Source organism: Brevundimonas sp. UBA7506, from assembly GCF_002479495.1.
In the GTDB taxonomy this organism is placed as follows: Bacteria; Pseudomonadota; Alphaproteobacteria; order Caulobacterales; family Caulobacteraceae; genus Brevundimonas.
The window spans coordinates 599,895-655,179 of record NZ_DLNQ01000015.1 but is presented as its reverse complement, the minus strand read 5'-3'; the positions used below and the strand labels follow the sequence as shown (position 1 = coordinate 655,179).

The window sequence follows — 55,285 nt, the reverse complement described above, 5'->3', positions numbered from 1 at the left end:
GAGGTTCAGAATCAACGCCGCCGCCAGGGCCGAGAGCACCGATCCGCCGATAACGCCCAGCTTGACCTCGATCTGAACGGGCGAATCCACCGCGCCGGGGAAGGCCAGGACGCCGATGAACAGGCTCATGGTGAAGCCGATGCCGCACAGCAGGCTGACGCCGTAAAGCTGAAGCCAGCTGGCGCCGGAGGGCTTGTCGCCGATCTTGAGCTTGGCAGCCAGCCAGGCGGCGCCGAAGACGCCGACCTGCTTGCCGACGAACAGGCCAAGCGCGATGGCGACGACCAGGGGCGCGAAGGCCTGCTCCAGCGACAGACCGGCGAAGGACACGCCCGCCTTGGCGAAGGCGAACAGGGGCAGGACCAGGAAGGCGACATAGGGGTGCAGGTCGTGCATCGCCTCCTTGAGCGGGCTTTGAGAGGTCTCGGGACGCGGCGCGACCGGCACGATCATGGCGAAGGCCACCGCCGTCAGCGAGGTCGACAGCCCCGACATCACCGTCAGATACCAGACCGCGCCGAAGCCCAGGACCCAGAAGGGGCCGGCCAGACGGCGACGGCCGATCAGGGCCAGGGCGGCCAGAACCCCGGCCACGCCCAGCAGCGGCAGCCACTGCACGCCCTGACTGAAAAGGACCGCGATCAGGGCGATGGCACCGAGGTCGTCGACGATGGCCAGGGTCAGCAGGAAGACCCGCAGCGATGACGGCAGGCCCTTGCCCACCATGGCGAAGACGGCCAGGGCGAAGGCGATGTCGGTGGCCAGGGGGATAGGCCAGCCCTGCGACGGCCCTCCCAGCGCCCCGGCGACGGCCAGATAGACCAGGCCCGGAACCGCCATGCCGCCCAGGGCCGCGATGATCGGCAGGGCCAGCTTCTTGGGATTGCTCAGCTCGCCCCTGAGTATCTCGTATTTGATCTCCAGCCCCACCACGAGGAAGAAGACCGCCATCAGGCCTTCCTTGATCCAGCCGGAGATCGTCTCTTCCAGCCGCAGCGGGCCGACTTGAAGTACGTGGACGCTCTTCAGCCAGGCGAAGTAGTCGGCGGACAGAGGCGAGTTGGCGACGATCAGGGCGGCGACGGCGGCGAGGCCGAGCACCGCGCCGGAACCGGCTTCGGTCTTGAGAAAGTCGAGCGTGAGCTTCTTGGCCACGGCGGTCTCCGAAATCAAAAGGACTGTCGTGGCGTCAGGTTATCGACGGACGCCTGACCGGATTCGCGCGTCGGACGACGGCGCCAGCCTGGCCCCGACGCACGACAAGCGAAGCGGGGCCTGATCTCTGCTGTTGAAAATAGCCGACCCACCCACAGGTTCAAGACCAACTCGACCGTCGATGTTGCGGTTGCGAACCGAGCGACGAGCGCGCATCTGCCAGTTCATGCCCGTCTCCCCCGCCTATCGTCCCGACCCGCGCTTCTTCGATCTCGGCCCCGACTTCGGCGATCCGGTGTCGGCGGCGGACTTCCCCCAAACGATCCTGCGAGTCCGCAACGACCGTGCGGCGGCGGACGTCGGGCTGGAGACGCTGAGCGACGACGAATGGCTGAGCTCTTTTGGCCGTTTCCATCCCCTGCCCGGCCAGCCCGGCCCCGTCGCCATGCGCTATCACGGCCACCAGTTCCGCACCTACAACCCCGACCTCGGCGACGGACGCGGGTTTCTGGCGGCGCAGCTGCGGGAGGTGGGCGGCGCTCAAGCAGCGAGCGACCGCGTCGCGAGCGATAGCGCCCCTCCAGGTCGACTTCTCGACCTGGGAACCAAGGGCTCGGGCCAGACGCCCTGGTCGCGGCGGGGCGACGGGCGGCTGACGCTGAAGGGCGGGATGCGCGAGGTTCTGGCCGCCGCCATGCTGGAAAGCCTGGGCGTTCCGACCTGCCGCATCCTTTCCCTGGTCGAGACCGGCGAGGCGTTGGAACGGAACGATGAGCCCTCGCCCACCCGCTCGGCGGTCATGGTGCGGCTGTCGCACAGCCACATCCGTTTCGGCACCTTCCAGCGCGCCGCCTATTATGGCCGCAAGGATCAGATCGAGGTCCTGCTGGAGCACGCCCGCAGCCTGTATCATCCGTCCGTCGCGACCGGCGACGCGCCCGGCTTCCTGGCCGCCGTGGTCGAGGCCTCGGCGCGGCTGACGGCCAAGTGGATTTCCGCCGGCTTCGTCCACGGGGTGCTGAACACCGATAATCTGAACGTGACGGGCGAGAGCTTCGACTATGGCCCGTGGCGCTTCCTGCCCCACTATGAGCCCGGCTTCACCGCCGCCTATTTCGACAACTCGGGCCTCTACGCCTTCGCGCGCCAGCCCGAGGCCGTGTTCTGGAACCTGACCCAGTTGGCCGGATGCCTGAAGCTGATCGCCGACAGCGAGCCGCAGGTCGCGGCCCTGACCGAGGCGCTGAACGGCTTTGGCCCGGCCTATATCCGCCATCTGCGCGCCGCCTTCCTGAACCGGTTGGGGGTCAAGAGCCTGGGCGAGGCGGCGGACCAGAGACTGCTGGACGCAAGCCTGGCCCTGCTGCGCGACAAGGGGGAGGCCCTGCGTTGGGAGCCCCTCTTCTTCGACTGGTTCGGCGGCTTCAGCTCCGGCGCGCGGGCGCTGGGCGGCGTGCGCGGCAAGGCCTATCAGGGCGAGGCCTTCGACGCCTTCCGCTTCGCCCTGCTGGAGCACGAGCCCGACCGGCCCGAGCGGCTGGAGCATCCGATGTTCGCCGCCGCCGAGTCCGAGGAAATGCTGATCGACGAGGTCGAGGCTATCTGGTCGGCGATCGATCAGGGCGACGACTGGTCGCCGCTGTACGCCAAGCTGGCCCGCCTGGAGGCGGCTCGGATCGCTTGGGCCCTATAATTCCGCTCATCCCCGCGGAGGCGGGGACCCAGATCTTTGGCCGAGGGCGTGACGCTTAGTTCTCGGTCGCGGGCTGCGCGTGAAGCTCTCACTGGCTCCCCGCCTCCGCGGGGATGAGCGGATTTTGTTACACCGACACCTCATGTCATCAGTTGATGTCATCAAGCGTTGACAGACCGCTTCGCGCGGCCTAATGCCTTTTGACGATCACCGTCGGATTACGGGGAATTGTGGTTTCAGCCACGCCGTCGCCGCAGGTCGCGCCTACCCCGGTTCACAGATTGTTACAGTTCCTTGACGACGGGACCCCGCAATCTGATCTAGCAACTGTTACCAATCAAACCTCCCCGGTTTCGACCATGACCTCGACCACCTTGACGCCCCGATCCCGCGCAAAAGCCGATTACCTGAACCTGACCCTGTGGACCTTCCAGGGCTGGATCGCGATGTTCTTCATAGCCGCCGGCTACGCCAAGCTGACGGAGTCGATGGAGAACCTGACCGTGCTGATGCACTGGCCTGCCATGGCCAGCGTCAACTTCGTGCGCGGCCTGGGCGTGGTCGAGATCGTCCTGGCGGTCATGATGCTGGCCCCGCTGATCTCCTGGCGCTTCGGTCGCCCGCTGTTGCTGACCGCAAGCGTCGGCCTGCTGGCGCTGCAAAGCATCATGCTGATCCTGCACGCCACGGAGTTGGACATCGGCCTGGCCCTGACCAACCTCTTCCTGATCGCCATCACGGCGCCGGTCTTCTGGTTCCGCCGCCACTGATCGCCTGACAATTTTTCCTCCCCGGATCGGCCGCGGCGGGCGCAAGCTCTCCGCGGCCGATTTGCGTTTGGCCTCCCGCCGCGTTCACAACTTGTCGAACGCCTCAGCGAGAAGCTTCCCTTTACGTCCGCGTCAAGTTATGAGTGGCGCATGGCGACCGCAGACGATCACCGCACCTATTCCATCCGGCACCTGTGCCGCGAGTTCGGGGCGACCGCGCGCGCCCTGCGCTTTTATGAGGACAAGGGCCTGCTGACCCCGGCCCGCAAGGGCCAGACGCGCGTCTATGACAGCCGCGACCGCGCCCGGCTGAAGCTGATCCTGCGGGGCCGCCGCATCGGCTTCACCCTGCAGGAGATCCAGGAGATGCTGGATCTGTATGACCGCAAGGACCACAACGTCCATCAGATGGCCGTGGCCCTGCGCCGTCACCGCGCCCAGGTCGAGGCGCTGAAGCAACAACTCGAAGACATCGAGGGCGCCATCCAGACGGCCGAAGAGGCCTGCGCCTGGATGGAGTCCAAGCTGGGCGAACACCGTCCCGACCTGCTGCCGGGGGCGGACGAATACGCCAGCCTGCTGAGCGAACGGCTCAACCCCGACAATCAATTCCAGCCCTTCAAAGCGAGAGCCTGATCATGGCCTACAAGGCGCCTGTCCGCGACCTGTCCTTCGTCCTGCACGACGTGCTGGAGGTCGAACGCTACGCCAACCACTTCGCCGACGCCGATCTGTCGCGCGACCTGATCGACCAGATCATCGAGGAAGGCGGCAAGTTCGCCGAGGAGGTCATCGCCCCGATCAACCGTCCGGGCGATCAGGAAGGCTGCCATATCGAAGGCGACGTGGTCACCACGCCCAAGGGCTGGAAGGAAGCCTATCACCAGATGGTCGAGGCCGGCTGGACCAGCCTGGCCTTCGGCACGGAATACGGCGGTCAGGGCCTGCCCTCGATCGTGTCCATGGCGGTGGGTCAGTTCACGGCGGCGGCCTCGGCGGCCTTCTCCATGTATCCCGGTCTGACGGCGGGCGCCTATCACGGCATCGAGGCCTCGGCCTCGGATGAGCTGAAGCAGACCTATCTGCCGAAGATGGCGACCGGCGAATGGACCGGCACCATGAACCTGACCGAGCCGCAGTGCGGCACCGACCTGGGCATGGTCCGCACCAAGGCCGTGCCGAACGGCGACGGCAGCTACTCCATCACCGGCCAGAAGATCTGGATCTCGGCGGGCGAGCACGACTTCGCCGACAACATCATCCACACCGTGTTGGCCCGCGTCGAAGGCGCGGTTCCGGGCATCAAGGGCCTGTCGCTGTTCGTCGTGCCCAAGTTCCTCGTGAACGAGGACGGCTCCATTGGCGAGCGCAACGGCGTCTCCTGCGCCGGCCTCGAGCACAAGATGGGCATCCACGGCAACGCCACCTGCGTCATGGCCTATGAGAACGCCAAGGGCTGGCTGATCGGCGAAGAAGGCCGGGGCATGAACAACATGTTCGTGGTCATGAACGAGGCCCGCCTCGGCACCGGCCTGCAGGGTCTGGCCATCGGCGACGCCGCCTATCAGGCCGCCGTCGAGTTCGCCAACGACCGCCTGCAGGGCCGCGCCCTGACCGGCGCCAAGAACCCGGACGGCCCCGCCGACCCCATCATGGTCCACCCCGACGTGCGCCGGATGCTGCTGGAGTCGAAAGCCTTCGTCGAAGGCGGTCGCGCCTTCATCCTGTGGACCGCCCTGCAAGCCGACCTGCAGAAGTCCTCGGACGAAGCCACGGCGACCAAGGCCAAGGACTACATGGGCCTGATCACGCCCGTGCTGAAAGCCTATCTGACCGACAAGGGCTTCCACGTCGCCAGCCTGGCCATGCAGGTCCACGGCGGCTCGGGCTATACCGAGCACTTCCCCGCCTCGCAGTATCTGCGCGATGCGCGCATCACCATGATCTATGAGGGCACCAACGGCATCCAAGCGCTGGACCTGGTGGGTCGCAAGCTGCCGTCGAACGGTGGCCGCGCCATCATGAGCTGGTTCGCCGACATCGACGCCTTCGTGGCCGAGAACGGCGCCGACGAGGCCATCAAGCCCTTCGTCGACGGCCTGGCCGACACCAAGAAGAAGCTGCAGGACGGCACCATGTGGCTGATGCAGAACGGCATGGCCAACCCGGACAACGCCGCCGCCGCCTCGACCGACTACCTGCACATCTTCGGCCTGACGGCCCTGGCCTATATGTGGGCGCAGATGGCGAAGTCGGCCCAGGCCAAGATCGCCGCCGGCGACGCCGATCCCTATTACGTGACCAAGCTGCAGACCGGGCAGTACTTCGTCGAGCGCATCCTGCCCGACGCCGCCGCCCACCTGGCCAAGCTGAAGACCGGCGCCGAGGTGCTGATGCAGATGCCCGCCGAGGCCTTCTGACGCCTTCTCCCTTCCCCCTTGATGGGGGAAGGGCCGGGGTTGGGGGTGACAGCGCATCGGGATGAAACTTCGATAGCGCCACACGCTTCAACCGCCTCACCCCCATCCCAACCCTTCCCCCATCAAGGGGGAAGGGCTTGATCGCGGAGCCTGCCATGAACGTGCTCAACACTCCCGACCCCGACTTCATGCAGGACGAGGAGATCACCCTCTTCTCGGACAGCGTCGGCAAATGGATCGACGAGCACGCCCCGCCCGAGAAGTTCCAGCAGTGGATCGCCGCCTCCTCGGTGCCGCGTCAGTTGTGGAACGACGCGGGCGACGCCGGCCTGCTGGGCCTCAGCCTACCGGAAGAAGACGGCGGCTTCGGCGGCGACTATCGCCACGAGGTCGTGCTGATGCGCCAGCTGGGCTGGAAGGGCGCGGACCACTTCGGCATCTCGCTGCACAACGCCATCGTCATGCCCTACGTCTGGCACTACGGCACGGCCGAGCAGAAGGCGCGCTGGCTGCCGCGCCTGGCGTCTGGCGAACTGGTCGGCGCCATCGCCATGACCGAGCCGGGCGCCGGTTCCGACCTGCAAGGCGTCAAGACCACCGCCGTCAAGCTAGGCGACCACTACGTCTTGAACGGCTCCAAGACCTTCATCACCAACGGCCAGCTGGCCAACTTCATCATCGTCGTCGCCAAGACCGACCCCGCCGAAGGCGCCAAGGGCACATCGCTGATCGTGGTCGAGACCGACGGCGCCGAAGGCTTCGAGCGCGGCCGCAACCTGCACAAGATCGGCATGGAGGCCAACGACACCTCCGAGCTCTTCTTCAACGACGTCAAGGTGCCGCTGGAAAACGCCATCGGCGGCGGCGAGGGCCAGGGCTTCGTCCAGCTGATGCAGCAACTGCCGCAGGAGCGCCTGAACATCGCCGTGCAGGGCGTGGCCGCCGCCGAGCGGGGGCTGGAAGCGACGCTGGACTACGTCAAGCAGCGCAAGGCCTTCGGCAAGCGGGTGATCGACTTCCAGAACACCCAGTTCAAGCTGGCCGAGGTCAAGACCAAGCTGACGGTGGCCAAGGTCTTCGTCGACCACTGCATTGGCCTACACCTGAAGGGCCAGCTGGACGCCGCCACCGCCTCCATGGCCAAATACTGGGTGACGGACATCCAGGGCGAGACCATCGACGAGATGCTGCAGCTGTTCGGCGGCTACGGCTACATGAACGAGTATCCGATCGCCCAGCTCTACAAGGACGCCCGCGTCCAGCGCATCTATGGCGGCACCAACGAGATCATGAAGCTGCTGATCGCGCGCACCCTGTAAAGGAGGCTGCCGGGGCGGTATTGGAGGCGCATGATCGTCCGCTCCCGCCCCGGCCCGCTGGAAATCCTGTTCGCCATCAACGGGTCCATCCTGCCGCGCGTGGTCGGGCGGCTGGCCCTGACCGTCGGCATCACCGTGGCGGCGGTTCTGCTGCATCGCGCGCGACCCGACCTGCCGGTGCATCTGGCGGCGGCGCCCTTCGCCCTGATCGGGCTGGCCCTGTCCATCTTCATGAGCTTTCGCAACAACGCCTGCTATGACCGCTGGTGGGAGGCGCGCAAGCTGTGGGGCGAGCTGATCATCGCCGTCCGCTCTTTCATCCGCCAGACGGCCCTGCTGCCCGAGGAGCGCCGCACGCCCATGCTGAACGGGATGGGCGGCTTCGTCTTCGGCCTGGCCGCCCGCCTGCGCGACCGCGACGAGACGGGCGAGATCGCCCGTTGGACGCCGGTCGAGCCCGCGCCCCACGCCACTGACGCCGCCCTGACCGGCGTGGGCCGCCAGTGCGCCGAACTGCTGCGCGACGGCCTGATCGACCCGATCCGCTATTCGGTGCTGGAGTTGCGGCTGACCGAGATGAGCCATGTCCTGGCCGGCTGCGAGCGGATCAAGACCACGCCCCTGCCCTTCGCCTATGCGCTTCTGCTGCACCGGACGGCCCATGCCTTCTGCCTGATGCTGCCCTTCGCCCTGGCGCCCGCTCTGGGGTGGTGGACGATGGCTGTGTCGCTGCTGGTCGCCTACACCTTCTTCGGTCTGGACGCCCTGGGCGACGAACTGGAAGACCCCTTCGGCGACGATCCCAACGACCTGCCGCTGGACGCCATGAGCCGGATGCTGGAACGCGAACTGCGCCACGCCCAGGGCCAGACCGACCTGCCCCCCGTCTGGCCCGCCCAGCGCGACCGGCTGACATAGAAAGTAACTGCGTTACCTTACCCGCTCATCCCCGCGAAAGCGGGGACCCAGTCCTTTTGCGGGGCAGATCGTGGCCTTCTTCACCTATATCGTCGCCAACGGGCGGAACGGCGCCCTCTACACCGGCTCGACCGACGACATCGTCGAACGCACGTCGCAGCACCGCGAAAAGGTGTTCAGAGGCTTTTCGGCCAAGTATGGGTGCGCCGTTCTGGTCTGGTACGAACTTCATCCGACCCGGCACGACGCCTTCATTCGCGAACGCCAGATCAAGAAATGGAATCGCGTCTGGAAACTGGAACTCATCGAGCGAACCAATCCGGGTTGGCGCGATCTGTTCAACGACCTGTTCTGAGGCTCTCACTGGGTCCCCGCTTCCGCGGGGATGAGCGGAAAAAATGATACGCCTTCACGTTACTTCAGACCTCGCCCCCGGCCACGCCGTCGCTCCGACCCTCGATCAGTCGCGCTACCTGACCCAGGTGATGCGGCTGAAGGCGGGCGACGACCTGCTGGTCTTCAACGGCCGCCACGGCGAATGGCGCGCCAGCGTGGCCGAGGTGCTGAAGAAGGGCGTCATCCTGCGCGCCGAGGAGCAGGTGCGCGAACAGACCCACGGCCCCGATCTGGAACTGATCGTCGCCGTGGTGAAGAAGGCGCGGATCGAGACCATCGTCGAAAAGGCGACCGAACTGGGCGCGGCGCGCGTCCGCCTGGTCCTGACCCATCGCACCAACGCCGACCGGCTGCGGCTCGATCGTCTGGACGCCATCGCGGAAGAAGCTGCCGAGCAGACCGGGCGGCTGGACGTCCCTCTGGTCGATGATCCGGTGAAACTGGACGCCCTGCTGGACGGCTGGGACGCCTCGCGTCGCCTGATGTTCTGCGACGAGACCGGCGGCGCGCCCGCCGTCTCGGCCCTGACCGCTGCGGGCGGTGGCAAGTGGGCCATCCTGATCGGCCCCGAGGGCGGCTTCTCGCCGGAGGAAGGCGAGCGGCTGCGTAGCCTCCCCTTCACCACCGCCGTGTCTCTGGGCCCGCGCATCCTGCGCGCCGACACCGCCGCCATCGCCGCCTTGACCCTCTGGCAGGCGGCTGTCGGCGACTGGGAACGATAGAAGTTTATCGCCTTGCCTCTTGAGCGGGGCCGTATCCTCGCCCATCTAGCCGCGACAGCAGGGGTTACAGATGTCCGACACGGCGCCGCTTTCGAAAGAGCAACTGATCCACGCCATGTCGAAGGGCGAGAAGCCCGCCGACCAGTGGCGCATCGGGGCCGAGCACGAGAAGTTCGGCTTCGACAAGTCCACCCTGCGCCGCCCCGCCTATGAGGGCGAGAACGGCATCCTGGCCATGCTGACGGGGCTGCAACGCTTCGGCTGGTCGCCGGTCGAGGAAGCCGGCCACGTCATCGCCCTGGAGCGCAAGAACGCCGAGGGCTTCACCGCCTCGATCAGTCTGGAGCCGGGCGGCCAGTTCGAGCTGTCGGGCGCCCCGCTGCAGACCATCCACGACATCTGTTCGGAAACCGGCCAGCATCTGATGGAGGTCAAGCAGGTCGCCGACCAGCTGAACCTCGGCTTCCTCGGCGCCGGTTTCGATCCCCTGTGGCGGCGCGAGGACGTGCCGGTGATGCCCAAGGGCCGCTACGGCATCATGCGCGCCTATATGCCCAAGAAGGGTTCGCTGGGCCTCGACATGATGCTGCGCACCTGCACCATCCAGGCCAATCTCGACTTTGATTCAGAAGCCGACATGGTGATGAAGTTCCGCACCTCGCTGGCGCTTCAGCCCATCGCCACGGCCCTGTTCGCCTGTTCGCCGTTTACCGAAGGCAAGCCCAACGGCTTCCTGTCGGCGCGGGCCAATGTCTGGACCGACACCGACCCCGACCGCACCGGCATGCTGGACTTCGTCTTCGCCGACGGCTTCGGCTACGAGCGCTACGCCGACTATGCGCTGGACACCCCCATGTATTTCGCCAAGCGCGGCGAGAAGTATGTCGATCTGTCGGGTCAGTCGTTCCGCACGTTCATGACCGAGGGTCTGGACGCCCTGCCGGGCGAGCGCGCCACGGCCAAGGACTGGGCCGACCACCTGACCACCCTCTTCCCCGAAGTGCGCCTGAAACAGTATCTGGAGATGCGCGGCGCCGACGGCGGTCCGTGGAGCCGCATCTGCGCCCTGCCCGCCCTGTGGGCCGGCGTCCTCTACGACGCGCCGTCTCTGGCCGCCGCCTGGGACCTGTGCAAGGACTGGGACATCGCCGACCACGAGCGTCTGCGCCGCGACGTGACCCGTCTGGGCCTCAAGGCCGAGGTGGCGGGCCGCAGCGTGCGCGACATCGCCGTCGACCTGGTCGAGATCGCCAAGCACGGCCTGAAGAACCGCGCACGCTTCAGCGGCGGCATGGTCGACGAGCGCGGCTATCTGTCGGAACTGGAAGACATCGCCGACAGCGGCGTGACCCCCGCCGACCGTCTGCTGGAGCTGTACCATGGCGAGTGGCAGGGCGACGTCAGCCGCATCTATCGCGACTTCGCCTACTGATCCGCCTGCCCACGCCCCCCTGTCACACGATGGAAATGCGGCCTTAACCGGCGACCTTTAGACATGACGGCGAGTACGCAAGGATCGCCCATGACCATCGCCACGGCCGCCCCCTCCTTGACGGGAAAGCCGCAGTCGACCCGCGACGAGGCCGCCGACCTGGCGACCTTCTTCGACGTGTCCCTGGACCTGCTGGTCATACGCGACCTGCAGGGGATCATCGTACGGGTCAGCGCCTCCTGGGCCGCGACTCTCGGTTATGAACCGGAAGATCTGGTCGGACTGGCCATCCTGACCCTGGTTCACCCCGACGACCTGCCAGCCACTCTCGACAGCGTGGCCGAGGTCGAGACCCGCCGCCCCGACGCCCCGGTCAAGGGCCACGTCAACCGCTACCGGCACCGCGACGGCCACTACGTCACCCTGGAATGGCGGGCGCGCAAGTTCGGCGACCGCATCTACGCCGTAGCCCGCGACGTCACCGCCAAGATGGCCGCCGAACAGGCCCTGATCGAGGCCAAGGCCGCCGCCGAAGCCGCCAACCGCGCCAAGTCCGACTTTCTCGCCAATATGAGCCACGAGATCCGCACGCCTCTGAACGGCGTGATCGGCATCGTCGACGCCCTGTCGCGTACCGATCTGGCGCCCGAGCAGGCCGAGATGGTGGGGTTGATCAGCACCTCGGGCGTGACGCTGGAACGGCTGGTCTCGGACATGCTGGACGTCTCGCGCATCGAAGCCGGCAAGCTGGAGCTGGAACTGCGGCCGTTCGATCTGGACGAGGCCCTGGCCGCCCCGCTGGACACCCTGCGGATGCGGGCGGAGGACAAGGGGCTGGGCTTCCACGTCGATCGCGCCGAGAACGCGCGCGGGGCCTTCATCGGCGACAGCGTCCGCATCAACCAGATCCTGGGCAATCTGCTGTCCAACGCCGTCAAGTTCACCAACCAGGGCGCCGTCACCGTCCGCTTCGCCCTGTCCGAGAACGACGGGGCCCCGACCCTGCTGAGCTTCGAGGTCGAGGACACGGGCGTCGGCTTTGACGCCGATCACGCCGCCCAGCTGTTCCAGCGCTTCAGCCAGGCCGACGCCTCCATCACCCGGCGCTTCGGCGGCACGGGTCTGGGCCTGTCGATCTGCCGCTCGCTGACCGAGATGATGGGCGGGCGCATCGAGGGGGCCTCGACGCCCGGCGTCGGCAGCCGGTTCCGCGTCGAACTGCCCCTGCCCCGCGCCCGAAGCCTGAGGGACTATGACGCCCGCGAGGCCGTCGCCCCCCAACCGTCGCGAGGGCTGCGCGTCCTTCTGGCCGAGGACCACCCGGTCAATCAGCGCGTCGTCCAGTTGATCCTGGCGGGCCATGTCGCCGAACTGGTCACGGTCGAGGACGGCGCCCAGGCCGTCGCCGCCTGCGAGAGCGGAAGCTTCGACGTGGTGCTGATGGACATGCAGATGCCGCGCATGGACGGGCTGAGCGCCACCCGCGCCATCCGCGCCATGGAGGCCGAGCGGCCGAACGCCCCGCGCACGCCGATCCTGATGCTGAGCGCCAACGCCATGGCCGAGCATCGCGACGCCGCCCGCGAGGCCGGCGCCGACCTGCACCTGGCCAAGCCGGTCACCGCCCGCGACCTGCTGACCGCCCTGACGATGCTGACGCCGACCTAGCCGAACCAGCCGGTCATCATGACCCGCAACGGGTTGGCCGGGTCGGACAGCAGCCGCGCGGTGATGGCCAGGGAGATGACCACCAGCAGGGGCCGGATCAGGCGCGGGCCGAAGCGCATGGCCGCGTGCGAGCCCATCCGCCCGCCGACGAACTGGCCCACGGCCATGATGCCCGCCAGCGTCCAGACCACGTGTCCGCCAACCGCCAGCACCACGATGCCGACGACATTGCTCATCAGGTTCAGCGCCTTGGTATGGGCCGTGGCGCGCGTCAGCCCCATGCCCAGCAGCATGACCAGACTGAGGGCGAAGAAGGAGCCGGTGCCGGGCCCGAAGAAGCCGTCATAGAAACCGATCCCGCCCGCCACGAAGGCATAGGCCAGCGGCGTCAGCCGCGCATGAGCGTCCTCGTCAGACGCCTTGGGCCCCAGCAGGAAATAGAGGGCGATGCCGATCAGCAGAACCGGCAGGACAATCATCAGCCAGCGCGTGTCCACCAGCGTCACGGCGAAGGCCCCCAGCCCCGCCCCGACGCCGACCAGGGCCAGGGGCCAGCGGATCAGGCGGAAATCGACGCGGCCTTTTCGCCAGAAGTTCCACAGGGCCGAGGCCGTGCCGACGCTGCCCTGAACCTTGTTGGTGGCGATGGCGGCGACCGGGTTCAGACCCACAGACAGCAGGGCCGGCAGGGAGATCAGCCCCCCGCCGCCCGCGATGGCGTCGATAAAGCCGGCGATCACCGACGCCAGACCAAGAAGGGCGATGATCTCAGGCGTCAGTTCCGGCACGCGCACAGTTCTCCCACGACAGCGGCGCTATAGACCCCGACCGCACCGCACGCCACTCCTGCGCGCTTGACGAAAGGCGCCGTCGCGCCGTTGATGCGACCTCTTCGGCTCGGCCGGAATCGCAGGGGGTGCGTGATGAAGAAAACCGTGGTCGTGGGCCTTCCCATGGGGCTGATCATCGGCGTCATCCTCGGCGCCCTGATCGACAACATGGCGATCGGCCTGCTGCTGGGCCTGGCGCTCGGTTTCGGCGTCATCAAGTTCGGGGGCGGCAAGAAGCCGGCCGACGAAAGCGAGGCCTCGCCGCCCCGCGACATGGACGAGAAAGCGCCCAAGCCCTAAGCGGTACAGCGGGGGGCCGACATGAGCGCATTCGAATTCTTCTTCAGCTTCTATGGTCTGGTGCTGGGCCTTTCGGTGTCGGTGATCGCCACCGGGGTCGCGCGGGCCTTCAAGCACCGCAAGACCGTGAAGGTCGGCTGGAAGACGCCGGTGCTGGCGGCCTTCGTCGCCCTGGACATCGCCACCTTCTGGGACGCGGCCTGGACCAATTTCAGCACCGCCCCCTACAGCTATGGTCTTCTGATCGCGGGCCTGGTCGTGGCCACGGTCTATTTCGTCGCCACCAGCCTGATCTTCCCCGAGCCGGATGACGAAGTGCAGGATCTGGACGCCCACTTCTGGGCCAACAAGCGCGCCATCATGCTGTTGCTGGTCCTGGCCAACCTGATGATGATGAGCGGCTCGATCTGGATGAGCCTGCCCAAGACCCACGGCGCGCTGATCGCCGGCAGCTACGCCTTCAACATGGCCATCTATCTGGTCCTGGTCATTCCGGCCGCCCTGACGCGACGGGCCTGGGTGTTCGCGCTGACCGTGGGTCTGCACATCGCCCTCTATCTCTTCCTGGCTGGACTTAGCATTCTGAACCCCGCCCGCATGGCCGCCGCCGCGGCCGGCGCGTCCTGACGCTGCGCGCGGTTGCCCGCCGACCCGCGTCGGGTGCATGAAGAAACCCGCATCCCAGGAGGCTCGGCCATGACAGGTTCCATCCACATCGGCGTCGGCGGCTGGACCTTCGAGCCTTGGCGCGGGGTCTTCTATCCCGAGGGTCTGACGCAGAAGCGCGAACTGGAGTTCGCCAGCCGGGCGCTGACGAGCATCGAGCAGGAGTGCGGAGTTAAGCACCATGGATGAGGTCGCTCTGGCGTCGGCCACAGAGCTGAACGAAGCCATCCACGCCTACCAGAAGGCCGTTGAAGAAAGCCTCGCCGCTTTTGAAACTGATGCGGGCCGCCGCGACATCCTGAGGGCCTGCATCGAAAATACGATCCCTCGACGCGGTTCTCTACCTACCGTTGGCGAGTATCAGATTCACGGCATCGGCTGTTGGGTAGAACGCGACGGTGTCGAAGTCGATTTCGATTTCGGACCTGACTCACGCTCGGATGGGTTTGACCCTTGGCGCATCGGGCTCTTCACCAAGCAGTTCCCGGAACTATATCCGGGACTCCAAGACGCCGATTCCGTGAAATCAGCCTTCTCGGGCCTAGAACGGAAGGGCGCTGTCGAGCGACTCTACGACGACTCGAATCTGTACTTCTTCACGGATAGCCGCGCGGGCATCGACGCTTAGGAGCAAGACAATGAGCGGCAACATCTTCGTCGGCATTGGCGGCTGGACCTACGAGCCGTGGCGCGGCGCGTTCTATCCTAAAAAACTGCCTCAGAAACAGGAACTTAACTACGCATCGACTCACCTGAGCTCGCTGGAGATCAACGGCACCTATTATTCCACCTTCAAGCCCGACAGCTGGATGAAGTGGCGCGACGAGACGCCCGACGGCTTCGTCTTCGCCGTCAAGGCCAGCCGCTATTGCACCAATCGCAAGGTGCTGTCCGAAGGCGGCGAGAGCTTCGAGCGCTTTCTGTCGCAGGGGCTGACTGTGCTGGGCGACAAGCTGGGCCCGATCAACTGGCAGTTCATGGGGACCAAGAAGTTCGACGCCGAGGACTTCGAGGGCTTCCTGAAGCTGCTGCCCAGGGAAAAGGACGGGGTGCGGCTGCGTCACGCCCTGGAGGTGCGCAATCCGACCTTCGCCTGTCAGGAATTCTATGATCTGGCGGCCAAATACGGCGCGGCCATCGTCTACGCCGTCGACGACGAGGAACCGACCTGGCCGCAGATCGACCAGGCCACCGCCGACTTCAGCTACGCCCGGCTGATGTCCAGCCGCGAGGACGAGCCGACGGGCATGACGTCGGCCGAACTGGACGCCGTGGCGGCCCAGACACGCCAGTGGGCCGAGCGCGGCGACGTCTTCGCCTATTTCATTTCGGGGGCCAAGGTGCGGAACCCGGCGGCGGCCCAGGCGCTGATCGCGAAACTAAAATAGCGGCCGGGTCGTCTTGCGGCGACGCGGGGCGCGTCCCATCTGCGGCGCGCCTTCCCGCCAAGCTTGAGGACGCCCCCATGCCGATCGCCACGCGCGCCTTCGCCGCCACCGCCGCCGACCAGCCCCTGACGCCCTATAGCTTCGACCGCCGCGATCCCGGCTCGGACGACGTGGCGATCGAGATCAAGTATTGCGGCGTCTGCCATTCCGACCTGCACGTCGTGCACAACGACCTGGGCGGCACCCGCTATCCCATCGTGCCGGGCCACGAGATCGCGGGCGTCGTGACGGCGGTCGGCGCCAATGTCACGCGCTTCAAGGAAGGCGACCGGGTCGGGGTCGGCTGCATGGTCGACAGCTGCCGCACCTGCCCTTCGTGCCAGGCGGGCGAGGAGCAGTACTGCGTTCCCGGCATGACCCAGACCTACGGCTCGCCCGATCCCAAGGGCGAGGCGGTCGGCCAGACGATCACCCAGGGCGGCTATTCCGACCGGATCACGGTCGATCAGAACTATGTCCTGTCCATTCCCGACAGCCTGCCGCTGGACGCCGCCGCCCCCCTGCTGTGCGCGGGGATCACCACCTACAGCCCGCTGCGTCACTGGAAGGTGGGGCCGGGATCGAAGGTGGCGGTCGTCGGTCTGGGCGGCCTGGGCCATATGGCGGTCAAGCTGGCCGTGGCCATGGGGGCGGAGGTCAGCGTCCTGTCGACCTCGGACCGCAAGAAGGCCGACGCCGAGCGCATGGGCGCCAGACACTTCCTGATCAACTCCGACAAGGCCGCGATGAAGGCGGCGGCCGAGAAGTTCGACCTGATCATCAACACCGTGTCCGCCACCCACGAGATCGCCAGCCACCTGAACCTGCTGGCGCGCGACGGAACCATGGTCATGCTGGGACTGACGACCGAGGGCCTGCCGGTCTTCGCCATGCCCCTGCTGTGGCGTCGTCGCAGCGTCGCGGGCAGCCTGATCGGCGGCATCCGCGAGACCCAGGAGATGCTCGACTTCTGCGCCGCCCACGGCATCGTCTGCGACATCGAGACCATCGCCCCGCATCAGATCAACGAGGCCTATGCGCGTATGGAGAAGTCCGACGTCCGTTATCGCTTCGTCATCGACATGGCGCAGATTGATCAAGCCGCGTAACGACGCCCTCGCGCCGCCGCTTCCCCCTTGCCAATCCAGGGCGGGTTGCCGAGGGTAGGGCGACGTCGATGCGGCGTCGTCACTACAGGGGAGGGATCATGGCGCGTGTGGCTCTGGTGACCGGGGGAACCCGAGGGATCGGCAAGGCGATCGTTCAGCGGTTGAGAGAAGACGGCCTGGCCGTCGCCGCCGGCTATTCCGGCAATGACGAGGCCGCAGAGGCCACCGCCCGCGAACTGGGCGTCATGGTAGTCAAGGGCAACGTCGGCTCGTTCGAGGACTGCGAGCGGGCGGTGAAGGCGGTCGAGGCCGAACTGGGCCCCATCGACGTCCTGGTGAACAACGCCGGCATCACCCGTGACGGCTTCTTCCACAAGATGAGCGCCGATCAGTGGTCGGACGTGATCCGCGTCAACATGGACAGCGTCTTCAACATGACGCGCCAGGTGATCAACGGGATGCGCGACCGGGGCTTCGGCCGGATCGTCAACATCTCCTCGATCAACGGTCAGAAGGGGCAGATCGGCCAGACCAACTATTCCGCCGCCAAGGCAGGAATGATCGGTTTCACCAAGGCCCTGGCCCTGGAAAACGCGCGCAAGGGCGTGACCGTCAACTGCATCGCGCCCGGCTACATCGACACGGAAATGGTCGGGGCGATGGACCAGAAGGTGCTGGACGGCATCATCGCCCAGATTCCCGTCGGCCGCCTGGGCAAGGGCGAGGAGATCGCAGACATGGTGTCCTGGCTGTCGGGCGAACGTGCCGGATATGTCACAGGCTGCACCCTCTCGCTGAACGGCGGCCAGTACCTGGTTGGCTGAACCGGCTTTGCCTAAAATCCGCCGTTCGGGCGTTCCACGACTTCAACCATGATGACTACGGTCGAGGTTGCGGCGGAGAATCCGCCATGCTTCGCCGTCCCGGCGCCCCGCGCCAGGACGGTCGGAGGCGTGCGCCTCGAGCTTGCCGCCCTGATGGCGCTCGGCGCCTGCCTGTCGGCGACCCCGGCGGCGGCGCAACTGCGTTCCAACGTCCAGACCGAGCAGAGCCGGGTCATTCGCGACCAGTCGGTGACCCGCACCCTGCCCCCGCCCGGCCGCTATTCCTCCGAAGCTGGCCAGACCTTCATGCTGGACCGGGCCGGCAACCTGACGCTGCTGCGCTTCGAGCGCTCGACCGAGACCTGGGCCCTGCGTCCGACCTCGGCTCCGCGCGGCGACACCATCTATCGCAACGACGCCGGCGAGCAGGTCCTGCGCGTCACGCCGTCCGGCGGCATCACCGTCTATACGACGCGCAATCCGGGCGGATCGCCGGTTTCCGTGACCGGCCCCGCCGTCAGCCTGGAGCCGACCAGCCTAGGCCCGGTGCAGATGTTCAACCTTATGACCCGGCGCAGCAGCCTGGTCAGCGAGGCTCTGGGCCGGCTGGTCCGCATCAATCTGGACGGCCAAGAATCCGAAGCTCTGTGCATCGAGGCCCTGATCGTCACCACCGACGCCGTGGTCCGTATCGCCCGCTCGCCCAGCGCCCGCCCCTTCCTGGATCGCCTGCGCAGCATCACCGTGATCGAGGGCACACGCGCCTCGGTCAGCTATTCCAACGGCGACCTGCGTGTCGTGGTCGATCCCAAGCGTGGCATAGCCGGCCGCCCCTCCTCGGCCCGCGTCATCCGCGCGGTGATCCCGCAGGACTGAGGCCAAGGCCGGCGCGAGCCAGGCCCTCAGAGCGCGTTCAGCGGCGTCTTCAGGAAACGGCGGCCCGACGGCTCGGCCGGCGGCAGGGCGCCGGCGCGGATGTTGACCTGCAGCGCCGTCAGGATCAGCTGCGGCGGGCTGAGCGTCGCGTCGCGCGCCTCGCGCATGGTGACGAAGTCGTCTTCGGACCGCCCCCCGCCGATATGGACGTTGCGGGCCTTCTGGGCGCCCACCGTCGTCTCCCAGGCGAAGACCTCGCGTCCTTTCGGCAGATAATCATGGCCGACGAAGATGCGGGTCTCATCTGGCAGAGCGAGCAGTCGCTGGATTGAGCGATACAGGGTCCGCGCGTCGCCGCCGGGAAAGTCGCAGCGCGCCGTGCCGTAATCGGGCATGAACAGGGTGTCGCCGACGAACAGGGCGTCGCCGATCCGATAGCTGACGCAGGCTGGCGTATGCCCCGGCGTGTGCATGACCTCGACCTCCAGCTCCCCCAGACGGAAGCGGTCGCCGTCGGCGTAGGTCTCGTCGAAGACCCCGGCGTCCGGGGTCACGTCGCGGGCCTCGAACAGGTCGCCGAAGGTCTTCTGAACCTGCTTGATCCGCTCGCCGATGCCGATGGGGACTCCGGTGCGGACGCGAATAACGTCAGCGCCCGTCAGGTGGTCGGCGTGGGCGTGGGTCTCCAGCACCCGTTCCAGACGCCAGCCGCGCTCGGCCACGATGGCCAGCAGGCGGTCCACCGATACAGTCGAGGTGCGCGCCGCCGCCGGATCGAAGTCCAGCACCGGATCGATGATCGCCGCCGCCCCGGTGACGGGATCGGCCGCCACATAGCTGATCGTGTGGGTCGCCGGATCGAAAACGCCGACGACGTGAGGAACGGAAGGTGCGGCCTGGGTCATGAAACGATCTCCTTGCAGCGCCCTATATATTAGCAATTGCTAATTTAGCAATGACACATATATTGCCCGCCATGATCACACACAAATCCATAGGACTGGAGCAGTTCCAGCAAAGCGCCGGCGAGGCGACGCGACTGCTCCGGTCGCTGTCGAACGAGCACAGACTGATGATCCTGTGCCAACTCGGCAGCGGCGAACTGCAGGTGTCGCAGCTTCAACTGCTGGCCGGTCTGTCCCAGTCCGCCCTTTCGCAACATCTGGCCCGCCTTCGCGAAGACGGACTGGTGGCCACGCGTCGGGACGGCACCGCCGTCTTCTACCGTATCCACGACCCGGCCGCCCTGAAGGTGATCGCCGTGCTCGCCGACATCTACTGCCCCCCGCAAGCCTGAGGACCCCGCCATGACCCTGATCCCCCTGTCCCCTGCAGACGTGGCCGCCCGACTGAAATCCGGCGCGGCGCGTCTGATCGACATCCGTGAGCCGGATGAATACGCCCGCGACCACATCGCCGGGGCCCTGCCGGCGCCGCTGTCAGCCTTCGAGGCCGCCGACCTGACCCTCAAGGCGGGGCAGGACGTGGTCTTCATGTGCCGCTCCGGCAACCGCACCGGCGTCAACTGCCAGCGCCTGGCCGAACGCGTGGCAGGCCCGGCCTATGTCCTGGACGGCGGTCTGGACGCCTGGAAGAAGGCCGGGCTGCCGACCCGGATCGACGCCAAGGCCCCGCTGGAGCTGATGCGTCAGGTGCAGATGGCGGCGGGCGGGCTGATTCTGCTCGGCGGGCTTCTGGGCGTGACGATCCATCCTGCCTTCTGGGGTCTGAGCGCCTTCGTCGGCGCGGGTCTGTTCGTGGCCGGGGCCACCGGGTTCTGCGGCATGGCGCGTCTGCTTCTGCTCGCGCCCTGGAACCGGGCCCTGAAGCGGAGCTGACCGTGGAAACCGTCCAGCTCGCGCTCGCCGCCCTCAGCGGCGGGGTGGTCGCCCTGTTCCTGACCGTCTTCGGCGGCGGGGGATCGGTGCTGGCCGTGCCCCTGCTGCTCTATGTCGTCGGCGTACGTGATCCGCATGTCGCCATCGGCGTCTCGGCGGCCGGGGTATCGCTGAACGCGCTGACCGCCCTGGCCGGTCAGGCGCGCGCCGGCCGCGTGCGCTGGCCCTGCGCCCTCACCTTCGCCCTGTTCGGCGCGACCGGCGCCTGGTTCGGTTCGTCGATCGCCAAGGCGATAGACGGGGAGCGTCTGTTGCTCTTCTTCGCCCTCGCCATGGCGGCGGTGGGTCTGGCCATGCTGCGCCCGGCCCGCAGCGAAGGCTCGGCGGCGGTGCGCCTGTCGCCCCGCCTGGCGCCCCGCGTCGCCTTGTCGGGGGCCGGCGTCGGCGCCGCCGCCGGCTTCTTCGGCATCGGCGGCGGCTTTCTGATCGTGCCGGGCCTGATGGGCGCGACGGGCATGACCCTGGCTTTGGCGCAGGCCTCCTCGCTGGTCAGCGTCGCCGCCTTCGGCGCCACGACGGCGGTCAACTACAGCCTGTCGGGCCTGGTGTCCTGGCCCCTGGTGGGCGCCATGACCGCCGGCGGCGTGATCGGAACCCTGCTCGGCCTGCCCCTGGCCCGACACCTCGGGGCCAACGCCGCCCTTGGCCGCCGCCTGTTCGCCGGGCTGATCATCCTGGTCGCTGTCTATGTGGCGGGGAAAGCTCTGCTCTAGGCTCGCAGCCTCCCGACCGAAGCCTCGCCGTCACGCCCTGGCGCGGAAATACGTGTTTCTACGTACTTAAAGGAACACCGGCGTTCGGCGGCCGTTTGGCCGGACGGAGGAGCGCCGGATATGCATTTGGCGAAGGAGGGGCGCAGCACGGCTGGAGGGCCGTCGCCGCGCAGGAAGGCATGCCGAACATGACGTCGCGAACGCTCAGCGTGCGACGCACCGCGTCCGTGCCCACGGACACGGCGGCCCTGCGCATACTCAACACGGTCGCCCGCCTGTCCGAAGAGGAACGCGCCCTGGTGCGTCGCCTGTGCGTCTTCCAGGAAGTCATAGCGGCAGGTGAAGCCTTCAGCGCCGAGGGCCGGGCGGTGACCCCGCGCCTGATCCTCAGCGGCTGGGCCTGCCGCCAGCGCACCCTGGCGGACGGCCAGCGACAGATCTTCGGCTTCCTGCTGCCGGGGGACGGCCTGGGCCTGGGCGCGGAGCCTCGCCCGCTGGACGAGACCACCACCGTGGCCCTGACGCGCGTCGAATGCGTCGATGCGGTCATGCTGCGCGAAATCCTCAGTCTTCAGGACCCGCGTCATGATCGGCTGCGCCGCGCGCTGGTGGCCGCCCGTCGCTATGAGGACGTTTGCCTGCTGAACCATGTCGTGCGGCTGGGCCGGCAGTCCGCCCTGGCCCGCATCGGACATCTGTTGCTGGAACTGCGCGACCGCCTGCAGCGCGCGGGGCTGTGCAGCGCTGATCGGATGCACCTGCCGCTGACGCAGGAGACCCTGGCCGACGCCCTCGGACTCAGCCTGGTGCACGTCAGCCGAACGCTTGGCCAGATGAAGCGCAGCCGCCTGATCTCCATGCAGAACGGCTGGCTGACCATTCTGGACGAAGCCTACCTGCGGACCGCCTGCGACTACGGCGCCGACTACCCCGTCCTTCATTGATCCCCTGTAGCAAGAGAAAGAGAGCGTCATGATCCTGCATCGTCCTTCGCCTCGGCAGCGCGACCTGCGCGGCTCTCGTCGAAAGGGAATCCGATCCAGCCTTTTGCTGGCGTCGGTCGCGACAGTCGCCCTGATCAGCCCAGCCGCCGCCTTTGCCCAGGACGCCGATCTGGCCGCGCGGGTGGCCCGGCTGGAAGCTCTGGTGCTCGATCAACAGAAACGGATCGAGGCCCAGGAAGCGCTCCTGGCCGAGCGCGCCGCCGGGACGGTCTCGACCGCCGGGGACCCCGCATCCGAGGTCGATAGCCGCTGGCGCGTCCAGACCGATGCTTCGGGGCGCGCCATCTTCGCCGACCGCGACATGGCGGCCCTGCGCGCCGGCCAGGCGCCCGGCCAGACCGGCGCCGCGCCGCCGACCCAGGTCGCCAGCCAGGTGAACCCCAACGGCCAAATCCAGCCCACCCCGGCGCCGTCCGGCGCTCCGCCGGTCGCCCCCGCGCAAATGGAGGCCCGACGTGAGCAACTGGCGGCCATTCCGGAAGGCATCGCGGTGCTCAGCCGCGCCGGCAAGCTGTCGCTGGACCTGTCGACGGAATACACGCGCTCCAGCGCCAACCGCCTGGTCTTCCGCGGCATCGAGATCGTGCCCGGCGTCCAGATCGGCGTGATCGAGGCCAACGAGGCCGACCGCGACACCAGCGCGGTCAACATCGCCGCCAAGTACGGCCTAACCTCGCGCATGGAAGTGGACCTGCGCGCCAGCTACATCCGCCGCAACGACACCATCACCACCGTCCAGCAGCGCGATGAGGCCGTGACCCGCACCATAGACCTGAGCGGCGACGGCATCGGCGACGTGGAGGCCTCCGTCCGCTATCAGATCAATGGCGGCGAACGCGGTCGTCCGATCTTCATCGCCGGTCTGCGCGCCAAGAGCGACACCGGCGAAGGGCCGTTCGACATTCCGCGCGACGAGTTCGGGGTCGCCACTCGCCTGGCCACCGGCTCGGGCTTCTGGGGCGTGGAGCCCAGCCTCAGCTTCCTCTATCCCAGCGATCCGGCGGTCATCTTCGGCAGCGTCAGCTATTTCGCCCACCTGCCGCGCGACATCAACAAGACTGAAGGCGGCGTCCGCATTGGAGAGGTCGATCCGGGCGATGCCATCGGCATGTCCATCGGCTTCGGCTTCTCGCTCAATCCGAAGTTCTCGTTCTCCCTGGGCTACAAGCACAGCTACATTCGCCCGACCTCGAGCGAGTTAAACGACATCGTCGAGAAGTCCGACTCCCTGCAGGTCGGCGCCCTGCAGTTCGGTATGTCCTATCTGCTGACTGACCGTTTCAGCCTGAATGGCAATTTCGAGTTCGGGGTGACGGAAGACGCGCCGGATATGCGGTTCGTCCTGCGGCTGCCGATCGCCTTCTAGCCGCGCCCAGACCTCCGCTCGCGAGAGCGGGGGTCGTCAGCGGCCCAAGGATCCCACCAGGGATGTGTTGAGGTCGTAGGTCAACTGGGAAACACGCTGCTGCGCGACGCTGTTGGCCTGAATCGTCGCCAGATCGGGCAGGAATAGATTCAGCTCCATGTCCTGACGCAGATTGCGATTGTTGGCGTTGTTGATGATCAGGCTCTGCAACTGGCCCGCCGTCACACTGTGGATCAGGGCCGTCGCGCCATTGCCGTCGACCAACGCGACGCCGCCGACGATTCCTCCGGCGACGACGGTGTTGGCTGTGTTGGCTGTGTTGGCTGTGTTGCCCGTGTTGGCCGCGCTGCCTGTGCCGGCTGCGCTGCCTGTGCCGGCCGCGCTGCCTGCTCCGCCCACACTGTCCGCACCGCCTGCGCCGCCTGCGCTGCCCGCACCGGTTGAGCCGCTCGCGCCGCCTGGGGTTCCTGCGCCGCCAGCGCCGCCAGCCCCTGCGCTAGCTGTACCGCCCGCGCTGCCCGCACCACCCGCGCCACCCGCGCCAGGTACGCCGCCGGTGATCGCCGTCAGATCAATGCCGTTGCTCACCAAGGCGGTCACGGCGCTGGCCAGATCCGTCACGCCGGGCACATTGCCCTGCACCTGCGTGGTCACAGGCCCCGCAGGCGTCCAGGTCAGCTGCGTCTTCAGCGCCAACTCGTTGTTGATGTATGAGCGAATGACGACGCCGAAGCCGAAAGTGAAGCCATTGGTGGTGACGAAGCCGCCACGCAGCCCCGACAGTTCATCATCGGACAACGCCTGGGGGCCCATGGCTTCGGCCTGGGGCGCGTGCTCCGGTCCAGGGACATAGGACCGCAACCCGTCTTCCCGAACCACGGGCTGGACCCAGGTCGGCGCTCTGGCCATCGAGGTCGTCGTCGGGACGACCGGCGCGAGGGCCGTCAGGGCCATCAACAGAGAGAGAGAATATGGGCGTCGCATGACCATCACCTCAGGAACGGATCTAGAGGGAAACGCGTGGTGACCTGATAGAGCGGGGGCAGTTCCCGCGTCAGTTCCGCCAGGGAGCTGTTCGGCAGGGCCTGCCCGGGCCTCGCCCGGTTCCAGGGCGTCCATTCCGCCGCCTGGTTAAACTTGTCCGCGGGCTCGCGAAGCACGAAGGCGACGCCGTTCCACATCGCCGTGAACTGCTCGCGCGTGTAGATCTTCAGCCCCAGGGCGGGGTCGCCGACCAGGACGCGTCCCGCATCGTCGCCCTTAAACACCACGAAATGCTTGTAGCCGGCCGTGTCGATCATCACGATCGCGGGTCGGTTCATGTCTTCGAGGTCTTTCAGGCTCAGTCGGAAGCCGTCCGCCTGATAGCCGTTGGCTTCGAGAAACTTCTTCATGTCGAGCAAGGAGAAGCCGACGCGCTGGATCACGCTCGGATCACCGGCGGCGTACATGGCGCGAAACACCTGCTCCTCGCCGACATCGCGGTTGTAGTGATAGCGTAGCAGCGTGGCCAGGGCCGCAGACCCGCAGCTGAAGTCATAGCGCTGACGCACCACGGTTCTGAACGGAATGTCGCGATAGCTGACGACGTTGAGCCGGGACTGAGCCGACCCGTTGCTGATGATCACCTCCGCGCCAACCGGAGCCGCGCCCGACCATGCTGCACACAGGACCGCGAGCGACAAGGCCGCGCCGGACCGGAAACCAGGACCCCCCGTGCGTTTCACGGCGTGGGCCCCGTTGTAACGATGTTGATCGTGATGGCGCCTTGCAGATTGTTGTTGTGGCCCGTGTTCATCACGAAATTGCCGATGCCATTGTAGCCCGCGAAGGCGCCGCCCGCGAAGGTGATACCGCCGGAACCGACGCTATTGGCGTTGACGCTGTTGCCACTGTTGGTCGCCTTGAGCAGCTGGTCGCTGGCGATGACGACAACGACGCCCTGACGGCCGTTGAGATCGTGCAATTCCGCCAGATCCAGAGGCTGAATGGCGGGCGACGTCGACGCCGCAGGGGCTTGCGTAGCCGCGGCCGGCGCCGAGATCGGAGGCGGGGGAGCGGGATCCGAGCCGGCGAACAGCAGCGCGGCGCTTAGAACGATGAGCATGGCTTCCTCCCGGAAGAGATCGGCGGCCGGGAAACCCGACCGCCGACTGCAGGCTTAGAGTGCGCCGCCGTTGCCGAAGGTCACGTTGGCGTTGGCGCTGACGGCCGTCGCCGCCTGGCCGATCGAACCCATGCCGGTGTTATTGCTCACCGTCTGGATGCCGGCGAAGCCGGCGAAGGCGCCGCCGTCCTGGCCGATGTTGCCGGTGGTCAGCGTACCGATATGGTGATCGCTGCCGCCCGCCGCGAAGCTCTGGCCGCTCACGGTGGCGTCGAGGTCCTGGTTGGTCAGGGACACCCGGATATTCCAGTTCGTGGTCGAGTTATCGGTATTGAAAGAGTCGTCCACCTTGGTGTTGTAGGAGTCGTCCACCTTGGTGTTGAACGAGTCGTCTACCGAGTTATCGACCGAATTATCCGTATTGTAGGAATCATCGACCTTGGTATTGGTCGAGTTGTCAGTATTGTACGAGTCATCAACCTTGGTGTTGTAAGAATCGTCAACATCAGTTTTCGAGTTATCGTTAAACGAGTCGTCGTAGTCAGTCTTGGTGTTGAACGAATCGTCATAGTCTGTCTTAGTGTTCACCGAGTTGTCGGTCTTCGAGTTATCGTTGAACGAGTCATCATACTTCGTATTGGTCGAAGAGTCGCTGTTATACGAGTCATCGACCTTGGTATTGGTCGAAGCGTCGCTGTTATACGAATCATCAACCTTGGTGTTGGTCGAAGAGTCGCTATTGAAGGAATCGTCGACCTTGGTGTTGGTCGAAGCATCGTTCTTGGTGTTGAACGAGTCATCGATGTCGTTCTGTGACTGGCTATTATAAGAATCGTCCGTCCCGTTCGGGTCCGGATGAGCCTGGGCCGAAGCCACAGTTGCAAAGGTCAGCACCCCCAAGAGAATAGCTGCCGAACTCATCAATTTGGCACGCATATCGTTAGCCTCCAGATCAAAATGGATACGGAGGTTCCTCCACCTCCGGACAACCCAATCGCTCCGAGAGACCCTCGTTCCCCGTTCGCGCAGCAGGGGAATCGGTCCAAAAACGTACATTCTTCAGGCGTCTCCGCGACGCCGAACCTCATTTGTTATGGCGCCGGGCGGCCGGGCGTATCAGGTCGGATCATTTGATCAGGCGACCACCCGGAATAAACTCTGCCCCTCGCCGCGCTCGACCAGAAAATCGCCGCGCACACCCGACGCATGGCGTTTGAGCGCGCCGGATGCTAAGCGCGCGGACCATGACGACGCCCCCTATCGAACGCATCCGCAACTTCTCGGTGGTCGCCCACATCGACCACGGCAAATCCACGCTGTCGGACCGGTTGATCCAGCACACCGGCGGCCTGTCCGCACGGGAAATGTCGGAACAGGTCCTCGACAACATGGACATCGAGAAGGAACGCGGAATCACCATCAAGGCGCAGACCGTGCGCCTGAACTACAAGGCCCAGGACGGGCTGGAGTATGTTCTGAACCTGATGGACACGCCGGGGCACGTCGACTTCGCCTACGAAGTCTCGCGCTCGCTGGCCGCGTGCGAAGGCTCGATCCTGGTGGTGGACGCCTCACAGGGCGTCGAGGCCCAGACCCTGGCCAACGTCTATCAGGCGATCGACAACAACCACGAGATCGTGCCGGTCCTGAACAAGATCGACCTGCCCGCCGCCGAGCCGGACCGGGTGCGGGCCCAGATCGAGGACGTCATCGGCATCGACGCCTCGGACGCCGTCATGTGCTCGGCCAAGTCGGGCATCGGCATCGAGGACGTGCTGGAGGCCATCGTCACCCGCCTGCCGGCGCCCCAGGGCGACATCGACGCCCCCTTGAAGGCCATGCTGGTCGACGCCTGGTACGACCCCTACCTGGGCGTGGTCCTGCTGGTGCGCGTCTTCGACGGCGTGCTGAAGGCCGGGATGCGGGTCAAGATGATGCAGTCCGGCTCGACCCACCTGGTCGACCGCGTCGGGGTCTTCCTGCCCAAGAACACCCCGGTCGAGGCGCTTGGCCCGGGCGAGGTCGGCTTCATCACCGCCCAGATCAAGGAAGTGGCCCACGCCGCCGTCGGCGACACCATCACCGACGAGAAGAAGCCGACCTCTGAACCGCTGAAGGGCTTCAAGGACGTCCAGTCGGTGGTCTTCTGCGGCCTCTTCCCGGTCGACGCCGCCGACTTCGAGGACCTGCGCGCCGCCATCGGCAAGCTGCGCCTGAACGACGCCAGCTTCACCTATGAGATGGAATCCAGCGCCGCCCTGGGCTTCGGCTTCCGCTGCGGCTTCCTGGGCCTGCTGCACCTGGAGATCATTCAGGAGCGCCTGAGCCGCGAGTTCAACCTGGACCTGATCGCCACGGCCCCCTCGGTCGTCTACAAGATCGGCCTGCGCGACGGCCGCGAGATCGACCTGCACAACCCGGCCGACCTGCCCGACGTGATGCAGATCGAGACCATCAGCGAGCCGTGGATCAAGGCCACCATCCTGACCCCCGACGAATACCTGGGCGGCGTCATCAAGCTGTGTCAGGACCGCCGCGGCACCCAGGTCGAGCTGTCCTATGTCGGCAGCCGCGCGCTCGTCGTCTATGAGCTCCCGCTGAACGAGGTGGTCTTCGACTTCTACGACCGCCTGAAGTCGATCTCGAAGGGCTACGCCTCGTTCGACTACGAGATCACCGACTACAAGGTCGGCGACCTGGTCAAGATGAGCATCCTGGTCAACGCCGAGCCGGTCGACGCCCTGTCGATGCTGGTCCACCGCGCCCGCGCCGAGACCCGTGGACGCGGCATGGTCGAGAAGATGAAGGAGTTGATCCCGCCCCACATGTTCGTCATCCCGATCCAGGCGGCCATCGGAGGCAAGATCATCGCCCGCGAAACCGTCCGCGCCCTGCGCAAGGACGTGACCTCGAAGTGCTACGGCGGCGACGCCACCCGCAAGAAGAAGCTGCTGGAGAAGCAGAAGGCCGGCAAGAAGCGCATGCGCCAGTTCGGCAAGGTCGAAATCCCGCAGGAAGCCTTCATCGCCGCGCTGAAGATGGATGAGGATTGAGGATTAGACGTCGGGTCGTGTCTCAAGGCGGCACTGTGCATCGGTAGACTGCGCTCGTGCGAGCGCGAAGCTTCACAGCTACAGCGTTGCCATTGACTGAACGGCGAAATATGGGGGGTTTGCCTTAGCCGCGAGGCAACGCAACCGAGAACCCCTTTGGCTAAACGATCAATCACGGATCAGGAGATCGCCTTGATTAAGGCCATGCTGGCGCGTGGCATGGCGAACAAGGACATTCAGTTCTACTTCAATCGCCAGGATCGCCCCGTGAACTCGGGTCGCATCACCGGGATAAGGAAGGGCGTCTATGGCAACTCCCGTTCGATCCCGACGGCGAGCGGGGCCGATCTCGACGGGTTCTTGGCAGTCTTCAAGTCACCCGACCTGTCGGGCGTGGCGACACCATTAGGGCCCAAGTCCCCGCTAGACCCCAGCATCATCGCCGCATTTTTCAAAAGAGACACGAACGGCATTCACCGCCTGATCGACGGCGAATCCGATACTCGCGAGTGCAAGCTCGGCTTCGGGGAGGCTATGTCTTTTTTGGCGTTGCCGACGGCGGTCACATGGGCGACGCTGGAGAAGACTTGAGCCATGCCGTGGTCGGCATGGGAACGGACGAGTTCAGCAATGTCGACCCGGCCGTAGTCACAGGAAAGTTGAAATCGATCCTGGACCCAACCCCCCGCATCGAAATGGCTTCCGTCGAGATCGGCGGCATCAGAATCGGCGTCATTCATGTCGAACAACACCCCAGTCGTCCAATCATCGCCCAGAAGACTGAGGGCGACAAAATCAAGGAAGGCGACATCTTCTATCGCTATCCAGGTCAGTCCGCTCGCATAAAATACAGCGATCTACGGGCGATGCTGGATCAACGTGACCGCCAAGCCAGACTTGATGTGATGCCTATGGTCGAGCGACTTCTCGCACTGGGGCCGCAGCGGGCTCTGGTCGCCGATCTTGAGGAAGGCGTGCTAGCTAATGGGCAGGGACGCATCGCCATCGACTCGGAACTGCTCAAGAACATCAGCTTCATCCGAGAGGGCAACTTCGATGAGGTGGCGGGCGCACCGACCTTGAAACTGATCGGCGAAGTGGTGCCCGTCGATCAGAATGACATTCGAAGCCGGGGAGTGCTAACGGACGACGTCTTCTTGCGTAACTTCCTCTCTGGCCAGACTATTTCGCAGCCAACCGAGTACATTCGTTATGCCGCTGTTGGAGGTCGAGCCGCCTGGCTTCCCATTGGATATTTCGCACAAAAAGCCGGACTGTCCCGACGGGCCGTACGGGAACTGGTTGCGGGTTTGCCCGGCGATACGGCTCAAAAGAAAGTTCTTCTTACCCGGATCGACAAGGCTGACGGCGCAAAGAAGAACTATGCGGGTTCGCCGAAAACCATCGTGGAAAAGCTGATGGCGGGCCAGATCATTGAACCGACAGATGCAAAGTCAGCGGGCAGCATCGCCCAAGCAATATGCGGTCTGAGGGAGAAAGTCCCCCTGCTGCTAGCGGACCTTCTTGGCTTACTCGGTCGTTGCCTTGCTGCCATAGATGCTGAAGGACGGACGCCCGCCCTCAGTTCTGTCCGTCGCGCGGCCTGCCGTATAGACGAACTGTTCTTCCCCCTGACCGACTAGACATGCCGATTGTTAGGCAGATCAGATGTTCCGCTTCGCGCAATACGTGCGCGCGGCCCAGCCTGCCCTCAAAACCCCGCCCGCCATGTCTCCGCCGTTAGCGTCACCGTCGTCTCAAGCGGGGGCTTGAGCTGGAACAGGGCGGGGGCGGCGGCGAGGTCGTGGAGGCGGTAGAGGCGCCAGGCGTCGGGGCGTTCGGCTGAGACCTCGCGCTCGGTGCGGGTCAGGAAGAAGTCGGTGGCGGGGCCGCCGCGGGTGGCCTTGACCTCGATTAGACGCTCCTTGCCTGCCGGGTCGAAGCTGCGGATGTCATAGCCGGCGCCGTCGCCGTGTTCCTGGGACGTCCATTCGACCTTGCGCGCCAGATCGGGGCGGTCGTGGGCGATCAGGAAGGCGCGTTCGTGGTGGAAGACGTGATGCTCGCCCCACTGGCCGAGGGCGCGGTTGCGGTGGTCGCGGGCCGCGGGGTCGTATTTGCGGACGATGCGAGCGAGACCCTCGGGGCGGGGCTTGCGACCGGGGCCGAGCGGCGGCGGGGCGGTGATGGGGAGGATGCTTCCTGAGGGGAGCGGTCCCAATGGCGAGCGTGAGGTCGGCCCCTCCACCACTGCGTGGTCCCCCTCCCCATTCCATGGGGAGGAAAAGGGGGCGGCGGTCTCTGACATGCCGGGATGGGCTTCGGCGGCGAGGCCCAGGCTCCAGGCGTCGGGGTGGGCGTCGAGGTAGCGTTCGACGGCGGGGAAGATCGCGCCCTGGATATTGTCCTTTCGCTTGTAGCCGCGGATCGTCGGCAGGCCGAGATCGGCCAGCACCGACGACAGATTCATGTGCTTGAACTCGACCGAGCGGTGCGAACGCCCCGTGCGCGCCATCAGGTCGCGGGCGTGGTGCGCCTTGACGAAGGCGCGACCCGCCAACTCAGCGGTCAGAATGGCGAAATAAGTGGCGACGATGGCGTCGAGTTCGTCAGCCTGCCAGTCGGTTCCTACTTTTGATGGGTCGATCATGGCCCCTCCGCCTACCAGAGGTTAGCTTTGCCGTGAGGGGTTGACCAGGCGGGGCGGGTGGGTCGCCTGGGGTATTATCAGCACCTTGAATCAAGGCCGCGCCTGCTCTGGCGGGCCGTTCCGGGTCTTTTGCCAGCCGAGGTCGGGCGCGGGTCTATCCTCTGGCGCATGACAGACGCCCCGGAGCCGCCTCGCGGCGAGTTTCCCTTCCGCCGACCCAAGAAGGCGCCGACGCCCGGCGCCGGAGACAGGCCGGCCCATTATCGGCTGTCGGGGGCGACGTGGGAGATCATTCTCGACGAGTATCGCAACGGGGCGACCGTGCCGGAGCTGAGCGAGCGGTGGCGGGTGTCGGGCCATGCCTTGCGCAAGCGGATCACGGTGCACGGCGCGACCAAGCGCGACTGGGGCGATCAGATCGCCATCGAGACAGCCAAGGCGCGCGAGGCGGCGCAAGGCGAGGCCGAAAAGGCCAGGGTGGAGCAGGAAGCCGCGGCCGAGGCGGCGCTGGCCCAGGCCCTGTTCGGGCCGCTGACGGCCGAGGACGCGCACGAGGGCAAGGCGGCGGTGCTGGCCTCGACGGCGATGATCGCCTCGGGCCGGGCCATGCTGATGCGGCGGCTGCCCGAGGCCCAGGGGCTGGCGCGGCTGGCCGAGGTCTATGTGCGGCTGATGGACCGGCAGGAGAAGACCCACAGCTTCGAGACCACGCCGCTGGAGGTGCTGCTGGCGGCGCGGTTCAACGGCGAGATGATGAGCGCGCGCTTCGCCCTGACGCCGGAGTCGAAACACGACGACCCCCAGTATGAGCTGAAGGCCCTCTACTGGGATCAGCTGAAGCTAGAGAGGGACGTCTACCGGGACGTGGTGACGGAGGCCCAGCGCGAGGCCGCCGAGGCCCGGCGCGAGATGCGCGAGGCGCAGGCGGCGCTGGAGGCGCTGAAGGCGACCACCTGAACATGAACAATCGTTCATAGACGCATGTGTCGCGTTGCCGTTCGGTGATGCACAGTTAAGGTCCGCCCCCAGCATTATCTGTTGGGGACTGAAATCCATGCGTCTTGCCGCCTCTTCCGTCGCGCTGGCCGCCCTTGTGGCCGTCGCTTCGCCCGTTCTGGCCCATGCGCCCGCCGCCGCGACGGCCGTGAGCGCGCCGTCGGCCACGCCGCTGCGCGGGGCGCCGGTGTCCGAACTGGTCGCCCGCGTCGACATTCCGTGGAAGCGCTTCCAGCTGGAGAACGGCCTGACCGTTCTGGTCCATGAAGACCGCAAGGCGCCGGTGGTGGCGGTGTCGGTCTGGTACAATGTCGGCTCCAAGGACGAGCCCAAGGGTTCGACCGGCTTCGCCCACCTGTTCGAGCACCTGATGTTCGGCGGGTCGGAGAACTCGCCGTCCAGCCACATCTCGACGATGAACGCGGCCGGCGCCACGGGCCTGAACGGCACGACCTGGTTCGACCGCACCAACTACTTCCAGACCGTGCCGACCCCGGCGCTGGACTACACCCTGTATCTGGAATCCGACCGCATGGGCTATCTGCTGGGGCAGGTCAGCCAAGAGGTGCTGGATCTGCAGCGCGGCGTCGTCCAGAACGAGAAGCGCCAGGGCGACAACCAGCCCTACGGCCTGACCTATTACGCCACCTTGGAAGCCCTCTTCCCCGAGGGTCACCCCTATCGCCACTCGACCATCGGCTCGATGGCCGACCTGGACGCCGCCAGCATGGAGACGGTGCGCGACTGGTTCCGTCAGAACTACGGCCCCAACAACGCCATCCTGGTCCTGTCGGGCGACATCGACGAGGCCAAGGCCCGCGAACTGAGCCAGCGCTACTTCGGCGCCATCGCGCGCGGCCCTGTGCACACCCCGGTTCCGGCCGACGTGCCGACCCTGGCGGCCCCGGTCGAGCAGGTGCTGCATGACCGCGTGGCCCAGACCCGCATCAGCCGCACCTGGACGACGCCGGGCCTGAACGACCCGGACTCGGTGCCACTGAGCGTCGGCGCCTCGGTGCTGGGCGGCCTGGCCAGCTCGCGTCTGGACAATGTCCTGGTGCGCGACGAGCAGATCGCCTCCAGCGTTTCGGCCGGCAACCAGACCTTCCAGCGCGTCAGCATGTTCAGCTACTCGGCCATGGTGAAGCCGGGCGCCGACGCCGACGCCGTGGCCAAGCGCATGGACGAGGTCCTGGCCGACCTGATCGCCAACGGCCCGACCCAGGACGAGATCGACCGCGTGGTGACGCAGTACGCCTCGCGTCGCATCCAGGGTCTGGAAATGGCCAACGGCAAGGCCTCGGTCCTGGCCGAGGGCCAGCTCTATTCGGGCGATCCCGACTTCTACAAGAAGGAGCTGGCGGCCTATGCGGCGGTGACCCCGGCCCAGGTTCAGGCCGCGCTCAAGAAGTGGCTGAGCCGTCCCGTCTACAGCCAGATCGTCAAGCCGGGCGAGCGTGAAGCCTATGTCGACGCCGCCGCCGCCCCGTCGGGCGCGACCCCGACCCCGGCGGCACCGATCCAGCGCGTGGCCCGTGAGGCGACCCCGGCCATCGGTCAAGTCTCCAACGTCGACTTCCCCGCCGTCGAACGCGCCGCCCTGTCGAACGGGATCGAGGTGGTCTACGCCCGCTCGACCACCGTGCCGGTGACCCGCGTGGCCCTGGAGTTCGACGCCGGCGTCGCCGCCGACCGCGCCGACCGCCTGGGCGCCCACACCCTGATGCTGAACGTCATGCAGGAAGGCACCACGACGCGCGACTCCAAGGCCCTGGCCGAGGCCCAGGAACGTCTGGGCGCCAGCGTCTCGGTCGGCTCGTCGATGGACCGCACCACGGCCAGCCTGTCGACCGTGACCACCAACCTGCAACCGTCGCTGACCCTGCTGTCGGACGTGGTGCGCAACCCCGCCTTCGCTCCGGCCGAGGTCGAGCGCCTGCGCGCCCAGCGTCTGGCCGGCCTGGCCAATGAGAAGACCCAACCGGCCGCCATCGCCGGCCGCGCCCTGCCGCCGCTGATCTATGGCGAGGGCCACCCCTATGGCCGTTCGTTCAGCGGCTCGGGCGACGAAGCCGTCGTTCGCGGCCTGACGCGCGCCGATCTGGTCGCCGAGCACGCCGCCTGGATCCGTCCGGACAACGCCAAGCTGTTCGTCGTGTCGGACCTGCCGCTGGCCGAACTGAAGCCGCAGCTGGAAGCCGCCTTCGGCGACTGGCGCGCGCCGACGACGGCCAAGGGGACCAAGGCCTTCAACGCCGCCCTGCCCCAGACCTCGGCGCGGATCGTCCTGATCGACCGTCCGCAATCGCCGCAGTCGCTGATCTACGGCGGTCAGGTGCTGCCGGTGTCGGGCACCGACGACATCCTGACCCTGACCACGGCCAACACCGTGCTGGGGGCCGACTTCCTGTCGCGGATCAACGCCGACCTGCGCGAGACCAAGGGCTGGTCCTACGGGGTGCGCGGCAACGTCAGCACTCTGCAGAACCGCTCGCCCTATATCGTCAACGCCCCGGTCCAAGCCAACCGCACGGGCGAATCCATCGCCGCCCTGATCGGTCAGTACGAGCGCTTCCTCGGCGCCGACGGCGTGACCCAGGCCGAACGCGACCGCACCGTGCTGGGCGACACGCGCGGCCTGTCGGGCAGCTATGAGACCTCGTTCCAGGTCCTGGGCGCCCTGCGCTCCAACGCCCTGTACGGCCGTGCCGACGGCTATCAGGAAGCCCTGGCCGGCCGCATCAACGCCCTGACGGCCCAGCAGATGGACGCCGCCGCCCGCGCAGCCATCGACCCGGCCAAGTTCGTCTGGGTGGTGGTCGGCGACGCCTCGGTGGTCAAGCCGCAGCTGGACGCCCTGGGTCTGCCGGTCGAGGTCCGCTCTGCTCCGGCCCCGACGACGGCCCAGTAAGGCCGGTCAGTCGACACGAACGGAAAGGCCGGCGGGGCGACCCGCCGGCCTTTTTCGTTGGGCTAGTGCTTGCGGAAGCGCGCCGCGTCGGCGGCCAGACCCGCGCCCCAGTCGGTCGTGGGGTGATCGGGCTCGGGCACGAAGGGCAGTTCGCCGGCGACGCCGCGAATGGCCAGCGCCAGAGGCAGGGCGTAGTGGGGCATGAGACGCAGCGGCTTCCTGCGCTTGTCGGTCACGTCCCAGCCCAGGGCCTCGAAGGCCTCGGCCAGATCGGCGCCGGACAGGCGATGGATATCGTCCCAATCCGCAGGGAGTTCGACGGCTTCGGCCTCATCGCCAGTCAGGCCGAACAGGGCTTGGGTCAGGGCGTCGATCTCGGGAAACTCGTCGCGGGCGTCGGGGTCGGCGTAGCGCGGCTTCATCAGCGCCTTCAGTTCCAGATCATCGACGCCGGGCAGGTCGATCAGGCGGCGCAGGGATGCATTGGTCATGGCCTGCTGTAGCACGCCCGACGCCGGTTGACCGCGCCCGCCTGCGGGTCGAGGCTGACGGCGTGTAAATCCAGAAGGCCTCGTCCATGCCGACCGACCTGCCCACCGCCGCCCGCGCGCCGCGCCTGGCCGTCCTGATAGACGGCGAGAACGCCTCGGCCCGGATCGCGGAGGCCCTGTTCACCGAAATCGCCACCCTGGGCGAGGCCTCGGCCCGACGCATCTACGGCGACTCAGCCAACCCCTCGCTGAAAGGCTGGGTCGAGGTTCTGCCGCGCTGGGCAATCCAATGGCAGCAGAACTTCGCCAACACCAAGGGCAAGAACTCGGGCGACATCGCCCTGGTGATCGACGCCATGGACCTGTTGCACTCCGGGCGGTTCGACGGCTTCTGCCTGGTGTCGTCGGACAGCGATTTCACCCGGCTGGCGGCGCGCATCCGCGAGCAGGGCGTGCCGGTCTACGGCTTTGGCGAGCGCAAGACGCCCGAGAGCTTCCGCCAGGCCTGCACCCGTTTCATCTATACCGAGAACCTGACCGGACGGGGCGGAGGGAACGAGGATGGCGGAGAGCCGGCGCCCGTGCCGGTCGCGGAGAAGAAACCCGCAGACGCCGTGCGCCTGATCGCCGCCGCCATCGCCGACATGGACGAGGACGGCGACGGCTGGGTCAATATCGGCGGCATCGGCAGCCGGCTGAGGAACGCCTATCCCGACTTCGACCAGCGCACCTACGGACACGCCAAGCTGTCCGACCTGATCCGCGCCACCGGCCGTTTTGATGTAAAGACGGGCACTGCAAACGCTATGCTTGTCCGCGTGAAGCCGAAGAAGGACGCCGGCGGCAAGGCGAAGTAGCGCCCGCCCCCTTCCCCCGCGCGCGGGGTGGTCTATGTGTGGGCCATGGCCGCCGCAGAGACCCCGACCGAGACCTTCAAACGCGCACTGGCCAATGCCGCGCGCGCCCTGGCCGAGCAGGCCGAGCTGGAGGTCCACTTCGGTTCGGACGGGCCGAGGCTGTCGAACGGCGTCCTGACCCTGCCCCATCCGCCGCGTGATCCGGGCGCGCCCGAGAGCGCGACCCTGCGCGGTCAGGCGGACCGCCTGGCCCTGCGGCTGGCCAATCATGACGAGGGGCTGAACGCCCGGCTGCGCCCGATCGACCAGACGGCGGCCGAGGTCTTTGACGCCGTCGAACAGGCCCGGGTCGAGGCCGTCGGCGCGCGCGAGCTGAAGGGGGTGCGCAACAATCTGAACGCCGCGCTTCTGACCCGGCTGGAGAAGTCGGGCGCCCTGAGGGCCGAGGCCGAACGGGTGCCGGTGGCCGAGGCGGCTGCGCTTCTGGTGCGCGAACGGCTGACGGGCGAGGCCGCGCCGGACGGCGCCAAGTCCATGCTCGACCTGGTGCGCTCCAACATGGAGCTGAAGGCGGGCGCCGAACTGGACGCCCTGGCGGCCGTGGCCGATGACCAGACCGCCTTTGCCGCCCGGCTGAAGGACGTGTTGCGGGCGCTGGACCTCGATCCCGGCGACGGTCAGGCCGAGGACGCCAACGACGAGGAGGGCGAGGACGAGCCCGATCAGTCGCAGCAGGATCAGCCCGACGAGCAGGAACAGGAAGAAGAGGACGGCGGCGAGGGCGGCCAGTCGCTGGAAGGCACCGCCGACGACCAGTCCGCCGAGGACGAGCGCCAGACCCGTCCCGACGGCGCGCCCGCCGAGCCCGACGGCGAGGCCAGCGACGACGGCCCCGAACTGAACGAAGGCGCCCTGCCCAACCGTCAGGACAGCCTCGACGACGGGCGCGCCGTGGACGCCTATCGCGTCTTCACCAGCGCCTATGACGAGACCATCGGCGCAGAAGAGCTCTGTGATCCCATGGAACTGGACCGGCTGCGGTCCTTGCTGGACGCCCAGCTGGCCACCCTGTCGAGCGTGGTGTCGCGCCTGGCCAACAAGCTGCAGCGCCGCCTGATGGCGCAGCAGAACCGCAGCTGGGCCTTTGATCTGGAAGAAGGCGTGCTGGACACCGCGCGCCTGACCCGCGTCATCACCGATCCGACCAGCCCCCTGTCGTTCAAGATGGAGAGCGAAAGCCCGTTCCGGGACACGGTCGTGACCCTGCTGATCGACAACTCGGGCTCGATGCGCGGGCGGCCGATCATGGTGGCGGCGGTCTGCGCCGACATCCTGGCGCGGACGCTGGAGCGGTGCGGGGTCAAGGTCGAGATCCTGGGCTTCACCACCCGCGCCTGGAAGGGCGGCCAGTCGCGCGAGGCCTGGATCAGCGCCGGCAAGCCGGCCAACCCCGGCCGCCTGAACGACCTGCGCCACATCATCTACAAGTCCGCCGACGCGCCGTGGCGCCGGGCCAAGAAGAACCTGGGCCTGATGATGCGCGAGGGCCTGCTGAAGGAAAACATAGACGGCGAGGCCCTGACCTGGGCGCACGAGCGGCTGCTGGGACGCACCGAGTCGCGCCAGATCCTGATGGTCATTTCCGACGGCTCGCCGGTCGACGACTCGACGCAATCGGCCAACGCCGCCCTCTATCTGGACAAGCACCTGCGTCAGGTGATCGAGCAGATTGAGACCAGGAGCCCGGTCGAGCTGATCGCCATAGGCATCGGCCACGACGTCACCCGCTGGTATCGCCGCGCCGTGACCATCGTCGACGTCGAGCAACTGGCGGGCGTCATGACCGAGAAGCTGGCCGAGCTGTTCGAGGCCAAGCCCAAGACCGTGGCCCGATCTGCGGGGAAACGCGCGGCGTGAACCGGCGGATCTATGCCGCGGCGCTGGCGGCGCTGACGCTGGCGGCCTGCGCCGGCGCGGTCGCCACCTCGCAGCCGTGGTCGCCGACGCCGCAGGCCTATGGTTGGAGCGCGGTCAACGCCTCGACGCGGACGGTCGGGCTGGGCCTGCCGGGCGCGGCGGTGCTGGGCAAGGGCGTGCGCTACGCCGGGGGCGTGACCGTGCTGGCGGGCATGGACTCGCCCTTGCACAGCCTGTCCGACCTGAAGCTGACCGGCGACGGCGGCTTCATCAGCGTCTCCGACGTCGGCGATCTGGCGCGCGGCAAGCTGGCGCTGGACGGGCGCGGGCGGCTGATCGGACTGGAAGGCCTGCATGTGCGCCGCCTGACCCTGACCGACGGCACGCCGATCAGCCAGAAGATGGAGGGCGACGCCGAAGGGCTGGCGATCACCACCGGCGGCGACCTGCTGGTCAGCTTCGAGCGCGACCACCGTATCTGGAACTATGGCCCGCTGACCGCGATGCGAAACCCGCAGGCCGTGAGACGACCCGACTTCCCCTTCCCCGAAAACGACGGAATGGAGGGGCTGGCGGCCTCCGGCGACGGCTGGCGGGTCGCGGGCGAGTCCGGCGGGCTCTGGGACTGCATCCCCGCACGCTGCGTCGTCGCAGCCGCGCCGCCCGAGACGCCTCTGGCCGACAGCGACTATCGTATCACTGGCTTGGACCGCGATCCGGCCGGAGGCTGGTTCGTGGTGCAGCGCTCCTATCGCGCGCCCATCGACGTGCGGGCGCGGGTGCGGCGGATGGCGGCGGACGGGACCCTGGGGCCGGTGCTGATCGAGCTGAAGCTGCCGGGGACGACGGACAATTTCGAGGGAATCGCAGCCGAGCGGCGCGGCGACCGGACGCGCCTCTACATCCTGTCCGACGACAACTTCAACGCCGTGCAGCGGACGCTGATGCTGGCGTTTGATGTGAGGTGAAGAATTCTCCCTCCCCTTCATGGGGAGGGTGGCTAACGCGAAGCGTCAGACGGGTGGGGGCGCTTCGGCAAAGCAGCCGCCACGCTCCGTATCACCTCGCCCTCCCCACCCGGTCGCTGCGCGACCACCCTCCCCATGAAGGGGAGGGAGAGGCGTCGTACTCCTAGATCCGTTCGCTGATCTTGATGGCCGCCTTGCAGCCGACCTTGATGACGCTGCTGAGCAGGCGGTAGGCCGGGGCTTCGCGGCTGCCGTGCTCGATGGCGTGGTCGTGGTGGGCCAGTTCCTCTTCGCGGAACTTCGTCAGTTCGGCGGCCAGTTCCGGGTCGCGCTCGCGGACCTCCTCGATCTGGTCGGCATAGTGTTTTTCGATGACGCTCTCGACCGCCTCGGTGCAGGCGTGGGCGGCCTTCTCGCTGATCAGGGCGGTGCCGGCGCCGAGCGCCGTGGCGGCCAGCTTCCACAGCGGGATCATGGCCGTGGGGCGGACCCGGTTTTCGGTCAGCAGGGCCTCGAAGCGGGCCAGATGGACCGCCTCGTGACCCTCCATTTCCACAAGATCAGCGGCGATGGCGGTCTTGCCCTTGCGGCCTTCCAGCACGGCGCGCTGGGCGCGGTAGATGTGGACGGCGGCGAACTCGCCCGCGTGATCGACGCGCAGCATTTCGGCCATGCGGGCGCGGGTCTGGCCCACGCCGGGGCGAGCCAGGGAGATGCGGCGGGCGGCGGCGACGGTGTCGGATGCCTCGGTCATGATCGCTTCCTTACGCCTTCGGCGCGCGCGCGTCCTTGGGACGTTTCGCCGCCAGCAGGCTGAAGATCGCCAGCGCCAGGGACACGAAGAAGTTCCAGCCCGCCATCGAGATTCCGAACAGGCTCCACGGCACGTCGCCGCAACCGACGATGGGCTTCATCTCGGCGGTGCCGTCGGCCAGGGCGCTGAGGGCGCTGAGGTCGATGGTGGTCGAGGGGATGGCCGAACAGGTGGCCGGCAGGTCCCACCACTTCAGCTCGCCGCCCGCGTGGAAGCCGGCCGTGATCGCCCCGGTGAAGAAGACGGCGGCCAGCAGGAAGGAGGCGATGCGCGGCGTGCCGCGGCTGGCGCGGCTGAACACGGCCCAGAAGGTGGCGGCCCCGGCGATGGCCACGGCGGCCCAATAGACCTCGCGCTGCTTGAGGCAGAGGTTGCAGGGCGCCAGGCCCGCGAACCGCTCGAAGGCGTGGGCCGCGCCCAGCATGGCCAGCGAGGCCGCCAGAGCAAAGGCGGTCCACCAGCGGGTGAGGCGTTGATACGGGCGCGTCATGGCGCCTTTCTTAGCCTCAGCCGAGGCCCGCGTCGATCAGTGTCCGATCAGCTTGACGGCAAAGAAGGCCCCGACCAGCAGAACCACGAAAAGCACGGTGAAAAGCGCCAGCCTTTTCTCGATCACGGCCAGCATGGGCTCGCCCCAGCGCTTGAGCACGAAGGCCACCAGGAAGAAGCGGGCGCCGCGCGTGACGACGCACAGGGCGACGAACAGGGCCAGATTGAACTGGAAGATGCCCGAGGCGATGGTGATCAGCTTGAACGGGATCGGCGTCAGCCCCTTGATCAGGATGACCCAGGCGCCGTGCTGCTGGAACAGGGCCTTGGAGGCCTCGAAGGTGTCGGCCTTGCCCAGCACCGACAGCATCCACATCCCCACCGGCTCGAGGAAGTAGCCGATAGCGTAGCCCAGCAGACCGCCCAGCACCGAGGCGATGGTGCAGACCGTGGCGTAGAAATAGGCGCGCTCGGGCTTGGCCAGGACCATGGGCGCCAGCATGACGTCGGGGGGAATGGGGAAGAAGGAGCTCTCCGCGAAGGAGACCACGGCCAGCGACCGGGTCGCGTGACGGTGGCGGGCCAGGGAGAAGACCCAGTCATAGAGCTTGCGAAGCATACAGGCGTCCCGGTTGAGCCTGCGGCTCCTAGCAGGATGAAGGCCCGCGCGCACCCGTTGATCGGCGGCTGCGACACCGCAACGTGTCCTGTTTCGATGCAGCTCCGCCTTGCGCCCGACCGGGGCCGCCCATTAGGTTCCGCCCCAATCGGCGGCAGAGGTCGCCCTAAAAGACAGTATGAGGAGACGCGCCATGATGGACGCCGCCAAACTCGACCAGGAAAACCCGCTGGGCGTGGACGGTTTCGAATTCGTCGAATTCACCGGTCCCGAGCCCGAAGCCATGGTCGCCCGGCTGGAGCTGATGGGCTTCACCCAGACCCATGTGAACCCGACCACGGACGCGGTGCGCCTGAAACAGGGCGACATCACCATGCTGGTCAACCGCAGCCCCAAGGGCCAGGCGGCGGATTTCGCCAAGGACCACGGTCCCTCGGCCAACGGCATGGCCTTCCGCGTCGCCGACGCCAAGGCGGCCTATGAGGGCGCGCTGGCGCGCGGCGCCCGCGCCGCCGAGGGCGTCCACGGCGGGGCGCTGGGGAACGACTACCCCTACATCCTGCAGGGCATCGGCGGTTCGCTGCTCTATGTCATCGACCAGTATGGCGAGCAGGGCTCGCTGTATGACGCCTGGGACGAGGTCGAGGGCTGGGAAGAGGCCGAGCGCAAGAACTCCATGGGCCTGGAGATCCTGGACCACCTGACCCACAACGTGCGTCGCGGCGAGATGCGCACCTGGTCGGGCTTCTATGGGTCGGTCTTCAACTTCGAAGAGCAGAAGTATTTCGACATCAAGGGCAAGGCCACTGGCCTGTTCTCGCAAGCCATGATCGCGCCCGACCGCGCCATCCGCATCCCGCTGAACGAGAGCCAGGACGACAACTCGCAGATCGAGGAGTTCCTGCGTCGCTATAACGGCGAGGGCATCCAGCACATCGCCCTGACCACCGAGAACATCTTCGAGACGGTCGAGGCCATGAAGGCGCGCGGCGTGGACTTCCAGGACACGATCGAGACCTATTTCGAACTGATCGACAAACGCCTGCCGGGTCACGGCGAGGACGTGGAGCGGATGCGCAAGAACCGCATCCTGATCGACGGTTCGGAGGAGGAAGGCCTGCTGCTGCAGATCTTCACCCAGGACACCTTCGGTCCGATCTTCTTCGAGATCATCCAGCGCAAGGGCAACGAGGGCTTCGGCAACGGCAACTTCCAGGCCCTGTTCGACTCCATCGAGCTGGACCAGATCCGTCGCGGCGTCATCAAGGTCGACGCCTGAATGAAGATGCGGCCGCCGCACTGGATTCCGTTTCTGGGCCCGGGGTTTGCGGGCATAGCGGCGGGTCTGACTGCAAGCCGATGGCCGGAGGGCGGGTTCTGGGGAATCCTCGTGGTCGCGCTGATCTGCGGCTTCGCCCCCATCCTGGCCTATCGCGTCTGGAAGAGACTGCACCACCGGCGCTAGGTTTTCCTCCCCATGACATGGGGAGGGGGACCACGAAGTGGTGGAGGGGCTTGGTCGAGCCAAGCTGAACGCGCCCCTCCGTCTCGTCGGCTGCGCCGCCGATCCACCTCCCCACGCAGTGGGGAGGAGAAGCTCAAGGGGAAACCGTCGATGAAATCCGCCCTGACCGCCGCAGCCGTCCTGATCCTGCTGGCGTCGCCTGCCTTTGCGCAGGAGACGCCGACCTGGTCCCTGGCCATTCACGGCGGGGCGGGCGTCATCGAGCGCGCCAGCCTGAGCCCGGAACGCGACGCGGCCTATCGCGCCGGTCTGCAGGCGGCGCTGGACGCCGGGTCGGCGGTTCTGGCCCGGGGCGGCTCGGCGCTGGACGCGGTTCAGGCGGCGGTTGAAACGATGGAGGACAATCCCCTGTTCAACGCCGGGCGCGGCGCGGTCTTCACCGCCGCCGGCAAGAACGAACTGGACGCCGCCGTGATGAACGGCGTCGACCGCAGCGCCGGGGCCGTGGCCGGCCTGACCCGCACTCGTCACCCGATCGCGGCGGCGCGGGCGGTGATGGAGCGCTCGCCCCACGTCATGCTGATCGGCGAGGGCGCCGAGACCTTCGCCGCCTCGGTCGGACTGGAACAGGTGGAGCCGGGCTTCTTCTTCACCGAGAGCCGCTGGCAGGCCCTGCTGAAGGCGCTGCGCGACAAGGGCCTGCCCCTGCCGCCGCGCCCGCAGGGCGCCCCGCCGGAACCGGCCACCCTGTCCCGGCCCGTCCCGCTGGCTTCGCTGAATGAAGCCCCGCTGGATGAGCGCAAGTTCGGCACCGTCGGCGCCGTGGCCCTGGACAGTCAGGGCCGTCTGGCCGCCGCGACCTCGACCGGCGGCATGACCGCCAAGCAGTGGGGTCGGGTAGGCGACGTGCCGGTGATCGGCGCCGGGACCTACGCCTCCAACGCCGACGGCTGCGCCGTCTCGGCCACCGGATCGGGCGAGTATTTCATCCGGGCCACCGTCGCCCGCGACATCTGCCACCGCACCGCCGCGGGCATGGGCGTTCAGGCCGCCGCCGACGCCGAGATCGCGGACGTCGCCTCGATCGGCGGCGACGGCGGGGTCATCGTCATGGGCAAGGACGGGACGGTCGCCTTCTCGATGAACACCTCGGGCATGTATCGCGGCGAGGCCGGTTCGGGCCGCGCCGCGCGCGTCGCCATCTACGCCGACGAGGACGCCTCGCGATGACCGGGCAGGTCGTCGATCTGGCGCAGAAGTTCGGCGGCTTTTCCGACCACTGGCGGCCGCGCGTCGCGGCGCAACTGAACGGACAGGACGTGCGGCTGGTCAAGGTGCAGGGGGTCTTTCCCTGGCACAGCCACGCCGAGGCCGAGGAGATGTTCCTGGTCTGGAAGGGCCGCTTCCGGGTCGAGTTCCGCGATCGCGTGGAGACGCTGGAGCCCGGCCAGTTCATCGTCGTGCCGCGCGGCGTCGAACACCGCACCGCAGCCGACGAGGAGGCCGAGGTGATGATCTTCGAGCCCTCGGAAGTGATCAACACCGGCGACGCCCCGACCTCGGAATTCACCGCGCCCTCGGGGCAGACGATATGAGCAAACCCGACCACCCCGGCGTCATCGCCCCGCCGCCGCTGATCTATCTCGGCTTCCTGCTGGCCGGGTTCGGGATGGGGCGGCTGGTCAGCGAGCCGTCGCTCGGCCTCGACGTCGACTGGCGGCGCAGCCTGGCCTTTGTTCTGGTGATCGGCGGCCTGCTGCTGGACGGAATCGCGGCGGGGACCTTCCGCCGTCTGGGCACCCCGCCCGAGCCGTGGAAGCCGACCACGGCGCTCGCGACCGGCGGCCTCTACCAATACAGCCGCAACCCCATCTATGTCGGTTTCGCGATCACCTACGCCGGCTTCGCCCTGGCCATGGACAGCCCCGTCGCCCTGGCCATGCTGGCCCCCTGCCTGATCGTCGTCGACCGCTTCGTCATCGCCCGCGAGGAGCGCTATCTGACGGCGAAATTTGGCGTCGAGTATCAAGCCTATCAAGGAAAGGTCCGCCGATGGCTGTGACCCCGAACCGCCCCGCTCCGCATGCCGACGAACTGTCGGAAATGGCCATCGAGGAACTGGACGCCGCCTGCGGCCTGTTGTGGGTCGAGATGAAGGCCGTCACGCCCTGGGGTGATGTCTATGAGGGCATGGCCCCGTCCGGCCGCGCGGTCGAGATCGAGCGCCGCTACCTGTGGGCGCACGAGCCCGCGGGCGCCATCGCCGTCGAGGTCGAGGTGCGCGATCCCGCCCTGCGCACCGGCGCCGAGGCCCGCGCCGTCATCGCGCCCCCGAACAGTTGATCGAACGGCGTCCGCGCCGGTCATGTCTCCGCTTCCCAATCCCCTCGCCCAAGACTAGCTTCACCCCATGAAACTCGCCTCGCTCAAGCACGGCCGTGACGGCCGCCTCGTCGTCGTCTCCAAGGACCTGAACTGGTTCACGGACGCCTTTCTGATCGCGCCCACGCTGCAGGCGGCGCTGGATGACTGGGACCGTTGCGAGCCGCTGTTGCGCGCCCTGGCCGAGAGCCTGGAGCACGAGGCCGTTCCGCGCGGCCGCTTCCACGAGCGCGACGCCGCCGCCCCCCTGCCCCGCGCCTATCAGTGGGCCGACGGCTCGGCCTATGTGAACCACGTCGAACTGGTGCGCAAAGCCCGCAACGCCGAGATGCCGGCGACCTTCTGGACCGACCCGCTGATGTATCAGGGCGGCTCCGACCACTTCATGGGTCCGCGCGACGCCATCCCGCTGAAGGACGAGGCCTGGGGCTGCGATCTGGAGGCCGAGATCGTGGTCGTGACCGGCGACGTGCCCCTGGGCGCCAGCCGCGACGAGGCCCTGGCCTCGATCCGTCTGGTCGGTCTGGTCAACGACGTGAGCTTGCGCAACCTGATCCCCGGCGAACTGGCCAAGGGCTTCGGCTTCGTCCAGTCCAAGCCGGCCAGCGCCCTGTCGCCGGTCTTCGTCACGCCCGACGCCCTGGGCGACCGCTGGAAGGACGGCAAGCTGTCCGGCGCCCTGTCGGTGCAACTGAACGGCAAGGACTTCGGTCAGGCCGACGCCGGCGTGGACATGACCTTCGACTTCGGCGTGCTGATCGCCCACCTGGCCAAGACCCGCGCCCTGATCGCAGGGTCGATCATCGGCTCGGGCACGGTGTCGAACAAGGACGCCGACGGCGGTCCGGGCAAGCCGGTGGCCGACGGCGGTCTGGGCTATTCCTGCATCGCCGAGGTCCGCACCGTCGAAACCATCCTGACCGGCGAGGCCAAGACGCCCTTCCTCAAGCATGGCGACACCGTCCGCATCGAGATGCTGGACGACAAGCACCACACCATCTTCGGCGCCATCGAACAGACGGTCGCGCCCGCCTGATCTCCGCTTTTCGAGCGCCGTTCGTCGGGCTAGGCTGACGGCGCTCGGAGGGGGAGTTTCCGCATGTCGCCGCAAACCATGGGCCCGCTGATCGGCATCGCCGTGGCCCTGATCATCATCCTGCTGCGCAACCGGCGCAAACGGACCCTGCGGCCGCACCTTTTGTGGGTCATGCCCCTGCTGGTCACCACAGCGATCGGCTTCGGCCTGTGGGCCAATACCCAGCACCCGCATTTCGGCCCCCTGGCCTGGATCGCCTTCGTGGTCGCCCTGGCCCTAGGCGGCGTCGCCGGCTGGTGGCGGGGCAAGACCATCACCATCGAGAAGGAGCCGGACGGGTCGCTGAAGGCCCAGGCCTCGCCCCTGGGGCTGATTCTGGTGATCGGCCTGTTCGCCGCGCGGGCGGGCCTGAAGGAAGTCATGCAAACCAATGCCGCCGCCTGGCATCTGGACGCCGTGGTCGTCACCGACGCCTTCATGCTGTTCGCCGTCGGCCTGATCGTCATGCAGCGCGTCGAGATGTACATCCGCGCCCGCCGCGTTCTCGCGGGCGGAACCGACAGCCATGTGGAGGTTGCAGCATGAGCCCTGTTCGACACATCGCGACGGCGGCGCTTCTTTCAGCCCTGTCCATGTCGGGTCCAGCGGCGGCCCAGGACGCTGCGCCCCCGGCGCCGGCCGAAGTCAATCCGCCTGCCGACTGGGACATGGTGCGCGATCCGCGCAAGAAGATGGTCGCGGCCTACGTCAGCCTCGACAGCGGCGTCAGCGTCATCTTGCGCTGTTCCGACGGCGTCTATGACGCCCTGGTGTCGGGCCTGCCCGAAGCTCCCCGACGGGACACACGCGTGCTGCGGATTTCTTATGACGATCATTTCCACGCCGAGACCTGGAATGTCGCGACCGTCCGCTCCACAGCCCTGAGCGCCCTGCCGGCGCCTTTCGCCCGCAAGCTGCGCGAAGGCGGCAGGGTGTCCATCGTGGTCCCCGACGGCGCCGGACCGGGTCGCAACCTGCGGCATGATCTGGAACTGCCGCGCTCCTCGACCGCCGTGGACGAGACCCTGACCGCCTGCAACCGGCCTCTGGTCGACGCTCGGGACGCCGCTCTGCCGGACCTGGACGAATACGGACAGTCGCCTAGGGTGACCTGGGCGCGCCCGCCGCGGCCCGCCTATCCCTTCCCGGCGAAATACACCGCCGGTTTCGCCATGCTGTCCTGCATGGCCCTGCCGGACGGACGCCTGGACGCCTGCCTGGTGGAAAGCGAGTTCCCCGTTGACGGCGGCTTCGGAAAGCAGGCGCTGAAGAGCACGGACGACGCCCGGCTCCAGTCGTCGGACGGCGCCCCCGTCTCGCCCCGGCTCGTCGTGTTTCGCACCAACTTCATGATGCGCTGATTTTCCAGGCCTGGCGATTGACCCGGCGCATTCCCTCGCTAGATTGCGCGGCCTCCCAGACCTGTGCCGGTGTGGTGGAATTGGTAGACGCGCTGGATTCAAAATCCTGTTCCGAGAGGAGTGCCGGTTCGAGCCCGGCCACCGGCACCACATCTGGATGAGCGCCCGAGGGCGCGCCCCCCTTTCGTCTCCATCATCGCCCGGAACGCAGCCTTAGCCGTTCTGGCGCATTCCGCTGTGCAAGGAGGGATTCGCCCGCGCCCGCACACAGCGAAACAAAGAATGAGTCCGACCGCTCTTGATTAAGCGGACACAAGTGTCCACTTGGCGATCTTCATGACCCGTCCCCTGCGAAAAGACGCCGCCGAACGCCGCGAGGCCCTGCTGAAGGCCGCCGCTGAAGCCTTTGCACGCGACGGGCTGGACACGCCGCTGCACGTCATCGCCGAGCAGGCGGGCGTGGGCCGGGCGACGCTTTATCGCAACTTCGCCGACCGGTCCGAGCTGGCCCTGGCGGTCTTCGTGGGACAGATCGACGACCTGCACGAACGCACCCAGGCCCGCCTCGATGATCCCGAGGTCTTCCTGTGGTTTCTCGGCCAGTTGGTCGAGCTGATGATCCAGAGCGCGGGCCTGGCCAGCGCCATCCGCGATCTGAAGGACGAAGCCCTGGCCCCGATCCGCAGCGGGCTGAAACGCGCGGGGGCCGAAGCGCTGGCGGTGTCGCAGGCCGCGGGACGGGTGCGCCCCGATCTGAGCGTGGAGGACACGCGCGTTCTGGCCCTGATGCTGGGGGCGCCGTCGCGCACTGTCGGGGCGGCCGATCGGGATCAGCTGAGTCGCCGGGCGCTGGAGCTGGTGCTGGACGCCGTTCGGCCTCGGCCGGAGCCGCTCACATGAGCCGCCGCGACTGGAACCTGCCCTGGGACGAGTATCTGGCGACGCTGAAGCCGCACGAGCGGCCCGCCCTGCCCGGCTCGCCCGCCACGCCCGACCATTCGACGCCGATGCGCTGGGCCTATGCCGCCGTGGGCATTCTGGTCGCCCTGACCGGCAGCCTCGGCAATGCCGCGGTGACGGCCAACATCCCGCAGCTGGCGGGTGATCTGGGCGTGACCATCGCCGAGGCGACCTGGCTGCCGGTCATCTTCGTCATGACCAACGCCTGCATGAACCTGCTGCTGGTCAAGTTCAGGATGCAGTACGGGCTGCGGCTGTTCACCGAGATCATCCTGATGGTCTTCCTGGCCACGGCGGCGGCGCACCTCTTCCTCGAGGACTTCGGCTCGACCCTGGTGGTGCGCGGCATCGCCGGGATCGCGGCGGCGGGCATGTCGACCCTGGGCATCCTCTACATCATCCAGGCCTTCCCGGCGCAGCACCGGCTGAAGGGCATCATCATCGGCGTGGGCCTGTCCAGCCTGGCCATCCCCCTGGCGCGGCTGGGGGTCGGGCCGCTGCTGGACCATGATCTGTGGCGGGCGGTCTACATGTTCGACCTGGGGCTGGTGCTGATCGCCCTGCCCGCCGTATTCGCCCTGAAGATGCCGCCGTCGCAGCGGGTGAAGACCTTCGAGAAACTGGACTTCGTCACCTTCGCCCTGTTCGCGCCGGGCGTGGCCCTGCTGACCGCCGTCCTGGGGCTGGGTCGCATCGTCTGGTGGACCGAGGCGGCGTGGATCGGCTGGGCCCTGGTCGGCGCCCTGGTCCTGCTGACCGCCGCCGCCGTCATCGAGTACAACCGCGCCAACCCGCTGATCGACCTGAAATGGCTGGCGGGCGGCGACATCGTGCGGCTGCTGCTGGCCATCCTGCTGGTGCGGATCGTCCTGTCGGAGCAGACGACCGGCGCGGTCGGCTTCCTGCAACAGATGGGTCTGGGCAATGACCAGATGCATGGCCTGTTCTGGGTCATGCTGCTGGCCACGGCGGCGGGGACCCTGACCAGCGCCCTGACCCTGAATCCCATGAAGCTGTGGAAGCCCATCTCCATCGCGCTCGCCCTGATCGCCGTCGGCGCCTTCATGGACAGCCATGCGACGGTGCTGACCCGGCCGGTGAACCTCTATTTCAGCCAGGCCCTGCTCGCCTTCGCCGCCGCCTTCTTCATCGGCCCGACCATGATCATCGGCTTCGGCAAGGTCTTGCAGGGCGGGGGCAAGAACCTGATCAGCTTCATCGTCGTCTTCTCGATCGGCCAGAACATCGGCGGCCTGATGGGCTCGGCCCTGATCGGCACGATCCAGACGATCCGCGAGAAGTATCATTCCAACCAGCTGGCCGAGCACATCGACCTGGGCGATCCCGAGGTGGTGCTGCGGCTGCAGCAGCTGGGCGGGGCCTACGCCCACACCCTCGGCGACGCGGCCCAGCGCCAGGGCGCGGCGCTGAAGCTGCTGCAGCAGCAGGTCAGTCAGCAGGCTCAGGTCCTGGCCTACAACGACGTCTTCCTGCTGATCTCGGGCGCCGCCGCCGTCGGCGCGCTCTGGGTCGCCGCGAACCATTTCCGCCCCCGTATCGAGGCGCGCCGCGCCGCCAACCGCCAGGCGGCCGAGGCCGCCGCAGCCGCCGCTGTCGAATGACCCGGACCCGACCATGACCGACGCCACACCCGCCCCTGCTCAAGCCCCCGCCGCTCCGGCTCCGGCCGCCCCCCCGCCGCCCGCCGCCGCGCCGCAACCGTCCAGCGGACGCAGGGTCATGATCAGCGTGGTGCTGATCCTGATCGCCCTGGTCGGGGTCGGTCTGATCCTGCACGCCTGGCGCCTGCCGCCGTTCGACGGGGGGCCGCAGACCACCGACAACGCCTATGTGCGCGGCCAGGTGACCGTCATCAGCCCCCAGGTCAGCGGCTATGTGACCTCGGTCGAGGTGCAGGACTTCCAGACGGTTCAGCCCGGCCAGTTGCTGGCGACCATCGACGACCGCATCTATCGCCAGCGTCTGGAACAGGCGCAGGCGGCCCTGCATTCAGCTGAAGCGGCCCTGGCCAACTCCGCCCAAAGCCAGGCCTCGGCGCGCGGCTCGGTCGCCCAGACCCGCGCCTCCATCGCCGGCGCCGAATCCGCCGTGACCAAGGCGCGCGCCGACGCCCAGCGCGTGCGCACCCTGTTCGCCGGCGGCTGGGTGGCCCAGGCCCAGGTGGACACCGCCCAGAACGCCCTGCGCGCCGCCGAGGCCCAGTTGGCCGCCGCCCGCGCCGCCGAAGGCGTGGCCCAGACCGGCGTCACCTCGGCGGTGGTCAGCAAGGGCTCGCTGGAAGCCGCCGTCGAGAACGCCCGCGCCCAGGTCCGTCTGGCCCAGATCGACCTGGACAACACCCGCATCGAGGCTCCGCGCGCCGGACGTCTGGGCGAGGTCGCGGTACGCGTCGGCCAGCAGGTCGCGGTCGGCACGCAACTGACCGCCCTCGTCCCCGATACGGTCTGGGTCACGGCCAATATGAAGGAGACGCAGATGCGCGACATCCGCGTCGGCCAGTCCGTCGAGATCTCGGTCGACGCCCTGGGCGGACAACCCCTGAAGGGCAAGGTCGAACGCATCTCGCCCGCCGCCGGGTCCGAGTTCAGCGTCATCCGTCCCGACAACGCTACCGGCAACTTCACCAAGGTGGCCCAGCGCATCCCGGTCCGCATCTCCATCGATCCCAGTCAGGAGGCCGCCGCGCGGCTGGCTCCCGGCATGTCGGTCGTGGCGCGGATTCAGGTGCGGGAGTAGGCCTCCTCGCCGTCACCCCGGACGCCCCGCAGGGGCGATCCGGGGGCCAGGCGCCAGCCCCGGGCAGGACGCAGACATAAGCAACCGCCTGGGTTCCGGGTTCGCTGCGCGCCCCGGAATGACGGCAGGGAGACGAAAGGGCATGACCAAATGGCTCAGCCCGAGCGCCGCCCTGTCTTGTTGCAACGCAAAATTCATGACGATCCGGGGTTGCGTCAGCCTGACGCAGCCCGCATCTGGTCCCGATGACCTCCGCCCCGACCACCACCACCGCCGCTCCCAAGGGGCCGGGGTTCGCCGAATTCGTCTGCCTGATCGCCATCATGATGGCGATGAACGCCCTGGCCATCGACGCCATGCTGCCGGCCCTGCCGCACATCGGCGAAGATCTGGGCGTGGTCAACGAGAACACGCGCCAGTGGGTCATCACCGCCTATCTGCTGGGTTTCGGCGGGGCGCAGCTGTTCTACGGCCCGCTGGCGGACCGGTTCGGTCGGCGGCCCATCCTCTTCATCGGCATCGGCCTCTATGTCGGCTTCAGCATCCTGGCCGCCTTCGCCCATTCGTTCGAGTGGCTGATCCTGTCACGCATCGGCATGGGCCTGGGCTCGGCGGCGACACGGGTGCTGGCCGTGTCGATCGTGCGCGACCGCTATTCCGGCCGGACCATGGCGCGGGTCATGTCGCTGAGCTTCCTGGTCTTCCTGGGCGTGCCCATCCTGGCGCCGACCGTCGGGCAGCTGATCATGCTGGTGGCGCCCTGGCGCTGGATCTTCGGCTTCTTCGCCCTGTTCGGCGGCAGCTTCCTTTTGTGGGCCGCCCTGCGCCTGCCCGAGACCCTGCACCCCGAAGACCGCATGCCCATCAACGTCAAGCGCATCGCCGGCGCCTTTGGTCAGGCCCTGAGCAGCCGCATCGGCATGGGCTACACCCTGGCCATGACGGCGATCAGCGGCGCCCTGTTCGCCTTCATCAACTCTTCGCAGCAGATCTTTTTCGACGTCTTCAGGTCGCCCGGCCTGTTCACCACCGTCTTCGCCATGGTGGCCGGCGGCATCGCCCTGGCCTCGGTGCTGAACTCGCGCATGGTGGAAAGGCTGGGCTCGCGTCTGATCGCCCACACGGCCCTGTTCGGCTTCATCGGCTTCAGCCTGCTGCACGCGGCCATCGCCTATGCGGGGCATGACAGCTTGTGGGTCTTCGCCGCGCTTCAGGCCTGCAAGATGTTCTGCTTCGGCTTCATCGCCGGCAATTTCGGCTCCATGGCCATGGAGCCCATGGGCCATATCGCCGGCACGGCGGCCTCGGCCCAGGGCTTCATCTCGACCATCGGCGGGGCCCTGCTGGGCTTCTGGATCGGCCAGCATTTCGACGGCACCACCGTGCCGATGACGGTCGGGTTCGCGGCGCTGGGCGTCGTCGCCCTGCTGCTGGTTCTGGCCGCCGAGAAGGGACGCCTGTTCAAGGCCCACCACCTGCGGCCGATGCCGGCGAAGGCTTGATCTTTCCGGCGCGAGGGAGCCTTTTCGCACGCATCTGAATACGGAGCGTTCGATGACCCTGAAGCTGGTTGGGCAGGTTTCCGCCCTCGCCCTCGCCGCCGCCCTTGTCTCTTCCCTCGGCGCCTGCGCCACCGCGCCCGGAGGATCGGACATGACCGCGCCCGCCGCCACGCCTGCGACGCCCGCCTTCGCCTATGCTGACGACATCCACTCCAGCGCCCGCCCGGCCGAGGCGCGCGTCGGCCATGTGGCCCTGGACCTGACCGCCGACTTCGCGGCGAAGACCCTGTCGGGGTCGGCGACGCTGGACGTCACCGGCCGCGTCGGCGCGACCGAGGTCGTGCTGGACACCAAGAACCTGAACATCCGCGGCGTGCGCGACGCGCAGGGCCGCCCGCTGCGCCATGAGCTGGGCGCCGTGGACGCCATCAAGGGTCAGGCCCTGACCGTCCACCTGCCCGCCTTCGCCGGTAGCGAAGTCCAGAAGGTCGTCGTCGACTATTCCACCCGTCCCGACGCGGCGGCCCTGCAGTGGCTCAGCCCGCAGCAGACGGCGGGCGGGCAGAAGCCCTATCTGTTCAGCCAGGGCCAGGCCATCCTGACCCGCACCTGGGTTCCGACCCAGGACAGCCCCGGCATCCGCCAGACCTATTCGGCCCGCGTGGTCGCCCCTGCCGACCTGACCGTGGTCATGTCCGCCGAGCACCTGACGCCGACCGGCGAAGCCGCCGCCGCAGGTCAGAAGGCCTGGCGCTTCGACATGGATCGTCCGATCCCGCCCTATCTGATGGCCATCGCCATCGGCGACATCGCCTTCGCCTCGTTCGACGGCCGCACCGGGGTCTGGACCGAGCCGAGCCGTCTGGAGGCCGCCCACGCAGAACTGCAGTCCACCCCGCGCATGGTGGACGCCGCCGAGGCCCTCTACGGCCCCTATCGCTGGGGCCGCTACGACCTGCTGGTCCTGCCGCCCAGCTTCCCCTTCGGCGGGATGGAGAACCCGCGTCTGACCTTCGCCACCCCGACCATCATCGCCGGGGATCAGTCGCTGGTCTCGCTGGTGGCGCACGAACTGGCCCATAGCTGGTCGGGCAATCTGGTCACCAACGCCACCTGGTCGGACATCTGGCTGAACGAAGGCACCACGGTCTATTTCGAGAACCGGATCATGGAGGCCCTCTATGGTCGCGACCGCGCCATGCAGGAGCAGGTTCTGGGCTGGGGCGAGCTGTCAGCCGAGCTGGCGACCACGGCGCCGGACGATACGAAACTTCACATCGACCTGACCGGACGCGACCCCGACGACGGCCTGTCGGGCGTGCCCTATGAGAAGGGCGCGGCCATGCTGCGCACCATCGAACGCATCGTCGGCCGTGAGACGTTCGACGCCTGGCTGCGCGGCTATTTCGACCGCCACGCCTTCCAGCCCATGACCGACGTCGGCTTCCTGGCCGACATCCGCGAGCACCTGATCAAGGGCGATGCGGCGCTGGAGACCCAGTTGCAGCTGGACAACTGGATCTACAAGCCGGGGATGCCGTCGAACTGGGTGCCGCCGGTGTCGCACGCCTTCGAAGCCGTGGACCAACAGGCCAAGGCCTTCTTCGCCGACAAGAGCCCGGCCTCGGCCATCGACTGGAAGAACTGGAACACCCAGCAGCGCCAGCGCTTCCTGGCCTGGCGCCCCGAAGGTCTGGCGGCGGGCGCCGACTGGCTGACCACGGCGCAACTGGCCGATCTGGAGAAGACGCTGAACCTAGCCAATGAAGGCAACGCCGAGCTGACCTTCGCCTGGCTGCAGATCGCCCTGGCCCATCGCTACGAGCCTGCCGTCGCCACCGCCGACCGCTTCCTGACCAGCCAGGGCCGTCGCAAGTTCGTCCTGCCCCTGTTCCAGACCCTGTGGAACGAAGGCGACTGGGGCCGGGCCAACGCCACGCGCATCTACGCCAAGGCCCGACCACTCTATCACCCGGTCACGACGGGTTCGGTGGACCAGCTGGTGGGCCGTCCGTAACGAAAAACGATCCTCCCCCGCAGGCGGGGGAGGGGGACCGCGCAGCGGTGGAGGGGGCGGCTGCAGCCGCCGCCCTCAGCCCCTGGATCGCCGCTGTCGGAGGTCCAAAATTCCAAGCTGCGGGGCCATGATCTCGCCCCCTCCACCATGCTGCGCATGGTCCCCCTCCCCCGCTGCGCAGGGGAGGATAAGTCATAGATCCACCACCTCGACGCCGTCCTCGCGGGCCAGCCGGTCAGCGAGGACGGCGCGGTGGCAGCCGCAGGCCTCGGCCTCGAAACACAGCAGGGCGACGCGCTTTTCGCTCGCCACATGGCGCAGCTGCTGGAAGGCGGCCTCGGCGTCGGGCTCCTGCATATGGGCGTTGAAGACGGCGTGCATGGTCGCC

At 67.4% G+C, this 55,285-nt stretch carries 56 protein-coding genes, 1 tRNA gene and 1 pseudogene (2 of these 58 only partly in view); 45 read left to right on the top strand and 13 right to left on the bottom strand.

What is annotated here, in order from left to right; all coding sequences use genetic code 11:
- On the bottom strand, positions 1 to 1,155 hold the 5' portion of the coding sequence (gene nhaA, locus B3K53_RS15930; protein WP_292085599.1) for a Na+/H+ antiporter NhaA. It extends 57 nt beyond the left edge of the window; 1,155 of the gene's 1,212 nt are visible here — the first part of the coding sequence; its start codon is at positions 1,153 to 1,155; the stop codon falls past the left edge of the window.
- Positions 1,156 to 1,381: 226 nt separating this feature from the next.
- Between nhaA and B3K53_RS15925 the strand changes: the two genes are divergently transcribed.
- The 10 genes from B3K53_RS15925 (at position 1,382) to B3K53_RS15880 (ending at position 12,493) form a co-directional block, all read left to right on the top strand.
- Positions 1,382 to 2,848, top strand: a complete 1,467-nt coding sequence (locus tag B3K53_RS15925; protein ID WP_292085598.1) for a protein adenylyltransferase SelO family protein — start codon at positions 1,382 to 1,384, stop codon at positions 2,846 to 2,848.
- Between the two features lie 359 nt (positions 2,849 to 3,207).
- Entirely contained in the window at positions 3,208 to 3,618 is a 411-nt protein-coding gene (locus B3K53_RS15920) for a DoxX family protein (protein ID WP_292085596.1), read from the top strand.
- Between the two features lie 150 nt (positions 3,619 to 3,768).
- Positions 3,769 to 4,254, top strand: coding sequence for a MerR family transcriptional regulator (locus B3K53_RS15915; protein ID WP_292085593.1), 486 nt, complete (start codon positions 3,769 to 3,771; stop codon positions 4,252 to 4,254).
- A gap of 2 nt (positions 4,255 to 4,256) precedes the next feature.
- Positions 4,257 to 6,038, top strand: coding sequence for an acyl-CoA dehydrogenase C-terminal domain-containing protein (locus B3K53_RS15910; protein ID WP_292085592.1), 1,782 nt, complete (start codon positions 4,257 to 4,259; stop codon positions 6,036 to 6,038).
- Between the two features lie 155 nt (positions 6,039 to 6,193).
- A complete protein-coding gene (locus B3K53_RS15905) occupies positions 6,194 to 7,357 on the top strand; it encodes an acyl-CoA dehydrogenase family protein (RefSeq protein WP_292085591.1) in 1,164 nt (387 codons plus the stop codon).
- Positions 7,358 to 7,387: 30 nt separating this feature from the next.
- Positions 7,388 to 8,275: a bestrophin family protein gene (locus B3K53_RS15900; RefSeq protein WP_292085590.1), complete on the top strand. Its 888-nt coding sequence runs from the start codon at positions 7,388 to 7,390 to the stop codon at positions 8,273 to 8,275.
- A gap of 70 nt (positions 8,276 to 8,345) precedes the next feature.
- Positions 8,346 to 8,630 carry a GIY-YIG nuclease family protein gene (locus B3K53_RS15895; protein ID WP_292085588.1) on the top strand — a complete coding sequence of 95 codons (285 nt, stop codon included), beginning with the start codon at positions 8,346 to 8,348 and terminating at the stop codon, positions 8,628 to 8,630.
- Positions 8,631 to 8,673: 43 nt separating this feature from the next.
- On the top strand, positions 8,674 to 9,393 hold the full coding sequence (locus B3K53_RS15890) for a 16S rRNA (uracil(1498)-N(3))-methyltransferase (RefSeq protein WP_292085586.1): 720 nt from the start codon (positions 8,674 to 8,676) through the stop codon (positions 9,391 to 9,393).
- Positions 9,394 to 9,463: 70 nt separating this feature from the next.
- Positions 9,464 to 10,825 carry a glutamate--cysteine ligase gene (locus B3K53_RS15885; RefSeq protein ID WP_292085585.1) on the top strand — a complete coding sequence of 454 codons (1,362 nt, stop codon included), beginning with the start codon at positions 9,464 to 9,466 and terminating at the stop codon, positions 10,823 to 10,825.
- 90 nt (positions 10,826 to 10,915) lie between these two features.
- Positions 10,916 to 12,493, top strand: a complete 1,578-nt coding sequence (locus tag B3K53_RS15880) for an ATP-binding protein (RefSeq protein WP_292085583.1) — start codon at positions 10,916 to 10,918, stop codon at positions 12,491 to 12,493.
- Here the strand turns inward: B3K53_RS15880 and B3K53_RS15875 are convergent.
- Positions 12,490 to 13,281, bottom strand: a complete 792-nt coding sequence (locus tag B3K53_RS15875) for a TSUP family transporter (protein WP_292085582.1) — start codon at positions 13,279 to 13,281, stop codon at positions 12,490 to 12,492. The two genes, B3K53_RS15880 and B3K53_RS15875, sit on opposite strands and share 4 nt — an antisense overlap.
- Positions 13,282 to 13,416: 135 nt before the next feature.
- On the opposite strand from B3K53_RS15875, the gene B3K53_RS15870 reads away from it, so the two are divergent.
- From B3K53_RS15870 to B3K53_RS15835, 8 genes and pseudogenes are all read left to right on the top strand, one after another.
- A complete protein-coding gene (locus tag B3K53_RS15870; RefSeq protein WP_292085581.1) occupies positions 13,417 to 13,623 on the top strand; it encodes a hypothetical protein in 207 nt (68 codons plus the stop codon).
- Positions 13,624 to 13,644: 21 nt separating this feature from the next.
- Complete coding sequence (locus B3K53_RS15865; protein WP_292085579.1) at positions 13,645 to 14,250, top strand: hypothetical protein; 606 nt, start codon at positions 13,645 to 13,647, stop codon at positions 14,248 to 14,250.
- Between the two features lie 69 nt (positions 14,251 to 14,319).
- Positions 14,320 to 14,448, top strand: a pseudogene (locus B3K53_RS15860) (DUF72 domain-containing protein); the annotation flags it as partial.
- A gap of 22 nt (positions 14,449 to 14,470) precedes the next feature.
- On the top strand, positions 14,471 to 14,917 hold the full coding sequence (locus B3K53_RS15855) for a DUF6896 domain-containing protein (protein WP_292085578.1): 447 nt from the start codon (positions 14,471 to 14,473) through the stop codon (positions 14,915 to 14,917).
- 10 nt (positions 14,918 to 14,927) lie between these two features.
- A complete protein-coding gene (locus B3K53_RS15850; RefSeq protein WP_292085577.1) occupies positions 14,928 to 15,677 on the top strand; it encodes a DUF72 domain-containing protein in 750 nt (249 codons plus the stop codon).
- Between the two features lie 77 nt (positions 15,678 to 15,754).
- On the top strand, positions 15,755 to 16,825 hold the full coding sequence (locus B3K53_RS15845; RefSeq protein WP_292085576.1) for an NAD(P)-dependent alcohol dehydrogenase: 1,071 nt from the start codon (positions 15,755 to 15,757) through the stop codon (positions 16,823 to 16,825).
- A gap of 98 nt (positions 16,826 to 16,923) precedes the next feature.
- Complete coding sequence (gene phbB / locus B3K53_RS15840; protein WP_292085575.1) at positions 16,924 to 17,649, top strand: acetoacetyl-CoA reductase; 726 nt, start codon at positions 16,924 to 16,926, stop codon at positions 17,647 to 17,649.
- 129 nt (positions 17,650 to 17,778) lie between these two features.
- Positions 17,779 to 18,525, top strand: a complete 747-nt coding sequence (locus B3K53_RS15835; protein ID WP_292085574.1) for a DUF4908 domain-containing protein — start codon at positions 17,779 to 17,781, stop codon at positions 18,523 to 18,525.
- Positions 18,526 to 18,551: 26 nt separating this feature from the next.
- Here B3K53_RS15835 and B3K53_RS15830 read toward each other — a convergent pair whose 3' ends face one another.
- A complete protein-coding gene (locus tag B3K53_RS15830) occupies positions 18,552 to 19,430 on the bottom strand; it encodes an MBL fold metallo-hydrolase (protein WP_292085573.1) in 879 nt (292 codons plus the stop codon).
- A 71-nt stretch (positions 19,431 to 19,501) separates the two neighbouring features.
- On the opposite strand from B3K53_RS15830, the gene B3K53_RS15825 reads away from it, so the two are divergent.
- The 5 genes from B3K53_RS15825 (at position 19,502) to B3K53_RS15805 (ending at position 23,506) form a co-directional block, all read left to right on the top strand.
- The gene (locus B3K53_RS15825; RefSeq protein ID WP_292085571.1) at positions 19,502 to 19,822 is read left to right on the top strand and encodes an ArsR/SmtB family transcription factor; all 321 of its coding nucleotides are present in this window, start codon (positions 19,502 to 19,504) and stop codon (positions 19,820 to 19,822) included.
- 10 nt (positions 19,823 to 19,832) lie between these two features.
- Positions 19,833 to 20,363, top strand: a complete 531-nt coding sequence (locus B3K53_RS15820; protein ID WP_292085570.1) for a rhodanese family protein — start codon at positions 19,833 to 19,835, stop codon at positions 20,361 to 20,363.
- A 2-nt stretch (positions 20,364 to 20,365) separates the two neighbouring features.
- Positions 20,366 to 21,136: a sulfite exporter TauE/SafE family protein gene (locus B3K53_RS15815; protein ID WP_292085568.1), complete on the top strand. Its 771-nt coding sequence runs from the start codon at positions 20,366 to 20,368 to the stop codon at positions 21,134 to 21,136.
- 188 nt (positions 21,137 to 21,324) lie between these two features.
- Positions 21,325 to 22,080 (top strand): Crp/Fnr family transcriptional regulator, encoded by a 756-nt coding sequence (locus B3K53_RS15810; RefSeq protein WP_292085566.1) that lies wholly within the window; start codon positions 21,325 to 21,327, stop codon positions 22,078 to 22,080.
- 28 nt (positions 22,081 to 22,108) lie between these two features.
- Positions 22,109 to 23,506 carry a transporter gene (locus B3K53_RS15805; protein WP_292085565.1) on the top strand — a complete coding sequence of 466 codons (1,398 nt, stop codon included), beginning with the start codon at positions 22,109 to 22,111 and terminating at the stop codon, positions 23,504 to 23,506.
- Positions 23,507 to 23,542: 36 nt separating this feature from the next.
- On the opposite strand, the gene B3K53_RS15800 is transcribed toward B3K53_RS15805, so the two are convergent.
- The 4 genes from B3K53_RS15800 to B3K53_RS15785 form a co-directional block, all read right to left on the bottom strand.
- Positions 23,543 to 24,319: a hypothetical protein gene (locus B3K53_RS15800; RefSeq protein ID WP_292085563.1), complete on the bottom strand. Its 777-nt coding sequence runs from the start codon at positions 24,317 to 24,319 to the stop codon at positions 23,543 to 23,545.
- Positions 24,320 to 24,495: 176 nt separating this feature from the next.
- Positions 24,496 to 25,134: a C39 family peptidase gene (locus tag B3K53_RS15795; RefSeq protein ID WP_292085561.1), complete on the bottom strand. Its 639-nt coding sequence runs from the start codon at positions 25,132 to 25,134 to the stop codon at positions 24,496 to 24,498.
- Between the two features lie 95 nt (positions 25,135 to 25,229).
- Positions 25,230 to 25,613 carry a hypothetical protein gene (locus tag B3K53_RS15790; RefSeq protein WP_292085560.1) on the bottom strand — a complete coding sequence of 128 codons (384 nt, stop codon included), beginning with the start codon at positions 25,611 to 25,613 and terminating at the stop codon, positions 25,230 to 25,232.
- A 54-nt stretch (positions 25,614 to 25,667) separates the two neighbouring features.
- Positions 25,668 to 26,549, bottom strand: coding sequence for a hypothetical protein (locus B3K53_RS15785; RefSeq protein ID WP_292085559.1), 882 nt, complete (start codon positions 26,547 to 26,549; stop codon positions 25,668 to 25,670).
- A 308-nt stretch (positions 26,550 to 26,857) separates the two neighbouring features.
- Here B3K53_RS15785 and lepA point away from each other — a divergent pair, with 308 nt between their 5' ends.
- The 3 genes from lepA (at position 26,858) to B3K53_RS15770 (ending at position 30,309) form a co-directional block, all read left to right on the top strand.
- Positions 26,858 to 28,666, top strand: a complete 1,809-nt coding sequence (lepA, locus tag B3K53_RS15780) for a translation elongation factor 4 (RefSeq protein ID WP_292085558.1) — start codon at positions 26,858 to 26,860, stop codon at positions 28,664 to 28,666.
- A 192-nt stretch (positions 28,667 to 28,858) separates the two neighbouring features.
- Positions 28,859 to 29,257 (top strand): hypothetical protein, encoded by a 399-nt coding sequence (locus B3K53_RS15775; protein ID WP_292085557.1) that lies wholly within the window; start codon positions 28,859 to 28,861, stop codon positions 29,255 to 29,257.
- Positions 29,233 to 30,309, top strand: a complete 1,077-nt coding sequence (locus tag B3K53_RS15770) for a hypothetical protein (protein WP_292085554.1) — start codon at positions 29,233 to 29,235, stop codon at positions 30,307 to 30,309. The genes B3K53_RS15775 and B3K53_RS15770 overlap by 25 nt, the downstream gene beginning before the upstream one ends.
- 68 nt (positions 30,310 to 30,377) lie before the next feature.
- Here B3K53_RS15770 and B3K53_RS15765 read toward each other — a convergent pair whose 3' ends face one another.
- Positions 30,378 to 31,316: a DUF3883 domain-containing protein gene (locus B3K53_RS15765; RefSeq protein WP_292085553.1), complete on the bottom strand. Its 939-nt coding sequence runs from the start codon at positions 31,314 to 31,316 to the stop codon at positions 30,378 to 30,380.
- Positions 31,317 to 31,484: 168 nt separating this feature from the next.
- Between B3K53_RS15765 and B3K53_RS15760 the strand changes: the two genes are divergently transcribed.
- Positions 31,485 to 32,273 (top strand): hypothetical protein, encoded by a 789-nt coding sequence (locus B3K53_RS15760; RefSeq protein ID WP_292085552.1) that lies wholly within the window; start codon positions 31,485 to 31,487, stop codon positions 32,271 to 32,273.
- 97 nt (positions 32,274 to 32,370) lie between these two features.
- The gene (locus B3K53_RS15755; RefSeq protein ID WP_292085550.1) at positions 32,371 to 35,223 is read left to right on the top strand and encodes a M16 family metallopeptidase; all 2,853 of its coding nucleotides are present in this window, start codon (positions 32,371 to 32,373) and stop codon (positions 35,221 to 35,223) included.
- A gap of 62 nt (positions 35,224 to 35,285) precedes the next feature.
- On the opposite strand, the gene B3K53_RS15750 is transcribed toward B3K53_RS15755, so the two are convergent.
- A complete protein-coding gene (locus B3K53_RS15750; protein ID WP_292085549.1) occupies positions 35,286 to 35,714 on the bottom strand; it encodes a hypothetical protein in 429 nt (142 codons plus the stop codon).
- A gap of 86 nt (positions 35,715 to 35,800) precedes the next feature.
- Between B3K53_RS15750 and B3K53_RS15745 the strand changes: the two genes are divergently transcribed.
- From B3K53_RS15745 to B3K53_RS15735, 3 genes are read left to right on the top strand one after another with little or no spacing between them, the layout of a single operon-like run.
- On the top strand, positions 35,801 to 36,571 hold the full coding sequence (locus tag B3K53_RS15745; protein ID WP_292085548.1) for an NYN domain-containing protein: 771 nt from the start codon (positions 35,801 to 35,803) through the stop codon (positions 36,569 to 36,571).
- A 45-nt stretch (positions 36,572 to 36,616) separates the two neighbouring features.
- On the top strand, positions 36,617 to 38,488 hold the full coding sequence (gene cobT, locus B3K53_RS15740; protein WP_292085547.1) for a cobaltochelatase subunit CobT: 1,872 nt from the start codon (positions 36,617 to 36,619) through the stop codon (positions 38,486 to 38,488).
- Entirely contained in the window at positions 38,485 to 39,456 is a 972-nt protein-coding gene (locus B3K53_RS15735; RefSeq protein WP_292085546.1) for an esterase-like activity of phytase family protein, read from the top strand. The genes cobT and B3K53_RS15735 overlap by 4 nt, the downstream gene beginning before the upstream one ends.
- Positions 39,457 to 39,619: 163 nt before the next feature.
- Here B3K53_RS15735 and B3K53_RS15730 read toward each other — a convergent pair whose 3' ends face one another.
- From B3K53_RS15730 to B3K53_RS15720, 3 genes are read right to left on the bottom strand one after another with little or no spacing between them, the layout of a single operon-like run.
- Complete coding sequence (locus B3K53_RS15730; protein ID WP_292085544.1) at positions 39,620 to 40,210, bottom strand: demethoxyubiquinone hydroxylase family protein; 591 nt, start codon at positions 40,208 to 40,210, stop codon at positions 39,620 to 39,622.
- A gap of 10 nt (positions 40,211 to 40,220) precedes the next feature.
- Positions 40,221 to 40,760, bottom strand: a complete 540-nt coding sequence (locus B3K53_RS15725; protein ID WP_292085543.1) for a disulfide bond formation protein B — start codon at positions 40,758 to 40,760, stop codon at positions 40,221 to 40,223.
- Positions 40,761 to 40,796: 36 nt separating this feature from the next.
- Positions 40,797 to 41,378, bottom strand: a complete 582-nt coding sequence (locus B3K53_RS15720; RefSeq protein WP_292085542.1) for a YqaA family protein — start codon at positions 41,376 to 41,378, stop codon at positions 40,797 to 40,799.
- A 193-nt stretch (positions 41,379 to 41,571) separates the two neighbouring features.
- Between B3K53_RS15720 and hppD the strand changes: the two genes are divergently transcribed.
- The 14 genes from hppD (at position 41,572) to B3K53_RS15650 (ending at position 54,897) form a co-directional block, all read left to right on the top strand.
- Positions 41,572 to 42,657, top strand: coding sequence for a 4-hydroxyphenylpyruvate dioxygenase (hppD, locus tag B3K53_RS15715; protein ID WP_292085540.1), 1,086 nt, complete (start codon positions 41,572 to 41,574; stop codon positions 42,655 to 42,657).
- Between the two features lie 336 nt (positions 42,658 to 42,993).
- Entirely contained in the window at positions 42,994 to 44,073 is a 1,080-nt protein-coding gene (locus B3K53_RS15710; protein WP_292085539.1) for an isoaspartyl peptidase/L-asparaginase family protein, read from the top strand.
- Positions 44,070 to 44,438: a cupin domain-containing protein gene (locus B3K53_RS15705; protein ID WP_292085538.1), complete on the top strand. Its 369-nt coding sequence runs from the start codon at positions 44,070 to 44,072 to the stop codon at positions 44,436 to 44,438. Before B3K53_RS15710 ends, B3K53_RS15705 begins: the two co-directional genes overlap by 4 nt.
- The gene (locus tag B3K53_RS15700; RefSeq protein WP_292085537.1) at positions 44,435 to 44,905 is read left to right on the top strand and encodes a methyltransferase family protein; all 471 of its coding nucleotides are present in this window, start codon (positions 44,435 to 44,437) and stop codon (positions 44,903 to 44,905) included. The genes B3K53_RS15705 and B3K53_RS15700 overlap by 4 nt, the downstream gene beginning before the upstream one ends.
- Positions 44,896 to 45,186 (top strand): hypothetical protein, encoded by a 291-nt coding sequence (locus B3K53_RS15695; RefSeq protein WP_292085535.1) that lies wholly within the window; start codon positions 44,896 to 44,898, stop codon positions 45,184 to 45,186. The genes B3K53_RS15700 and B3K53_RS15695 overlap by 10 nt, the downstream gene beginning before the upstream one ends.
- A 67-nt stretch (positions 45,187 to 45,253) precedes the next feature.
- Positions 45,254 to 46,261 (top strand): fumarylacetoacetate hydrolase family protein, encoded by a 1,008-nt coding sequence (locus B3K53_RS15690; RefSeq protein WP_292085534.1) that lies wholly within the window; start codon positions 45,254 to 45,256, stop codon positions 46,259 to 46,261.
- A 63-nt stretch (positions 46,262 to 46,324) separates the two neighbouring features.
- Positions 46,325 to 46,846 carry a CcdC protein domain-containing protein gene (locus B3K53_RS15685; RefSeq protein WP_292085533.1) on the top strand — a complete coding sequence of 174 codons (522 nt, stop codon included), beginning with the start codon at positions 46,325 to 46,327 and terminating at the stop codon, positions 46,844 to 46,846.
- Positions 46,843 to 47,661, top strand: coding sequence for a hypothetical protein (locus tag B3K53_RS15680; RefSeq protein ID WP_292085532.1), 819 nt, complete (start codon positions 46,843 to 46,845; stop codon positions 47,659 to 47,661). Before B3K53_RS15685 ends, B3K53_RS15680 begins: the two co-directional genes overlap by 4 nt.
- A gap of 65 nt (positions 47,662 to 47,726) precedes the next feature.
- Positions 47,727 to 47,811: transfer RNA gene (locus B3K53_RS15675), tRNA-Leu, on the top strand.
- Between the two features lie 186 nt (positions 47,812 to 47,997).
- Positions 47,998 to 48,561: a TetR/AcrR family transcriptional regulator gene (locus B3K53_RS15670; RefSeq protein ID WP_292085531.1), complete on the top strand. Its 564-nt coding sequence runs from the start codon at positions 47,998 to 48,000 to the stop codon at positions 48,559 to 48,561.
- Positions 48,558 to 50,243 (top strand): MFS transporter, encoded by a 1,686-nt coding sequence (locus tag B3K53_RS15665; RefSeq protein WP_292085530.1) that lies wholly within the window; start codon positions 48,558 to 48,560, stop codon positions 50,241 to 50,243. The genes B3K53_RS15670 and B3K53_RS15665 overlap by 4 nt, the downstream gene beginning before the upstream one ends.
- 13 nt (positions 50,244 to 50,256) lie before the next feature.
- A complete protein-coding gene (locus B3K53_RS15660) occupies positions 50,257 to 51,378 on the top strand; it encodes an HlyD family secretion protein (RefSeq protein WP_292085527.1) in 1,122 nt (373 codons plus the stop codon).
- A 245-nt stretch (positions 51,379 to 51,623) separates the two neighbouring features.
- On the top strand, positions 51,624 to 52,880 hold the full coding sequence (locus B3K53_RS15655) for a multidrug effflux MFS transporter (protein ID WP_292085525.1): 1,257 nt from the start codon (positions 51,624 to 51,626) through the stop codon (positions 52,878 to 52,880).
- A 52-nt stretch (positions 52,881 to 52,932) separates the two neighbouring features.
- A complete protein-coding gene (locus B3K53_RS15650; RefSeq protein WP_292085524.1) occupies positions 52,933 to 54,897 on the top strand; it encodes a M1 family metallopeptidase in 1,965 nt (654 codons plus the stop codon).
- Between the two features lie 192 nt (positions 54,898 to 55,089).
- Here the strand turns inward: B3K53_RS15650 and B3K53_RS15645 are convergent, their stop codons facing one another.
- Positions 55,090 to 55,285, bottom strand: the final stretch of a protein-coding gene (locus B3K53_RS15645) for a DUF488 family protein (protein ID WP_292085523.1). Its footprint extends 236 nt past the window's final position; only the last 196 of its 432 coding nucleotides appear in the window; its start codon lies off the right edge, out of view; its stop codon occupies positions 55,090 to 55,092.

Excerpts from the sequence above, each read along its gene's own strand:
- B3K53_RS15760 (WP_292085552.1), top strand. The coding sequence starts at position 31,485 with ATGACAGACGCCCCGGAGCCGCCTCGCGGCGAGTTTCCCTTCCGCCGA.
- B3K53_RS15665 (WP_292085530.1), top strand. The coding sequence starts at position 48,558 with ATGAGCCGCCGCGACTGGAACCTGCCCTGGGACGAGTATCTGGCGACG.
- B3K53_RS15700 (WP_292085537.1), top strand. The coding sequence starts at position 44,435 with ATGAGCAAACCCGACCACCCCGGCGTCATCGCCCCGCCGCCGCTGATC.
- B3K53_RS15885 (WP_292085585.1), top strand. The coding sequence starts at position 9,464 with ATGTCCGACACGGCGCCGCTTTCGAAAGAGCAACTGATCCACGCCATG.
- B3K53_RS15695 (WP_292085535.1), top strand. The coding sequence starts at position 44,896 with ATGGCTGTGACCCCGAACCGCCCCGCTCCGCATGCCGACGAACTGTCG.
- B3K53_RS15830 (WP_292085573.1), bottom strand. The coding sequence starts at position 19,430 with ATGACCCAGGCCGCACCTTCCGTTCCTCACGTCGTCGGCGTTTTCGAT.
- B3K53_RS15770 (WP_292085554.1), top strand. The coding sequence starts at position 29,233 with ATGGGCGACGCTGGAGAAGACTTGAGCCATGCCGTGGTCGGCATGGGA.
- B3K53_RS15660 (WP_292085527.1), top strand. The coding sequence starts at position 50,257 with ATGACCGACGCCACACCCGCCCCTGCTCAAGCCCCCGCCGCTCCGGCT.
- B3K53_RS15900 (WP_292085590.1), top strand. The coding sequence starts at position 7,388 with ATGATCGTCCGCTCCCGCCCCGGCCCGCTGGAAATCCTGTTCGCCATC.
- B3K53_RS15710 (WP_292085539.1), top strand. The coding sequence starts at position 42,994 with ATGAAATCCGCCCTGACCGCCGCAGCCGTCCTGATCCTGCTGGCGTCG.
- B3K53_RS15670 (WP_292085531.1), top strand. The coding sequence starts at position 47,998 with ATGACCCGTCCCCTGCGAAAAGACGCCGCCGAACGCCGCGAGGCCCTG.
- B3K53_RS15730 (WP_292085544.1), bottom strand. The coding sequence starts at position 40,210 with ATGACCGAGGCATCCGACACCGTCGCCGCCGCCCGCCGCATCTCCCTG.
- B3K53_RS15865 (WP_292085579.1), top strand. The coding sequence starts at position 13,645 with ATGAGCGCATTCGAATTCTTCTTCAGCTTCTATGGTCTGGTGCTGGGC.
- lepA (WP_292085558.1), top strand. The coding sequence starts at position 26,858 with ATGACGACGCCCCCTATCGAACGCATCCGCAACTTCTCGGTGGTCGCC.
- B3K53_RS15690 (WP_292085534.1), top strand. The coding sequence starts at position 45,254 with ATGAAACTCGCCTCGCTCAAGCACGGCCGTGACGGCCGCCTCGTCGTC.
- B3K53_RS15810 (WP_292085566.1), top strand. The coding sequence starts at position 21,325 with ATGACGTCGCGAACGCTCAGCGTGCGACGCACCGCGTCCGTGCCCACG.
- B3K53_RS15755 (WP_292085550.1), top strand. The coding sequence starts at position 32,371 with ATGCGTCTTGCCGCCTCTTCCGTCGCGCTGGCCGCCCTTGTGGCCGTC.
- B3K53_RS15905 (WP_292085591.1), top strand. The coding sequence starts at position 6,194 with ATGAACGTGCTCAACACTCCCGACCCCGACTTCATGCAGGACGAGGAG.
- B3K53_RS15765 (WP_292085553.1), bottom strand. The coding sequence starts at position 31,316 with ATGATCGACCCATCAAAAGTAGGAACCGACTGGCAGGCTGACGAACTC.
- B3K53_RS15855 (WP_292085578.1), top strand. The coding sequence starts at position 14,471 with ATGGATGAGGTCGCTCTGGCGTCGGCCACAGAGCTGAACGAAGCCATC.
- hppD (WP_292085540.1), top strand. The coding sequence starts at position 41,572 with ATGATGGACGCCGCCAAACTCGACCAGGAAAACCCGCTGGGCGTGGAC.
- B3K53_RS15925 (WP_292085598.1), top strand. The coding sequence starts at position 1,382 with ATGCCCGTCTCCCCCGCCTATCGTCCCGACCCGCGCTTCTTCGATCTC.
- B3K53_RS15785 (WP_292085559.1), bottom strand. The coding sequence starts at position 26,549 with ATGCGTGCCAAATTGATGAGTTCGGCAGCTATTCTCTTGGGGGTGCTG.
- B3K53_RS15800 (WP_292085563.1), bottom strand. The coding sequence starts at position 24,319 with ATGGGCCCCCAGGCGTTGTCCGATGATGAACTGTCGGGGCTGCGTGGC.
- B3K53_RS15650 (WP_292085524.1), top strand. The coding sequence starts at position 52,933 with ATGACCCTGAAGCTGGTTGGGCAGGTTTCCGCCCTCGCCCTCGCCGCC.
- B3K53_RS15890 (WP_292085586.1), top strand. The coding sequence starts at position 8,674 with ATGATACGCCTTCACGTTACTTCAGACCTCGCCCCCGGCCACGCCGTC.
- B3K53_RS15680 (WP_292085532.1), top strand. The coding sequence starts at position 46,843 with ATGAGCCCTGTTCGACACATCGCGACGGCGGCGCTTCTTTCAGCCCTG.
- B3K53_RS15850 (WP_292085577.1), top strand. The coding sequence starts at position 14,928 with ATGAGCGGCAACATCTTCGTCGGCATTGGCGGCTGGACCTACGAGCCG.
- phbB (WP_292085575.1), top strand. The coding sequence starts at position 16,924 with ATGGCGCGTGTGGCTCTGGTGACCGGGGGAACCCGAGGGATCGGCAAG.
- B3K53_RS15790 (WP_292085560.1), bottom strand. The coding sequence starts at position 25,613 with ATGCTCATCGTTCTAAGCGCCGCGCTGCTGTTCGCCGGCTCGGATCCC.
- B3K53_RS15870 (WP_292085581.1), top strand. The coding sequence starts at position 13,417 with ATGAAGAAAACCGTGGTCGTGGGCCTTCCCATGGGGCTGATCATCGGC.
- B3K53_RS15880 (WP_292085583.1), top strand. The coding sequence starts at position 10,916 with ATGACCATCGCCACGGCCGCCCCCTCCTTGACGGGAAAGCCGCAGTCG.
- B3K53_RS15805 (WP_292085565.1), top strand. The coding sequence starts at position 22,109 with ATGATCCTGCATCGTCCTTCGCCTCGGCAGCGCGACCTGCGCGGCTCT.
- B3K53_RS15820 (WP_292085570.1), top strand. The coding sequence starts at position 19,833 with ATGACCCTGATCCCCCTGTCCCCTGCAGACGTGGCCGCCCGACTGAAA.
- cobT (WP_292085547.1), top strand. The coding sequence starts at position 36,617 with ATGGCCGCCGCAGAGACCCCGACCGAGACCTTCAAACGCGCACTGGCC.
- B3K53_RS15825 (WP_292085571.1), top strand. The coding sequence starts at position 19,502 with ATGATCACACACAAATCCATAGGACTGGAGCAGTTCCAGCAAAGCGCC.
- B3K53_RS15910 (WP_292085592.1), top strand. The coding sequence starts at position 4,257 with ATGGCCTACAAGGCGCCTGTCCGCGACCTGTCCTTCGTCCTGCACGAC.
- B3K53_RS15725 (WP_292085543.1), bottom strand. The coding sequence starts at position 40,760 with ATGACGCGCCCGTATCAACGCCTCACCCGCTGGTGGACCGCCTTTGCT.
- B3K53_RS15705 (WP_292085538.1), top strand. The coding sequence starts at position 44,070 with ATGACCGGGCAGGTCGTCGATCTGGCGCAGAAGTTCGGCGGCTTTTCC.
- B3K53_RS15655 (WP_292085525.1), top strand. The coding sequence starts at position 51,624 with ATGACCTCCGCCCCGACCACCACCACCGCCGCTCCCAAGGGGCCGGGG.
- B3K53_RS15750 (WP_292085549.1), bottom strand. The coding sequence starts at position 35,714 with ATGACCAATGCATCCCTGCGCCGCCTGATCGACCTGCCCGGCGTCGAT.
- B3K53_RS15720 (WP_292085542.1), bottom strand. The coding sequence starts at position 41,378 with ATGCTTCGCAAGCTCTATGACTGGGTCTTCTCCCTGGCCCGCCACCGT.
- B3K53_RS15915 (WP_292085593.1), top strand. The coding sequence starts at position 3,769 with ATGGCGACCGCAGACGATCACCGCACCTATTCCATCCGGCACCTGTGC.
- B3K53_RS15745 (WP_292085548.1), top strand. The coding sequence starts at position 35,801 with ATGCCGACCGACCTGCCCACCGCCGCCCGCGCGCCGCGCCTGGCCGTC.
- B3K53_RS15920 (WP_292085596.1), top strand. The coding sequence starts at position 3,208 with ATGACCTCGACCACCTTGACGCCCCGATCCCGCGCAAAAGCCGATTAC.
- B3K53_RS15685 (WP_292085533.1), top strand. The coding sequence starts at position 46,325 with ATGTCGCCGCAAACCATGGGCCCGCTGATCGGCATCGCCGTGGCCCTG.
- B3K53_RS15845 (WP_292085576.1), top strand. The coding sequence starts at position 15,755 with ATGCCGATCGCCACGCGCGCCTTCGCCGCCACCGCCGCCGACCAGCCC.